This window comes from Aeromonas sp. ZOR0001 (assembly GCF_000801015.1).
In the GTDB taxonomy this organism is placed as follows: Bacteria; Pseudomonadota; Gammaproteobacteria; order Enterobacterales; family Aeromonadaceae; genus Aeromonas; species Aeromonas veronii.
This window is the reverse complement of sequence record NZ_JRJY01000001.1, coordinates 4,601-45,677: the sequence shown is the minus strand read 5'-3', so window position 1 is coordinate 45,677 and position 41,077 is coordinate 4,601. Positions and strand designations below refer to the sequence as shown.

44 protein-coding genes are annotated in these 41,077 nt (G+C 61.0%); 25 read left to right on the top strand and 19 right to left on the bottom strand.

What is annotated here, in order from left to right; translation table 11 throughout:
* Nucleotides 1-268 precede the first annotated feature (268 nt).
* Both L972_RS00225 and L972_RS00220 read right to left on the bottom strand, forming a co-directional pair.
* Nucleotides 269-2,851 carry a bifunctional acetate--CoA ligase family protein/GNAT family N-acetyltransferase gene (locus tag L972_RS00225; RefSeq protein WP_047434176.1) on the bottom strand — a complete coding sequence of 861 codons (2,583 nt, stop codon included), beginning with the start codon at nucleotides 2,849-2,851 and terminating at the stop codon, nucleotides 269-271.
* Nucleotides 2,852-2,924: 73 nt separating this feature from the next.
* Nucleotides 2,925-3,116 carry a hypothetical protein gene (locus L972_RS00220; protein ID WP_005339486.1) on the bottom strand — a complete coding sequence of 64 codons (192 nt, stop codon included), beginning with the start codon at nucleotides 3,114-3,116 and terminating at the stop codon, nucleotides 2,925-2,927.
* 192 nt (nucleotides 3,117-3,308) lie between these two features.
* Between L972_RS00220 and L972_RS00215 the strand changes: the two genes are divergently transcribed.
* Nucleotides 3,309-4,169, top strand: a complete 861-nt coding sequence (locus L972_RS00215; RefSeq protein ID WP_047434183.1) for an ABC transporter substrate-binding protein — start codon at nucleotides 3,309-3,311, stop codon at nucleotides 4,167-4,169.
* Here L972_RS00215 and ilvY read toward each other — a convergent pair.
* Nucleotides 4,158-5,051, bottom strand: a complete 894-nt coding sequence (ilvY, locus tag L972_RS00210) for an HTH-type transcriptional activator IlvY (protein ID WP_005342097.1) — start codon at nucleotides 5,049-5,051, stop codon at nucleotides 4,158-4,160. The genes L972_RS00215 and ilvY overlap by 12 nt on opposite strands.
* A 221-nt stretch (nucleotides 5,052-5,272) precedes the next feature.
* On the opposite strand from ilvY, the gene ilvC reads away from it, so the two are divergent.
* Nucleotides 5,273-6,754, top strand: coding sequence for a ketol-acid reductoisomerase (gene ilvC / locus L972_RS00205; RefSeq protein WP_005355979.1), 1,482 nt, complete (start codon nucleotides 5,273-5,275; stop codon nucleotides 6,752-6,754).
* 160 nt (nucleotides 6,755-6,914) lie between these two features.
* Here ilvC and pgi read toward each other — a convergent pair whose 3' ends face one another.
* The 5 genes from pgi to coaBC all read right to left on the bottom strand — a co-directional run bounded on the left by pgi (nucleotide 6,915) and on the right by coaBC (nucleotide 12,321).
* Nucleotides 6,915-8,564 carry a glucose-6-phosphate isomerase gene (gene pgi, locus L972_RS00200; RefSeq protein ID WP_047434168.1) on the bottom strand — a complete coding sequence of 550 codons (1,650 nt, stop codon included), beginning with the start codon at nucleotides 8,562-8,564 and terminating at the stop codon, nucleotides 6,915-6,917.
* 347 nt (nucleotides 8,565-8,911) lie between these two features.
* A complete protein-coding gene (locus L972_RS00195; protein ID WP_047434165.1) occupies nucleotides 8,912-9,748 on the bottom strand; it encodes a mechanosensitive ion channel domain-containing protein in 837 nt (278 codons plus the stop codon).
* A 165-nt stretch (nucleotides 9,749-9,913) separates the two neighbouring features.
* A complete protein-coding gene (slmA, locus tag L972_RS00190; RefSeq protein WP_005339495.1) occupies nucleotides 9,914-10,510 on the bottom strand; it encodes a nucleoid occlusion factor SlmA in 597 nt (198 codons plus the stop codon).
* 69 nt (nucleotides 10,511-10,579) lie between these two features.
* Nucleotides 10,580-11,038, bottom strand: coding sequence for a dUTP diphosphatase (gene dut / locus L972_RS00185; protein ID WP_005355985.1), 459 nt, complete (start codon nucleotides 11,036-11,038; stop codon nucleotides 10,580-10,582).
* 80 nt (nucleotides 11,039-11,118) lie between these two features.
* Nucleotides 11,119-12,321 carry a bifunctional phosphopantothenoylcysteine decarboxylase/phosphopantothenate--cysteine ligase CoaBC gene (gene coaBC, locus L972_RS00180; RefSeq protein WP_047434161.1) on the bottom strand — a complete coding sequence of 401 codons (1,203 nt, stop codon included), beginning with the start codon at nucleotides 12,319-12,321 and terminating at the stop codon, nucleotides 11,119-11,121.
* 147 nt (nucleotides 12,322-12,468) lie between these two features.
* Here coaBC and radC point away from each other — a divergent pair, with 147 nt between their 5' ends.
* The 6 genes from radC to L972_RS00150 all read left to right on the top strand — a co-directional run bounded on the left by radC (nucleotide 12,469) and on the right by L972_RS00150 (nucleotide 16,131).
* Nucleotides 12,469-13,143 (top strand): RadC family protein, encoded by a 675-nt coding sequence (radC, locus tag L972_RS00175; protein ID WP_047434157.1) that lies wholly within the window; start codon nucleotides 12,469-12,471, stop codon nucleotides 13,141-13,143.
* A 136-nt stretch (nucleotides 13,144-13,279) separates the two neighbouring features.
* A complete protein-coding gene (gene rpmB, locus L972_RS00170) occupies nucleotides 13,280-13,516 on the top strand; it encodes a 50S ribosomal protein L28 (protein WP_005307492.1) in 237 nt (78 codons plus the stop codon).
* Between the two features lie 11 nt (nucleotides 13,517-13,527).
* On the top strand, nucleotides 13,528-13,695 hold the full coding sequence (gene rpmG, locus L972_RS00165; RefSeq protein WP_005307500.1) for a 50S ribosomal protein L33: 168 nt from the start codon (nucleotides 13,528-13,530) through the stop codon (nucleotides 13,693-13,695).
* Between the two features lie 93 nt (nucleotides 13,696-13,788).
* The gene (locus L972_RS00160) at nucleotides 13,789-14,244 is read left to right on the top strand and encodes a hypothetical protein (protein ID WP_047434131.1); all 456 of its coding nucleotides are present in this window, start codon (nucleotides 13,789-13,791) and stop codon (nucleotides 14,242-14,244) included.
* A 24-nt stretch (nucleotides 14,245-14,268) separates the two neighbouring features.
* Nucleotides 14,269-15,081 carry a bifunctional DNA-formamidopyrimidine glycosylase/DNA-(apurinic or apyrimidinic site) lyase gene (gene mutM, locus L972_RS00155; protein ID WP_005356002.1) on the top strand — a complete coding sequence of 271 codons (813 nt, stop codon included), beginning with the start codon at nucleotides 14,269-14,271 and terminating at the stop codon, nucleotides 15,079-15,081.
* A 114-nt stretch (nucleotides 15,082-15,195) separates the two neighbouring features.
* On the top strand, nucleotides 15,196-16,131 hold the full coding sequence (locus tag L972_RS00150; RefSeq protein ID WP_047434128.1) for a VirK/YbjX family protein: 936 nt from the start codon (nucleotides 15,196-15,198) through the stop codon (nucleotides 16,129-16,131).
* 108 nt (nucleotides 16,132-16,239) lie between these two features.
* Here the strand turns inward: L972_RS00150 and coaD are convergent, their stop codons facing one another.
* Nucleotides 16,240-16,722: a pantetheine-phosphate adenylyltransferase gene (coaD, locus tag L972_RS00145; RefSeq protein WP_021231538.1), complete on the bottom strand. Its 483-nt coding sequence runs from the start codon at nucleotides 16,720-16,722 to the stop codon at nucleotides 16,240-16,242.
* 134 nt (nucleotides 16,723-16,856) lie between these two features.
* Between coaD and L972_RS00140 the strand changes: the two genes are divergently transcribed.
* The gene (locus tag L972_RS00140; RefSeq protein WP_047434123.1) at nucleotides 16,857-17,894 is read left to right on the top strand and encodes a glycosyltransferase family 9 protein; all 1,038 of its coding nucleotides are present in this window, start codon (nucleotides 16,857-16,859) and stop codon (nucleotides 17,892-17,894) included.
* 51 nt (nucleotides 17,895-17,945) lie between these two features.
* Here the strand turns inward: L972_RS00140 and L972_RS00135 are convergent, their stop codons facing one another.
* Entirely contained in the window at nucleotides 17,946-18,722 is a 777-nt protein-coding gene (locus tag L972_RS00135; RefSeq protein ID WP_040069408.1) for a glycosyltransferase family 2 protein, read from the bottom strand.
* A 276-nt stretch (nucleotides 18,723-18,998) separates the two neighbouring features.
* Here L972_RS00135 and waaF point away from each other — a divergent pair, with 276 nt between their 5' ends.
* Complete coding sequence (gene waaF / locus L972_RS00130) at nucleotides 18,999-20,033, top strand: lipopolysaccharide heptosyltransferase II (protein WP_047434118.1); 1,035 nt, start codon at nucleotides 18,999-19,001, stop codon at nucleotides 20,031-20,033.
* Between the two features lies 1 nt (nucleotide 20,034).
* Nucleotides 20,035-21,300 (top strand): lipid IV(A) 3-deoxy-D-manno-octulosonic acid transferase, encoded by a 1,266-nt coding sequence (gene waaA / locus L972_RS00125; RefSeq protein WP_047434116.1) that lies wholly within the window; start codon nucleotides 20,035-20,037, stop codon nucleotides 21,298-21,300.
* Between the two features lie 78 nt (nucleotides 21,301-21,378).
* On the opposite strand, the gene L972_RS00120 is transcribed toward waaA, so the two are convergent.
* From L972_RS00120 to L972_RS00110, 3 genes are read right to left on the bottom strand one after another with little or no spacing between them, the layout of a single operon-like run.
* On the bottom strand, nucleotides 21,379-22,638 hold the full coding sequence (locus tag L972_RS00120) for a PTS ascorbate transporter subunit IIC (RefSeq protein ID WP_005357405.1): 1,260 nt from the start codon (nucleotides 22,636-22,638) through the stop codon (nucleotides 21,379-21,381).
* Between the two features lie 51 nt (nucleotides 22,639-22,689).
* Complete coding sequence (locus L972_RS00115; protein ID WP_047434113.1) at nucleotides 22,690-22,977, bottom strand: PTS sugar transporter subunit IIB; 288 nt, start codon at nucleotides 22,975-22,977, stop codon at nucleotides 22,690-22,692.
* Between the two features lie 35 nt (nucleotides 22,978-23,012).
* Nucleotides 23,013-23,456: a PTS sugar transporter subunit IIA gene (locus tag L972_RS00110; RefSeq protein WP_005356016.1), complete on the bottom strand. Its 444-nt coding sequence runs from the start codon at nucleotides 23,454-23,456 to the stop codon at nucleotides 23,013-23,015.
* A 251-nt stretch (nucleotides 23,457-23,707) separates the two neighbouring features.
* Here L972_RS00110 and L972_RS00105 point away from each other — a divergent pair, with 251 nt between their 5' ends.
* The 4 genes from L972_RS00105 (at nucleotide 23,708) to L972_RS00095 (ending at nucleotide 26,413) form a co-directional block, all read left to right on the top strand.
* Complete coding sequence (locus L972_RS00105; protein ID WP_047434109.1) at nucleotides 23,708-24,730, top strand: LacI family DNA-binding transcriptional regulator; 1,023 nt, start codon at nucleotides 23,708-23,710, stop codon at nucleotides 24,728-24,730.
* A 32-nt stretch (nucleotides 24,731-24,762) separates the two neighbouring features.
* Nucleotides 24,763-25,743 (top strand): acrylyl-CoA reductase (NADPH), encoded by a 981-nt coding sequence (gene acuI / locus L972_RS00100; RefSeq protein WP_047434108.1) that lies wholly within the window; start codon nucleotides 24,763-24,765, stop codon nucleotides 25,741-25,743.
* A gap of 74 nt (nucleotides 25,744-25,817) precedes the next feature.
* Complete coding sequence (locus tag L972_RS22095; RefSeq protein ID WP_005339521.1) at nucleotides 25,818-25,943, top strand: hypothetical protein; 126 nt, start codon at nucleotides 25,818-25,820, stop codon at nucleotides 25,941-25,943.
* 137 nt (nucleotides 25,944-26,080) lie between these two features.
* Complete coding sequence (locus L972_RS00095) at nucleotides 26,081-26,413, top strand: DUF2799 domain-containing protein (RefSeq protein ID WP_047434106.1); 333 nt, start codon at nucleotides 26,081-26,083, stop codon at nucleotides 26,411-26,413.
* Nucleotides 26,414-26,433: 20 nt separating this feature from the next.
* On the opposite strand, the gene L972_RS21230 is transcribed toward L972_RS00095, so the two are convergent.
* Nucleotides 26,434-26,646, bottom strand: a complete 213-nt coding sequence (locus L972_RS21230) for a hypothetical protein (RefSeq protein WP_136502352.1) — start codon at nucleotides 26,644-26,646, stop codon at nucleotides 26,434-26,436.
* A gap of 65 nt (nucleotides 26,647-26,711) precedes the next feature.
* Nucleotides 26,712-27,146, bottom strand: coding sequence for a flagellar basal body-associated protein FliL (locus L972_RS00090; RefSeq protein ID WP_005339527.1), 435 nt, complete (start codon nucleotides 27,144-27,146; stop codon nucleotides 26,712-26,714).
* Between the two features lie 145 nt (nucleotides 27,147-27,291).
* On the opposite strand from L972_RS00090, the gene L972_RS00085 reads away from it, so the two are divergent.
* Complete coding sequence (locus L972_RS00085) at nucleotides 27,292-27,828, top strand: chorismate--pyruvate lyase family protein (RefSeq protein ID WP_047434103.1); 537 nt, start codon at nucleotides 27,292-27,294, stop codon at nucleotides 27,826-27,828.
* Nucleotides 27,825-28,694: a 4-hydroxybenzoate octaprenyltransferase gene (ubiA, locus tag L972_RS00080; RefSeq protein ID WP_005339536.1), complete on the top strand. Its 870-nt coding sequence runs from the start codon at nucleotides 27,825-27,827 to the stop codon at nucleotides 28,692-28,694. The genes L972_RS00085 and ubiA overlap by 4 nt, the downstream gene beginning before the upstream one ends.
* A 69-nt stretch (nucleotides 28,695-28,763) precedes the next feature.
* On the opposite strand, the gene plsB is transcribed toward ubiA, so the two are convergent.
* Nucleotides 28,764-31,187 carry a glycerol-3-phosphate 1-O-acyltransferase PlsB gene (plsB, locus tag L972_RS00075; protein WP_019446525.1) on the bottom strand — a complete coding sequence of 808 codons (2,424 nt, stop codon included), beginning with the start codon at nucleotides 31,185-31,187 and terminating at the stop codon, nucleotides 28,764-28,766.
* Between the two features lie 204 nt (nucleotides 31,188-31,391).
* Here plsB and lexA point away from each other — a divergent pair, with 204 nt between their 5' ends.
* The 4 genes from lexA (at nucleotide 31,392) to dinF (ending at nucleotide 34,914) form a co-directional block, all read left to right on the top strand.
* Nucleotides 31,392-32,015, top strand: coding sequence for a transcriptional repressor LexA (gene lexA / locus L972_RS00070; protein WP_005339540.1), 624 nt, complete (start codon nucleotides 31,392-31,394; stop codon nucleotides 32,013-32,015).
* 483 nt (nucleotides 32,016-32,498) lie between these two features.
* Entirely contained in the window at nucleotides 32,499-32,714 is a 216-nt protein-coding gene (locus L972_RS00065) for a hypothetical protein (RefSeq protein ID WP_231560888.1), read from the top strand.
* A 209-nt stretch (nucleotides 32,715-32,923) separates the two neighbouring features.
* Nucleotides 32,924-33,550 (top strand): SCO family protein, encoded by a 627-nt coding sequence (locus L972_RS00060; RefSeq protein ID WP_047434095.1) that lies wholly within the window; start codon nucleotides 32,924-32,926, stop codon nucleotides 33,548-33,550.
* 2 nt (nucleotides 33,551-33,552) lie between these two features.
* The gene (dinF, locus tag L972_RS00055) at nucleotides 33,553-34,914 is read left to right on the top strand and encodes an MATE family efflux transporter DinF (RefSeq protein WP_047434089.1); all 1,362 of its coding nucleotides are present in this window, start codon (nucleotides 33,553-33,555) and stop codon (nucleotides 34,912-34,914) included.
* A 13-nt stretch (nucleotides 34,915-34,927) separates the two neighbouring features.
* On the opposite strand, the gene trmL is transcribed toward dinF, so the two are convergent.
* The 3 genes from trmL to L972_RS00040 all read right to left on the bottom strand — a co-directional run bounded on the left by trmL (nucleotide 34,928) and on the right by L972_RS00040 (nucleotide 37,514).
* A complete protein-coding gene (gene trmL, locus L972_RS00050; RefSeq protein ID WP_047434086.1) occupies nucleotides 34,928-35,392 on the bottom strand; it encodes a tRNA (uridine(34)/cytosine(34)/5-carboxymethylaminomethyluridine(34)-2'-O)-methyltransferase TrmL in 465 nt (154 codons plus the stop codon).
* 74 nt (nucleotides 35,393-35,466) lie between these two features.
* The gene (locus L972_RS00045; protein WP_005356054.1) at nucleotides 35,467-36,837 is read right to left on the bottom strand and encodes an ATP-binding protein; all 1,371 of its coding nucleotides are present in this window, start codon (nucleotides 36,835-36,837) and stop codon (nucleotides 35,467-35,469) included.
* The gene (locus L972_RS00040) at nucleotides 36,819-37,514 is read right to left on the bottom strand and encodes a response regulator (RefSeq protein ID WP_005339549.1); all 696 of its coding nucleotides are present in this window, start codon (nucleotides 37,512-37,514) and stop codon (nucleotides 36,819-36,821) included. Before L972_RS00040 ends, L972_RS00045 begins: the two co-directional genes overlap by 19 nt.
* 85 nt (nucleotides 37,515-37,599) lie before the next feature.
* On the opposite strand from L972_RS00040, the gene fieF reads away from it, so the two are divergent.
* From fieF to L972_RS21595, 4 genes are all read left to right on the top strand, one after another.
* Entirely contained in the window at nucleotides 37,600-38,511 is a 912-nt protein-coding gene (fieF, locus tag L972_RS00035; protein WP_042081837.1) for a cation efflux pump FieF, read from the top strand.
* Between the two features lie 8 nt (nucleotides 38,512-38,519).
* Nucleotides 38,520-39,299: a serine O-acetyltransferase gene (gene cysE, locus L972_RS00030; protein WP_005339552.1), complete on the top strand. Its 780-nt coding sequence runs from the start codon at nucleotides 38,520-38,522 to the stop codon at nucleotides 39,297-39,299.
* A 20-nt stretch (nucleotides 39,300-39,319) separates the two neighbouring features.
* On the top strand, nucleotides 39,320-40,600 hold the full coding sequence (locus L972_RS00025) for a hypothetical protein (protein WP_047434078.1): 1,281 nt from the start codon (nucleotides 39,320-39,322) through the stop codon (nucleotides 40,598-40,600).
* Between the two features lie 246 nt (nucleotides 40,601-40,846).
* On the top strand, nucleotides 40,847-41,056 hold the full coding sequence (locus L972_RS21595; RefSeq protein ID WP_005339554.1) for a cell division protein ZapB: 210 nt from the start codon (nucleotides 40,847-40,849) through the stop codon (nucleotides 41,054-41,056).
* The last annotated feature ends 21 nt before the right edge of the window (nucleotides 41,057-41,077 follow it).

Here is a 41,077-nt window from a genome sequence, read left to right as displayed (position 1 = left end):
ACTAATTTGAAGGCCTTCCCGATTGGGAAGGCCTTTTTGCTATGGGCGGTTTGTCCATAAGACCCACAGATTTGCATACCAGAACGAACACCAAAGCCCAGTCTCACGACCGGGTTTTTGTATTTTTAGCGCCTTAAACCACCAATATCTGGCTTTTCTCTGCCAAGTAAGAGTGCCAGATAGCCAGTTATTTCCACCATTTTCGGGCTATATCCTAGCCCTATCCGTTTCATTCACAGCAATTTGAACGACTCTGCAGGTGGTCAAATCAGGCTTCTGTCGCTTGCTGGCTACAGAGCAGTTCCATATTGACCACCCCCTCTTCCATTTGCACATCGATCTTGAAGCCAAGCCGTTTGGCGAGGTTGACCATGCCGCGATTGCTGGGCATGGTCATGCCGGATAGCTGGCCAATCCCTTGCTCTTTGGCGTAGCGGATGATCTTCTCCATCATCAATTTGCCGAGACCCACCCCTTTCAGGTCAGATCGCACCAGAATGGCAAACTCGGCATCGCTCAGGTCCGGGGTCGAGATAGCGCGTACCACGCCGAGGATTTGATCCTGCAGCTCGCCATCTTGCCCCACAGCCACGAAGGCCATCTCCCGGTCGTAATCGATCTGGGTCATGCGAGCCAGCTCTTCATGGCCCAGCTCGCCTACATCGGCAAAGAAGCGTTTGTACCTGTCTTCATCGGAGACCTGCAGAACGAACTGCTTGTGAGCCGGTTCATCTTCCGGCCGGATCGGGCGCAGCAGGATATGGCGCTGATCCTTAAGCCAGGCACCCTCCTCCAGTTCGGTAGGATAGGGACGGATCGCCAGTCGGTTTCTGGTCGGGATGGTGGGGTCAGCCAGCATGAGGCTGGCATCCAGCACCACCATTTCGGCACCGCACGCCTGCAGCGGGTGCAGGTCCAGTTCCTGAATCTCAGGAAAGGCGAGCAATAGCTCGGAGAGCTGGCAGAGCACCTGACCGAGGGCATCGATATCCAGTCGCTCCGGCGTGGCCTGTTCGCGGATCTTGCGGCTCTTGAGGGCGCCGATGATCTGGTAACGGGCCAGCGCCTGATTGAGTGGCGGTAGCGCTGCAACCATCTCCTGCGGTTCCGCACCCGACTCACCCAGCAGAATGACGGGGCCAAAGATGGCGTCTTGCTGGATCCGTACCCGCAGCTCGAGGCCGCCGCTGCGGCGAGCCATCCGCTGCACCAGCAAGCCTTCGATACGGGCGCCCGGATCATGCTGTTTGACCCTGTCCAGAATGGCATCTGCAGCTTGTGCCACTTCGGCCGAGGTGCGCAGATTGAGTACCACTCCGTGTACGGCAGACTTGTGCAGGATATCGGGCGAGCGCAGTTTTACCGCCACCGGGTAGCCGATCTGCTCGGCGGTGAGGGTTGCCTCGATGGCGTCGGTGACGATCCAGGTTGGCAGGGTCGAGAGACCTGCGGCTTGCAAAATCGGGTGCACCAGATGGGTATCCAATCTTAGCTGTTTGCGCTCCTGCGCTTGGCGGATCAGCTGCTGGCACAGCTCGCCATTGAGCTGGTTGCCATGCAGGGATGCCGGGGTTTCCATCAACTGCTTCTGGTTGCGGCGGTATTCCACCATGTGCATGAAGGCGGCCATGGCGCTTTCCGGTGTGCGGTAGGTCGGGAAGCCCGCCTCGGTAAAGAGCTTGCGCCCCTCCTGCGCCGAGTACTCGCCCGCCCAGTTGGTGAGGATATTGAAACGGCGCGCTCTGGGATGCTGCTTCAGATGGGCGATAAGATGGCTTGCCAGCGGCGCGCTCGGTGCCGTGAGCGAGGGGGCGTGGATGATCAGGATGGCGTCGATGCCATCTTCCTGCAACACGCTGTCCAGTGCCTCCTGATAGGTGGTGATGGTCGCATCGCTGCCGATGTCGAGCGGCGGGCGAGCCAGCTTGCCGCCCCGCTCCAGCAGCACATCCACCGCCATATTGGCCAGCCCGCGGCCGTTGGAGATGATGGCGAGCCGCTCTCCCTTGAGGGTCATGGAGTGGCTCAAGGTTTCTACCGCGGCAAACAGTTCGTGGGTATCCCGTACCCGCAACATGCCGGCGCGACGGATGGCGGCATCATAGACATTGTCGAGACCGTGGGCCGGATCGTGGCGCCCGCTTTTCAGTACCAGGATCGGCTTGTTGCGCGAGGCTGCCCGCGCTGCCGAGAGAAAGTGGCGGGCGTCGTGCAACTTGTCCATGTAGATCAAAATGGCGCGGGTGACGCTGTCGCGGGAGAGCTGATCCAGCAGCTGGCCGAAGTCGATGTCGCAGTGATCGCCAAGGGAGATGAAGGCGGAGAAGCCCAGTTCATGCTGCTTGGCCCAATCCAGAATGGTGGTGCTGACGGCGGCGGATTGCGAGAGAAAGGCGACCTGCCCCGGCTTGGCAGCAATGGGTGAAAAGCTGGCGTTGATCCCTTGGCCGGGCAGCAGCATCCCCATGCTGTTGGGGCCGAGCAGGCGAATGTCATATTGCTGGCAGACCCGTTTCAGCTCCAGTCGCTCCTCGGGGGAAAAGTCGGCGGCCAGTATGATGGCCGCCCCCGCCCCCTTCTGGCCAAGCGCTTCCAGCAACGGCAAGACCCGCTCCCGCCTGGTGCAGATGATGGCGAGATCCGGGGTTAGCGGCAGGCTGGCAATATCGGGATAGGCCAGCACGCCGGCGATGGACTTGTTGCGCGGGGTGACAGGGAGGATGGGCCCTTTGAACTGGCCCGCCAGCAGGTGGCGCACGATCACATGACCCGCCTTGAGCGGGTCGGTCGAGGCGCCGATCACGGCGATTGAGTGGGGTTTGAACAGCCGATCCAGACCGCTTGCTTTCATGGGCACTCCCGACAAAAGGGGGAAGATACCAGTCTAATACGCCTTTGCTGCGGGTTCTGTGACCGGATCCTGATCACCGTTTGTTGAGGGCATTGGCACGCAGATAAAAGCGCAGTTCGCCCTGCACCCGGCGAATGGCTCCCAGGTGGCGTTCCTGCAGATAGATATCCTGCTCCCGATCGAGAGCCGTACTGGGCACGCCCATGCTCTGCAGATACTCGTCAAACAGGGTTGAACCCTTGATCTCTACCAGATGCTGTTTCATGGCTCTCCTCCCTGCGCCTTGGCGTTTGTTGATGAACGCCCAGTCTGCGATGACCTGCCGGGTTTGCCTATTGTCACTTTTGACACGAGATTTGACACGAGAGCGCTCACACATCTTTCAGAGAGGGCGCCGTTGAGGTACTGGCGGGCGTTATAGTATGGCGAGGAGCACGAGGCACGGATGGTGCACGGGATGATCAGAGTCTGGTGGTGGTGCATGGCACTGTGGACGGTTGGCGTATCGGCAGCCGAGCAGCCTATCCGCGCCTGGAATCTGCTGCTGGATCATCCCAACCCCGCCGTCGTCCAGTTGCTGCGCCTCTCCCTCGATCTCACCGTGCCCGAATATGGCCCCTACCAGCTGGTCTCCAGCCCGCAGATGGAGCAGGGGCGGGCGGTGAAGGAGCTGCGCAGCGGCGAGCTGGTTCAGGTCGGTGTTTTTGCCCCCGATGGTGCGCGAGAGCGGGAGTTGCTGGCAATCCACATTCCGCTGGCCAAGGGGCTGCTAGGGTGGCGGGTGTGTCTGGTCCGGCAGGGGGATGAGGGGCGTTTTGCCGCGATCGGATCGTTGGCGGACTGGCATCGCGCCGGGCTCTCCATCGGTCAGCATAGATCCTGGCCAGACACCCAGTTGCTGCGGGCTAACGGCCTCAAGGTGACGGTGGGCAATCTTTATGAGGCGCTCTTCAACATGCTGCGCAAGAAGCGCTTTGACTGCTTCCTGCGTTCGGTCATCGAGATCGAGGATGAGCTCAGGCAGCATCCGGATCTCGCCATCGAGCCCCGTCTGGTGTTTCGCTATCCGCTGGCGCTGCTGTTTTTCGTCTCGCCAAAATATCCGGAGCTGGCGCAGCGCATCGAGCTCGGCCTGCTGCGGGCGCGGCAGTCTGGTGCTTTTGACCGGGTCTTTGAAGAGGGATTTGGCAGCACCATTCGGCGGCTGAAACTGGATGAGCGGGTGCGCCTCGAGCTGCACAACCCCGACTTGCCGCTGCCCAGCCGTATGATGATGGCCGATCCGGCCCTTATCTATAAACCGGTGTCAGCGCAGTGAGCCCTGATTCTGCGCGGTATCCCAGAAGGCGCGGATCAGCGGTTCTTCCAGCCGCTTCTTGAGCACCCCGATCCCCACATCAAATGGCTTGAAGGCGGGTTTGAGGTCGATGATCCGCACCTTGTCGCCGAGCGGGCTGTGGTCGATCACCGCCGCCGGCACCAGTCCCACGCCACAGCCGAGCGCCACCATGGCGACGATCCCCTCGTTACCCGCCACTTCGGCGTAGATGTTGGGGGCTATTCCCTTGTTGCGAAACCACTGATCGCTGCGTTTGCGGGCCAAGCCCTGCTCGGAGAGGATGACTGGCAGTTGCTCCCAATCCGGCTCCCCCTGACGGAACCACTGGTTCAGTTGCGGGGCGTTGCGCGGCGCGATAAAGACCAGCGGTACCAGTTGAAGGCTGGCGAACTCCAGCTTGGCGGGCAGGGCATCGGGACGGGCGGCGATGGCGAGATCGGCCTCGTCGGCCAGGATTTTGTCCACCGCCAGCGCCGGGTCGCCGGTCTCCAGCTTGATCTCCAGCTGGGGGTAGCGGCGGCGAAAGCGTTCCAGTACCTCGGGCAGCAGAAAGTAACTGGCGGTGACCGAGCAGAAGACTCGCAGACGCCCCTGCAGCGGTTCATCGCTGCGTTTGAGCTCCTGCTTGAGCTGACGCCACTCCTGCAACAGGCCGCCGCCGAATTCGCGCAGCTTCTCGCCGGCGGGGGTGAGCCGTACCGAGCGGTTGTCCCGCTCGAACAGGATGCAGCCTGTCTCCTGCTCCAGCCGCTGGATGGCGCGGCTCAGGGTGGAAGGGCTGACCGCCATGGCATCGGCGCTTTTGCCGAAATGAAGGGAGTCGGCGAGGTGGAGAAACAGCTCGAGATTGCGAAGGTCCATCTTTCAGCTCCTGGCGCGGCTTGTGTGCCCGATATCCAGCGGTTGGCGGCTTGTTTCTGCCATCTCGCGGTACATTCAGCAGGCAATTATGAAGGGTGATCGTTTCAGTTATTGCAACGTACTATTTCGAATATATCAGTTCAGGCAATAAGTGTCCCGCGCTATAGTGGTTCAGACAACGCCGCTATCCGGCATGGAATCAATCGAACGGAGCAATCACCATGGCTAACTATTTCAACACCTTGAACCTGCGTCAGCAGTTGGCCCAACTGGGCAAGTGTCGTTTCATGCAGCGCGAAGAGTTCGCGGACGGCTGCAACGTGCTGAAGGGCAAGAAGGTGGTGATTGTGGGCTGTGGTGCCCAGGGTCTGAACCAGGGTCTGAACATGCGCGACTCCGGGCTGGATATCTCCTACGCCCTGCGCAAGGCCGCCATCACCGAGAAGCGCGCCTCCTGGCAGAAAGCCACCGACAACGGCTTCGCGGTCGGCACCTATGAAGAGCTGATCCCGACCGCCGATCTGGTGCTGAACCTGACTCCGGACAAGCAGCACTCCGACGTGGTGAAGACCGTGATGCCGCTGATGAAGCAAGGCGCCGCGCTGGGCTACTCCCACGGCTTCAACGTGGTGGAAGAGGGTCAGCAGATCCGTTCTGACATCACGGTCGTGATGGTGGCGCCCAAGTGCCCGGGTACCGAAGTGCGTGAAGAGTACAAGCGTGGCTTTGGTGTACCGACCCTGATCGCCGTTCACCCGGAAAATGACCCGAAAGGTGAAGGCATGGCCATCGCCAAGGCGTGGGCCTCTGCCACCGGCGGCGACCGTGCCGGGGTGCTGGAATCCTCCTTCGTGGCGGAAGTGAAATCCGACCTGATGGGCGAGCAGACCATCCTCTGCGGCATGCTGCAGGCCGGTTCCCTGCTCTGCTACGACAAGCTGGTTGCCGAAGGCACAGACCCGGCCTACGCCGGCAAGCTGATCCAGTTCGGCTGGGAGACCATCACCGAAGCCCTGAAACAGGGTGGCATCAGCCTGATGATGGATCGCCTCTCCAACCCGGCCAAGCTGCGCGCCTTCGAGCTCTCCGAGCAGCTCAAGACCCTGATGCGCCCGCTGTTCGAGAAGCACATGGATGACATCATTGCCGGTGAGTTCTCCCGCGGCATGATGGCCGACTGGGCCGAAGATGACGTCAAACTGTTCACCTGGCGTGAAGAGACCGGCAAGTCCGCCTTCGAAAACGCCCCGGCGTTCGCTGGCAAGATTGCCGAGCAGGAGTACTTTGACAATGGCGTGGTGATGGTGGCCATGGTCAAGGCGGGTGTCGAGCTGGCGTTCGAGACCATGGTGGCTTCCGGTATCTACGAGGAGTCTGCCTACTACGAATCCCTGCACGAGTTGCCGTTGATCGCCAACACCGTTGCCCGCAAGCGCCTGTACGAGATGAACGTGGTTATTTCCGACACCGCTGAGTACGGTAACTACCTGTTCGCCAACGCTGCCGTGCCCTTGCTGCGCGAGCACTTCATGCCGACCCTGAAAGCGGGCGATCTGGGTGCCAGCAAGGCGGAAGGGCAGAGCGTCGACAACCTGGCGCTGCTGGCGGCCAACGAAGCGACCCGCAACCACCCGATCGAAAAAATCGGCCAGGTACTGCGTGGCTACATGAAGGACATGAAACGCATCGCCGTTGGCGGTTAAGCAAGCATCGGGCTGGATGATGAAGGGGCGGGGATGACGATCCCCGTCGCCGGTCGGACTGGACACCCGACCGGCCCGCCAGAAAACCCAGCCCGACAGCCATAAATAAAAAAGCCCCGCTCATCGAGCGGGGCTTTTGCATTCAGAAAGGCCGGATAAATCAGGCTTTCCACGCTTTCCAGGTGTTGATCAGACCGTTGGTGGAGCAGTCGTGGCTGGTGACAGCCTCGTTGTTGCCCAGCTCCGGCAGGATCTTGTTGGCCAGCTGTTTGCCCAGCTCCACGCCCCACTGGTCGAAGCTGAAGATGTTCCAGATTGCGCCCTGCACGAAGATCTTGTGTTCGTACATGGCGATCAGGGCACCCAGGGTTTTCGGGGTCAGGCTCTTGAACAGGATGGAGTTGGTCGGGCGGTTGCCTTCGAACACCTTGAACGGCACCAGATCCTTGACCTGCTCCAGGGTTTTGCCAGCAGCCAAGAACTCGGCTTCGACCTCTTCCTTGCTCTTGCCGAAGGCCAGTGCCTCGGTCTGGGCGAAGAAGTTGGCCAGCAGTTTCGGGTGGTGGTCACCGATCGGGTTGTGGCTGATGGCCGGCGCCAGGAAGTCACAGGGGATCAGCTTGGTGCCCTGATGGATCAGCTGGTAGAAAGCGTGCTGGCCGTTGGTGCCCGGCTCACCCCAGATGATGGGGCCAGTCTGGTAGTCAACCGGCTTGCCGTTACGATCCACGTACTTGCCGTTGGACTCCATGTTGCCCTGCTGGAAGTAGGCAGGGAAGCGGTGCATATACTGGTCGTACGGCAGAATGGCTTCGGACTCGGCACCGTAGAAGTTGTTGTACCACAGGCCGATCAGCGCCAGCAGTACCGGCACGTTCTGCTCATAGGAGGCAGTAGCGAAGTGCATGTCCATCTCGAAAGCGCCTTGCAGCAGGGCTTCGAAGTTCTCGAAACCGACAGACAGGGCGATGGGCATGCCGATGGCAGACCAGGAGGAGTAGCGGCCGCCAACCCAGTCCCAGAACTCGAACATGTTGTTGGTGTCGATGCCGAACTCGGCCACGGCCTTGCCGTTGGTGGAGAGGGCAGCGAAGTGCTTGGCAACGTGGGCCTTGTCACCGGCGATGTTGATGAACCAGTCGCGGGCGGTCAGGGCGTTGGTCATGGTCTCCTGGGTGGTGAAGGTCTTGGAGGCCACCAGGAACAGTGTGGTTTCCGGATCGATCTTCTTCAGGGTCTCGGCGATGTGGGTGCCATCGACGTTGGAGACGAAGTGCATCTGCAGGTGGTTTTTGTAGGGACGCAGTGCCTCGGTGATCATTACCGGGCCCAGATCTGAGCCACCGATACCGATATTGACCACGTGCTGGATCGCTTTACCGGTGTAGCCTTTCCACTCGCCGGAGATGATTTTCTCGCAGAAGCCTTTCATCTTGGCCAGTACGGCGTTCACTTCCGGCATCACGTCTTTGCCGTCGCACTCGATGGGGCGGTCGGAGCGGTTGCGCAGGGCCACGTGCAGTACGGAGCGGCCTTCGGTCATGTTGATCTTGTCGCCATTGAACATGGCATCGATCGAGCTGCGAAGATCGGTCTCTTTGGCCAGATCAACCAGCAACTTGAGGGTTTCTTCGGTGATCAGGTTCTTCGAGTAATCAACCAGGATGTCGCCGCCGAAGGTAAGGGAAAACTTGTCAAAGCGCTTCGGGTCCTGCGCGAACAGATCCTTGAGTCGGGTCTCTTTGTTTGCTGCAAAGTGGGCTTCCAGTGCCTGCCAGGCCTGGGTTTGGGTTGGATTGATATTTTTCATAGGATTCCTGAAATGCCAAGTTGTGTTTGAACCTTGCAGGCAAGGTCCCGCCAAACCTTATTATCCGAGCATTATAGCGAGCCGATCGGGCGGCCCGTGTAACAGATTTTTACCGATTGTCTTTTACCGCAATGGGTCACTGCCGGGAGCATACAACCAGAACATTGGGATTATGTGTCACGAAAGCAAGGCGGATCTTGCGCTTGCTCATGATTGGGGCCACCCCGATAGCCTGAAATTGTTTTCATCCGGTTGGCGTGGTTATGCATCGATATGGCCATGGGCTGGGGCCAGAAACGACAATGCCAGCCCGAAGGCTGGCATTGTCTGTTGCAGCAGAACCGCGATCACGCCTGCGGTTTTTGCATGTGCATCACCATCTGCGGGAAGGGGATCTCGATGCCTTCGGCATCAAAGGTCAGTTTCACATTCTCGTGGAAGTCGAACCAGACACCCCAGTAGTCAGCGGTTTTCACCCAGGGGCGCACCACGATATTGACCGAGGAGTCGGCCAGCGCGGCAACGGCGATGGTAGCGGCCGGATCTTTCAGGATGCGCGGCTCTTCGCTTACCAGACGCTCGAGGATCTGTTTGGCCTTGCGCAGGTCAGAGCCGTAGCCGATGCCAAAGGTCATATCGACGCGGCGGGTATCCATACGCGAGTAGTTGACGATGGTGCCGTTGAGGATGGCGGAGTTCGGGACTACCACCATCTTGTTGTCACCGGAGGTGAGGGCGGTGGTAAAGAGCTGAACGGACTGCACCACACCCGCGGTGCCCGCCACTTCGATAAACTCGCCCGCCTTGATGGGGCGGAAGATAATCAGCAGGAAGCCGGCAGCGAAGTTGGAGAGCGAGCCTTGCAGCGCCAGACCGATGGCCAGACCGGCGGCACCGATAATGGCGACGAAGGAGGCGGTCTGCACGCCGACACGGCCCAGCGCGGCGATCACTACGAACACCAGGATGGCGTATTTGAGGATGCTGCCGACGAAGTGGGTGACTGTGGTGTCCAGCTTGCGGGCCTGCATCACCTTGACCACGCCACCGCTGATGAGGTTGGCAGCGATATAGCCGACCAGCAGGGTCAACAGGGCGGCGGCGATATTGACGCCGTATTCGATCAGCAGTCCCTGATTATTGACCAGCCAGGTCTGCGCTTCGGTAATGATTTCGGGTTCCATAGGATGTCCTTTCGGGTGCTAAAGGTTTATGGCGCATGAATCTAACATCGCAGCGCGACAGTCCGGGTCGCATCTGGTGCTTATTTTACTGCCATAAAAAGCTGCCACAAAAAAGAAGGGAGGCCAAGGCCTCCCTTCTTCATGCTCGGTGAAAAGCGCTGCCGCTCAGCTTTGCAGCAGCTGGCTGCGGATAAACTGCCACTGATCCTCGAAGCCGGCGGTGGGCTTGAGCTTGAACTCGGAACGGACAAACTGGCTGATGCGGCCCTCGGTATAGGCCAGCAGCAGATTGGCCAGCATGGTCTCGTCGAGCTGGAAGCCTTGACCCTCGCGCAGCCGCTTCTCGCGCAGCACCTGTTTGATCTGGGTCTCCAGCTTGTCGAACAGGATGCTGATGCGATCCCGCAGCCGATCGTGCTCACCCAGCAGGGCGTCGCCATTGAGGATGCGGGTGATGCCGGGATTGCGCTCGGCGAACACCAGCAGCAGCTGCAGGATATGGTGGCAGCGCGCCATGGTGTCCTTCTCTTCCGCCATGATCAGATTGACCCGTGACAGCAGGGAATCCTCGATAAAGTCGATCAGCCCCTCGAACATCCGCGCCTTGCTGGGAAAATGTCGATAGAGGGCTGCTTCAGAGACGCCGACCTCGGCCGCCAGACGGGCCGTGGTGATGCGCTGACCCGGACTGGTTTCCAGCATATGGGCGAGCGCCTGCAGGATCTGATCGCGCCGACTCTGTTTCTGATTACTGCTTGCCATGGATTCCCCTAAAAAAAACAATGGCTTGATTCTATTATTAGGCACCGCCCATCGGGCTGGTGTGGTCTGTTATTGGCGACCAGAAGAACCAAAACCGCCTTCACCCCGTTCGCTCTGATTGAACTCATCGACCAGTTGGAAGCTGGCCTGAACCACCGGCATGATCACCAGCTGGGCGATGCGCTCGCCGGGTTGCATGGTGAACTCATCCTTGCCGCGGTTCCAGACCGAAACCATCAGCTGACCCTGGTAATCGGAATCGATGAGACCGACCAGGTTGCCCAGCACGATGCCGTGCTTATGGCCGAGGCCGGAGCGGGGCAGGATGGTGGCACACAGACCCGGATCCTGGATGTGAATGGCCAGACCGGTCGGCACCAGGGTGGTATCACCCGGAGCCAGAGTCAGCGGTGCATCCAGCAGTGCGCGCAGATCCATGCCGGCAGAGCCCGGTGTGGCGTAGGCGGGCAGCGGGAACTCGGTACCGATACGGGCATCCAGAATCTTCAGTTCAATTTGTGTAGTCATGAATCGCTTTTTCAGTTGGATCTTGTATTGGCGTCCCTCTTGGCAGGCGGGGCGCCGTGAGTCTTGTTCTTTCGGGACGCTCAGTGCCGGTAGTGGCGTGCAATCAGGGCGATCAGGTGACGGGCCAGCGTCAGCTTGTCGGCCAGCGGCAGCGGGGCCTGGCCCCCTTGCCAGAACACGGTCAGGGCGTTGTCATCGGCGTTGAAGCCCTGCCCCTCGCGGGACACATCGTTGGCGGCGATCATGTCCAGCCGCTTACGCTGCAACTTGTCGAGGGCGTATTGTTCCACATCCACGGTTTCGGCGGCAAATCCGACGGTGAAGGGTTTGTCTGAACGGGAACCAACGGCCGCGATGATGTCGGGGTTTTTCACCAGCTTCACCACCATCTGGTCGTTGTCGCCGGTTTTCTTGATCTTCTGGCTGGCGACCTGCTCGGGGCGATAGTCGGCCACCGCCGCGCAGCCGATGAAGAGGTCGCACTCGCCGACCCGGCTCATCACCGCCTGATGCATCTGCTCGGCGCTCTCCACATCGATGCGGGTGACTCCAGCAGGCGTCGCCAGCGTCACCGGGCCGCTCACCAGCGTCACTTCGGCGCCTGCTTCACGGGCAGCTCGGGCGATGGCGTAGCCCATCTTGCCGGAGCTGTGGTTGCTGATGTAGCGCACCGGATCCAGTGCCTCGCGGGTTGGTCCTGCGGTGAGCAGCAGCTTGACGCCTGCCAGCAAGGGCTCGGCGGCCAGCTGCTGGCAGCAGCGATCCACCAGTTCGAGGGGGTCCAGCATCCGCCCCGGGCCCACATCGCCACAGGCCTGGCTGCCGGCATCCGGCCCCCACAGCAGAATGCCGCGGCTGGCCAGGGTCTTGAGGTTGGCCTGGGTTGCCGCGTTGAGATACATCTGCTGGTTCATTGCTGGTGCCAGCGCGATGGGCGCCGGAGTGGCCAGACAGAGGGTGGTCAGCAGTTCGTCGGCCATGCCTGCAGCCATCCGCGCCATCAGGTTGGCGCTGGCGGGGGCGATCAGCACCAGATCGGCCCACTTGGCCAGCTCGATATGGCCCATGCCCGCTTCGGCGGAGGGATCCAGCAGGCTGTAGGCCACCGGATGACCGGAGACCGCCTGCAGGGTCAGCGGGGTGATGAACTCCTTGGCGGAGCGGGTCATCACCACCCGCACTTCGGCGCCCTGATCTTTCAGGCGGCGTACCAGCTCGGCACTCTTGTAGGCGGCGATCCCGCCACTGACACCCAACAGGATGCGTTTATCGGCCAATCTCATCTGCTGTTTCTCTATCCGGCTCATTCTGACTGGTCGGCTAAGATACCACAGGCAATGGATGACGACAGGGGTTGGCATCAAGGGGTGTGGTCGGGCGCGCGCAATTTTTTGCTATGTTTTTTCTCAACAGGGATGAGGGAGAGACAAATGAGCATCAAAGAGTGGCCGGAAGATGAACGCCCCAGAGAGAAGCTGCTGCGTCAGGGGCCTGCTGTGCTCTCCGATGCCGAGCTGCTCGCCATCTTTTTGCGCACCGGCGTGAATGGCCTGAGTGCAGTGGATCTTTCACGTAATCTATTGAATCAATTCGGCTCTTTGCGCAGCTTGCTGGGCGCGGATCAGCGGGCATTCTGCGAGGCGCACGGCCTTGGCCCGGCCAAATATGCCCAGTTGCAGGCGGTGCTGGAGATGGCCAGACGCCATCTGGCCGAGCAGCTGCAACGGGGCGATGCCCTCACCTCGCCCCAGCTGACCCGCGACTATCTGCAGGCCCAGCTGCGGGATCGGCCGCGCGAGGTGTTTGCCCTGCTGCTGCTCGACAATCAGCACAGAGTCATTCAATTTGTTGAGCTTTTTTTCGGCACAATCGATTCGGCGAGCGTCTGGCCAAGAGAAATCGTGCAGATCGCGCTCAAACATAATGCAGCCGCGGTGATTCTGGCGCATAATCACCCGTCCGGCGTCGCCGAGCCCAGCAGGGCCGACCGCCAGATCACGGATCGGATCACGGCCGCTTTGGCCCTGATCGATATCAGAGTGCTGGATCACTTGGTGATCGGTGATGGCATCACGGTTTCTTTTGCCGAGCGCGGTTGGCTATAACTGTGCTCTGGCACCGTATTAGTTGATCTTTGATCACGGATGCTGTATAAAATGCCGCCTTCTGTTTGCCCCGCAATCGAAGGCCAGCGGGGCAGATATTTGCTCGAGCAATGAAGTAAGATTTGGAGAGACTGACATGTCTAGAGTATGCCAAGTAACCGGCAAGCGCCCGGCAGTTGGTAACAACCGTTCGCACGCTAACAACGCCACCAAGCGTCGTTTCCTGCCGAACCTGCACACTCACCGTTTCTGGGTTGAGAGTGAAAAACGCTTCGTAAGCCTGCGCGTATCCGCAAAAGGCATGCGTATCATCGACAAGCGTGGCGTTGAAGTGGTTCTGGCTGAACTGCGCGCCAGCGGTGTTAAGGTATAAGGAATTAGATCATGGCTAAAGGTATTCGCGAGAAAATTCGCCTGAACTCCAGCGCCGGTACTGGTCACTTCTATACCACTACCAAAAACAAGCGCACCATGCCCGAAAAAATGGAGATCAAAAAGTTTGATCCCGTTGTTCGTCAGCATGTGATCTACAAGGAAGGCAAAATCAAGTAATTACTTGATGCTGCATTCCCAAAAACCCGGCTTCGTGCCGGGTTTTTTTATGCGCCGAATTCAGTACACTGCCGGTTCAAAGGGAGGCTTGCCATGTTCAAATTGAGCCGCAAAGGCTGGAATAACGTGATCATTGTGGTGGTGCTGATCGTGATCACCCTGTTGCATCGTATGGAGACTGCCCAGCAGGAGAACAGCGTCAAGCGGGCTCGCCCCTTGTTGCCGGATGCGGCCGTGGTGCTCACCTGGCAGGGGCCGAGCTGGCAGATTGAGCGGATTGGTCAGGGCTGGCGCAGCGCGCCGGATCTGGGGCTCGACACGGCTCAGCTGGATGCCCGTCTGGCGCGCTGGCAGAGCTGGTTGCTGCCCCCCGGCGAGGTGGTGCGCGGCACCCCGGTGGCCATCAAGGTGTGGATTGCCGGCCAGAGCGATCCGGTCGAGATCGGCCTCTATCAGAACAGCGGCCAATATGGCGCTCAGCTGCCCTCCGGTCTCTGGCTCGCCCTCACTGCCGAACAGTATCGCGATCTGCTGCGCCCTGCCCCCTGATTCCCTTTTCCTTGCGAGGTGCCCATGCCTGAATTGCCAGAAGTTGAAGTCAGCCGTCAGGGGATCTCCCCCTGGCTTACCGGTATCAAGGTGACGCGCGTGGTGGTGCGGGATGGCCGCCTGCGCTGGCCGATCCCCGGTGAAATTCAGGAGCTGGTGGATCTCACCATCCATCGGGTGCGTCGCCGTGCCAAATACCTGTTGCTGGAGACCGATTTCGGCACCGCCATCCTTCATCTGGGGATGTCCGGCAGCCTGCGTGTACTGGATATCGGCACCCCGGCCGAGAAGCACGACCACGTGGATATCGAGCTGGAGAATGGCAAGCTGCTGCGGCTCAACGATCCGCGCCGCTTCGGCGCCCTGTTGTGGACCCGGGAACCGGCCGAAGCCCACGCGCTGCTCGCCAAGCTGGGGCCAGAGCCGCTCACCGATGCCTTCAGTGCTGATTACCTGCAGGGGCGCGCCAAGGGGCGTAGCACCGCCATCAAACAGTTCCTGATGGACAATCAGGTGGTGGTCGGGGTGGGCAACATCTACGCCAACGAGGCGCTCTATGCTGCCGGCATTCACCCCAAACGGGCGGTGGGCAATATCAGTGCCGAGCGGCTGGGAACCCTGGTGGCCGAGATCAAGCGCGTGTTGGCCGAGGCGATTCGCCAGGGCGGCACTACCCTCAAGGATTTCACCAGTGCCGATGGTAAGCCGGGCTATTTCGTGCAGCAGTTGCAGGTCTACGGCCGTGGCGGTCAGCCCTGTTTCCACTGCCACACCCTGCTGACCGAGACAAGAATGGGCCAGCGCACCACGGTTTTTTGCAGTCATTGCCAGCGCTGAGCGCACTTTTTGCCCCGATCCGGGGGAAGTTGTAACAGCGTATTTCCACTCTGTTGAAGATTTGCACAGCTGTCACTAGTATCCCGACCGTTCAGGCGGTTTGAGAATATAAAAATGACAGTTAAATCAATAGACTGGGAATATTTATCCCGGCAGGAGCGCTATTGCGCAAAATCCATGGCCCGCTTCCTCTACCCCGAGGGATGTGACCGAAAAACCTTCAATCGCGGCAAGTTTGTGCTGCGCAGCCTGCTCTATCGCAAGTCGCTGAGTCGGGTCTTCAGTCTGTTTCAGTGCGACTCGCTCAAGGCGCTACCGGCGGTCTATCCCGAGCTGCTCGACAAGCCGATGCGACCCTATCGCTTCGCCTGTGCCAGCGCCCGTGAGCGGGCCGAGATGCTGGAAAATCACTACCGTTTGCTGCTGGAGTGCTACCCGCGGCTGATCGACCCCCTCTATCTGGGCGAGGGGATCGAACTTGGGCACTATCCCCAGAGCGGCTGCCGCATTCTGTTGCGTCACGATGGCACCTTCCGCCGCGAGGCCGAGCTGGCGCTCTCCATCGTCAACGGCGAGGGACAGCGCCTCTACAGCTGCGCTTTTTCGCTGGCGGGCAGCGTGGATCGTTTGATTCTGATGATCGGCTCCATGCAGGGGCCGGAGCCTGCGGTCGACAATGCCCAGGATCGAGTGCGCGAGCTGACCAAAGAGGGACACGGCCTGCGGCCCAAATCCCTGCTGGTGCAGCTGGTGCTGCAACTGGCGCAGAGCATGGGGGCGGCGGAGGTGCTGGCAGTGCGCAAACGGGCTCACGTGTTTCAGGCCAAGCGTTACAGCAGCAAGCAGAAAGCCAATTTGCAGGCCGATTATGACGAGCTGTGGCAGGAGTTCGACGCCCGGGATGTGGATGCCAACTTCGTCGCCCTGCAAGCCCAGCCGCGCAAGCCGCTGGAGGAGATCGCCTCCAAGAAGCGGGCTATGTATCGGCGCCGCTACGAGTGGCTCGATCTGCTGGTGCAGGAGATGAATGAGCGGTTTGCCCGTCAGTAACCGGCAAGCAGGCTGACCTTTCCATGCGAGAGAGATACAACAAGGGCTACCCGTCGTGGGTAGCCCTTGTTCGTTGTTGCCGTCGGGAATGGCGAGTGTAGAAGGGGATCACCCTTTCTGTTTGGCGGCGATGGCTTGGGCCACTACCGGGTCGACAAACTGACGAATGTCGCCACCGTGCAGCGCCACCTCTTTCACCAGAGTGGAGGAGATAAAGGAGTTCTCCTCCGCCGGGGTGAGGAAGACGCTCTCAAGCGTGGGCATCAGGCGGCGGTTCATATTGGCCAGCTGGAACTCGTACTCGAAGTCGGAGACGGCGCGCAGGCCGCGGATAAGCACGTTGGCCTGATGCTCTTTGGCGAAATCGACCAGCAGGCCGGAGAAGCCCACCACCTTGACGTTGGGAAGCGTGCTGGTCACTTGCTGGACAAGCTGGACACGTTCTGCCAGATCGAACAGCGGGCGCTTGCTCGGGCTGTTGGCAACACCGACCACCACCTCGTCAAACAGCTTGGCGGCGCGGCCGATGAGATCGGCGTGGCCATTGGTAACGGGATCAAAAGTCCCGGGATAAATTACCCTGGTAGTCATCTTTGCGGTCCTGCAACCTGGAAATTTGGTCGCATTATAAGGTCGTCGCTTGAGAATAGCAGTGCATCAGGCAAGAATACGCCATCGCGCATCAAGCCTCCTTGCATTGGTGACAGGGAGCAAAGGGATTTTTTATGAAACGTATTCTGGTCGTTCGCAATGACAAGATTGGTGACTTCATGCTGGCGTGGCCTAGCTTCGCCATGCTCAAAGGCTCCATGGAGTGTCATGTGACTGCCCTGGTTCCGGCCTACACGGCGCCGCTGGCCCGGCTCTGCCCCTGGATTGACGAGGTGATCATCGATCCGGGCGTGCGGGCCGACAAGGAGCAACAGCGAGCGCTGCTGGCGCGGATCAAGGCGGCGGCGTTCGACGCGTCCATCTGCCTCTTCTCCAACTCCCGCAACGCCATGCTGGTGTGGAAGGCGCATATCCCTTACCGGCTGGCCCCGGCGACCAAGCTGGCGCAGGTGCTCTACAACCAGCGACTGGTGCAGCGCCGTTCCCGCTCCCAGAAGCCGGAGTCCGAGTACAACCTGGAGCTGATCCGCCGCTTCCTGGCCGATCAGCAGGTGGCCGTGGTGGAGCCCAAGACCCCCTTCCTGCAGTTCGATGAGGCGAGCCTGCAGCAGGTGCGCGAGCAGCTGGCACTCAAGCTCAAGCTCGATGCCAGCCGCCCCTGGCTGATGGTTCACGCCGGCAGCGGTGGCTCGGCCAACAACCTCTCCATCGAGCAGTATGCCCGCATCATCATCAAGCTCAATCAGGCCTGCCCCGAGCTGCAGTGCGTGCTGACCGCAGGCCCGGGCGAGGAGAAGATGGCCGAACAGCTGGCGGCCGAGCTGCTGGCCCACGGCGGCAACGGCTGGATCTACCGCTCCAGCGATGGTCTGCCGATGTTCTGTCAGGTGCTGGCTAACGCCGCCCTGTTCATTGCAGGCAGTACTGGCCCGCTCCATATCGCTGGCGCGCTCGATGTGCCGACCATCGGTTTCTTCCCGATGCGCCGCTCCGCTACTCCGCTGCGCTGGAAGCCCCTCAACAGCGAAGGGCGTCACCTCGCCTTCAGCCCGCCGGAGGATAGCGACCATCCTGAGGATATGAGTCAACTCGATCCCAAGACCATGGTGCCGGTGATGGCCCGCTGGGCGGCGCCTTTCTGGCGCAAATAACGTATGCAGCAATGCAAACAGGGCCCCGCGGGGCCCTGTTTCGTATGACGGTTATTCCGGCTGCTGCGGTTGCTGGCGCACCCAGAGGTCGGCGTATTTGACGAAGGTGGAGTGGGCGGAGAGGATCGCCAGCAGCAACCCCTGCTTGCCATCGAGGAAGCCCGCTTTGAGCAGGTACATCTTGAGGAAGCAGCCGACCGCGTGGATCAGCCCCTGACTGAGGGAGCCCTTCTTGCCGCGAGCGGTGCGCTGATCGGCCCAGGCGCGGGCATAACCGGCGGATTTGACCAGATAGTGCTCCAGATCCCGATAGGTGAAGTGGAGCAGGTCGCCGTAGAGGTTGACGATCTTCATGTTGGCGCGCACCTCCACCTTCTCGTGCACCAGCGCCTCGTTGTAGCTGGTGAGCGCCTTGGGGTAGAGGCGCAGCACCCGATCCGGATACCAGCCACTGTGGCGGATAAAGCGGCCAAAGACCCAGGAGAGGCGCGGGATCGAGTAGATGGTATCGCTGGCCGGATTGGCCATCACATTGGCGATGGCGGTTTTCAGCTCGGGGGTGAGCCGCTCGTCGGCATCCAGCCATAGTACCCAGTCGGATTGCACGTGGGACTGGGCCAGCCGGCGCTGTTTGCCAAAGCCGGGCCACTTGGCGTTGACGAAGAAGCGGGCACCAAATTCGGCGGCAATGGCCGGGGTCTCGTCCTGACTGCCGGAGTCCAGAATGACGATCTCGTCCACCAGACCGTCGAGGGAGGCGAGGCACTTGCGCAGGTTGTCGGCTTCATTCTTGACGATCAGAACGGCAGCCAGAGTCGGTTTTTTCACGAAATGGGGCTCACGGTTATTGCCCGGCTGGCGGGTCGAATGCGTATTGATGGGCCATTCTAACGGAAAAACGGGCTAAAGAGAGAGCCGCCATTGCCCGTTTCTATCAGCTGTTTGCCTGTCTCGTCTCGTCCGGTTGGAAGAGGGGCACCGCTGGAAAAATGGGGTGACGGCAGCGTCTGCCAAGGATCTTCTGTTATTTATCCAGTCATTCTTGGGGCATAATCTCGCCCAGTGATGATTAACTGCCGGGCCAGTCCCGAGAGAAGACGCGTGATGAAAATATTGGTGATCGGCCCCTCCTGGGTCGGCGATATGGTGATGTCCCAGAGCCTCTACAAGGCGATCAAGGCCAACCATCCGGAGTGCGAACTGCACGTGATGGCCCCCGCCTGGTGCTGTGCCCTGCTGGAGCGGATGCCGGAGGTGGACAAGGCGATCACCATGCCCCTTGGCCACGGTGACTTCAAACTGGTGGCGCGCCGCCGCCTCGGCAAGCAGCTGGCAGCCGAGAAGTACGATCAGGCCATCGTCCAGCCCAACTCCATGAAGTCGGCGCTGATCCCCTGGTTTGCTCGCATTCCGGTGCGTACCGGCTGGAAGGGTGAGAGCCGCTATGGCCTGCTCAACGACCTGCGCAGCAACAAGTCCGCCTTCCCGCTGATGGTGGAGGGCTATCTGGCGCTCGCTTATCCCAAGGAGCAGATGAAGAGCCGGGCCGATATTCCGACCATTCCCCACCCCTCTCTGCACGTCGATCTGGTCAACCAGAGCAAGGCGCTGGAGCGACTGGGGCTGGATCGCGCCCGCCCGGTGCTGGTGCTCTGCCCCGGTGCCGAGTTTGGCCCGGCCAAGCGCTGGCCGGAGGGGCACTACGCCGTAGTGGCCCAGCAGCATCTGGACGAGGGGTGGCAGGTGTGGATCTTCGGCTCCAACAAGGATGTGCCGGTGGCCAATACCATCCGGGATCGGGTCAACCTGCTGACTCGCCCCAACTGCCATGTGCTGGCGGGCAAGACCAGCTTGCACGAGGCGATCGATCTGATGGCGCTGGCCAGCCGGGTCATCTCCAACGACTCCGGCCTGATGCACATCGCCGCCGCCCTCAACCGGCCGCTGGTGGGTGTTTATGGCTCCACTTCGCCGCTCTACACCCCGCCGCTGGCGGATCGGGTCGAGATCGTTCACACCGACATCGAGTGTCGCCCCTGCTTCAAGCGCACCTGCAAGTTCGGCCATCTCAAGTGCCTGATCGACTTGGCGCCGGAGCAGGTGGTCGATGCCTGCAAGAAGCTGGAGCAGAGTCAGTAAGATGCCCTACCGTCTGCTCTACAACCTGCTGATCCATCTGGGATTGCCGCTGGCGCTGCTGGCCCTCTACAAGCCGAAGAAAGGCAAGCCCGGCTTTGGCAAGCGCTGGGCCGAGCATCTCGGGCGGTTGCCTGCCACCGGACAGGATGCACCGCTCTGGATCCATGCGGTGAGCGTGGGGGAGACGCTGGCCATCACGCCGCTCATTCGCGCCCTCAAGGCGGAGCGGCCCGATCTGCCGATCCTGCTCACCACCACCACCCGCACCGGCGCCGATCAGGCTGCCAAGCTGGGGGATCTGGTGATCCATCGCTATGCACCGCTCGACTACCCCTGGGCCATTGCCGCCTTTCTCGACACCTTCAAGCCGCGCGCGCTCTGGGTGATGGAGACCGAGTTATGGCCGAACTGGCTGGCCGCCTGCGAGGCGCGACACCTGCCGGTGACCATCATCAACGCCCGTCTTTCCGAGCGATCCTGCCAGCGTTATGCCCGCTTCCACGGCGCCTTCGATGCCCTGAGCCGGCCACTGACCCATCTGCTCTGCCAGCATCAGGATGACGCCGACCGCTTCGCCCGCCTCGGTATCGAGCGTTCGCGGCTGGCGGTGACCGGCTCCATCAAGTTCGATATCCAGTTTGGTGCCGAGGTGCAGGCAAAAGGGCGTGCCCTGCGCCAGCAACTGGGGGCGGATCGGCCGGTCTGGATCGCCGCCAGCACCCATCAGGGTGAGGATGAGCAGGTGCTGGCCGCTTTCGACCTGCTGCTCAAACGCCATCCCGATGCGCTGCTCATTCTGGTGCCGCGCCACCCCGAGCGGTTCGACCGAGTGGCCGAGCAGTGTGCCCCTTACGGCTGCGTGCGGCGCACTGATGGTGCTGCGGTGAGTGCGGAGGATAAGGTCTACCTCGGCGATACCATGGGCGAGCTGCCGCTGATGCTGGCGGCGGCCGATGTGGCCTTCGTCGGTGGCAGTCTGGTGAAGATTGGCGGTCACAACCTGCTGGAGCCGGCAGCCCTCGGCAAGCCCTGCCTGACGGGGCCCGCCTACTTCAACTTCAGCGATATCACTCGTCAGCTGGTGGCTCAGGGGGGCGCCGCCATCGTGGCCGATGCCGCCGAGCTGGGCGAGCAGGTGAGCCAGCTGTTTGCCGACGAGAGCGCCCGCCGCGAGATGGGCGAGCAGGCCCGCGCCGTGGTGCTGCGCAATCAGGGAGCCCTGGCGCGTACTCTCTCGCACTGCCTCACTGTGCTGGAGAACGACTGAGTATCAGCCTTTCATACAGCCCGGCCATAAAAAAACGGAGCGCGATGCGCTCCGTTTTGTTTTTGGCGGTGGCTGGGATTAGCGAACGATCAGCCCCAGCAGGATGCCGACCACACCGAAGTCGGAGTCGCTGAAGGTGGTGTTGGCGAAGCCGAGGTCGCCCAACACCGGCAGCAGGAACACCGGCAGAATGGTGAGCAGCAGCAGGCCGTTGGCGAAGGAGCCCAAAATCGCGCCGCGACGACCACCGGTGGCGTTGCCGAAGACCCCGGCAGCGGCGCCGACGAAGAAGTGCGGTACCACGCCCGGGATGATGACGGTCAGTCCCATGGCGTAGAGCAGCGCCATCCCCACCAGACCGGCGGCAAAGCTCGACAGGAAGCCGATCAGCACGGCGTTGGGGGCATAGGGGAAGACGATTGGGCAGTCGAGTGCCGGCTTGGCGTTCGGCACCAGCTTGTCGGAGATCCCCTTGAAGGCCGGAACGATCTCGGCGATGACCATCCGCACACCCTGCAGGATGACGTAGACACCGGCGGCGAAGGTGATGGACTGCATCAGGGAGAACATGAACCAGTGCTTGCCCTTGGCGACGCTGGAGACAAACTCGGGGCCGGCGAAGGCGGAGGTCACCAGGAAGATGATGCCCATGGTGAAGGAGATGGCCACCGGGGTATCGCGCAGGAACAGCAAGCTCTTCGGTACCTGCACATCTTCGCAGCTGTGGGCCTTGTTGCCGAACTTGGCGCCGATCAGGGCGGAGAGCACGTAGGAGCAGGTGGAGAAGTGGCCCAGCGCCACGTCATCGGAGCCGGTGATCTGCTTCATGAAGGGGTGGGCGATGGCCGGGAAGAAGACCATGGCGACGCCAACTACCAGACTGCCCACCGCGATCAGCGGCACGCCGCTCATGCCACCGGCGGAGAGGATTACGGCTACCATCATCGACATGAACAGGGTGTGGTGACCGGTCAGGAAGATGAATTTCCACGGGGTCAGACGGGCGATCAGGATGTTCACCAGCATGGCGAAGAACATGATCATCGCCATCTCCTTGCCAAACGAGGTCTGGGCGATGGAGACGATGGCTTCGTTGTTGGGGACGACCCCCTTGATGCCGAAGGCGTGCTGGAAGATGACGGCAAAGTCACCCAGCGAGTTGATCACCAGAGTGGCACCGGCCCCCAGAATGACGAAACCCATGATGGTCTTGACCGTGCCCTTGATGCACTCGGTCACTGGTTTCTTCTGGGCAATCAGGCCGATAAGTGCGATCAGGCCGACCAGCACGGCGGGCTCGGACAGCACGTCAAACATCAGAAAGTTGAAAAATTCCATGGTCAGCTCCTGGCAACGGAAGATGCGGCCCGCAGGCCGCATGGAGGATCCTTAGAGGGCGCCCAGTTCGCGCAGGGCGGTGGCGAGCTTCTCTTTCATCGCGGCCTTGTCGACCATGTTGTCGAGGGCCACCAGACGGCCGTTGACGCCCATGCTCTGTAACTGCTCGGCGATGTCGCGGGTGGCGACAAAGATCTCGGCGCTTTCACTGCCGGCGGAGGCCAGATCGCGGTGATCCACCTCGGCGATGACTGCCAGCTCTTTCAGGATGCTCTTGATGCTCATCTCCATCATCAGGCTGGTGCCCAGACCGTGACCGCATACAACCAGAATTTTCATTGTCTCTTCCTCTGTCAGGTGCGCCGTGGCGCAGATCAGTAGCGCGCCAGAATGCGCAGGATGTCGTCTTTGGTGTCGGCCGCAATGATGGCCGCCACGTCCTCTTCATTCATAAACAGCTCGGCCAGCTGAGCGATGGTCTCCACGTGGGAGTTGCTGTCGCTGGCCGCCAGGGTGATCAGCAGCCGGATCGGGTCGTTGCCCTCGGAGTCGAAATTGACTCCCTGCTTGATGACGGTCAGCCCCAGACCCAGTCGGTTGACACCGTCCTCGGGGCGAGCGTGGGGCATCGCCAGACCGGGGCCCAGCACGTAGTAGGGGCCGAGCTCCTCGTGGGAGCGAAACAGCGCCGCCACGTAGGAAGGCTCGATGGTGCCATTGGCCAGCAGGGGCGCCGTGGCCAGCTCGATGGCGTGGCGCCAGTCGCGGGCGGCGGGTTCGATGCGGATGACATCCTCGGTCAGCAGTTGAGTCAGCATGGTGGTGATCCGGCTAGTTAAGATGGCGCCAATCTATCGATCTTGCGGTGGTGAAACTGTGAAGATGATCGCGAAAGTTAGCGCTATCAGATAGCGCTAACATTAAACTGTGATAGCGCTATCACTTCACCCATTAACGGGAGTCATCCTGCCCCCGTGATCCGGGAAAGAGGGTAGAATCGGCCCTGAGCAAATGGTCAGTGGCGCTCTTTTGCCTTAAAGTGAGCAGCCGCAAGTCGAGGATGGGATGGATGTCAGAAGCAAAGAAGCGCCGTAGCACGGGTCGGGTGACCCTCAACGATGTGGCCCAGCTGGCTGGTGTGGGGGCTATGACGGTTTCCCGTGCCCTGCGCACGCCGGAGATGGTCTCCGACAGGATGCGCGAGCGCATCGAAGCAGCGGTGGAAGAGCTCGGCTATATCCCCAATCGGGCCGCCGGGGCGTTGGCCTCAGCGACTTCTCAGACCATCGTAGTGATTGTCCCGAGTCTGGCGGAAGCGGGCTGTGGCGAGATGATCGCTGGCCTGCAACAGACCCTGCTCGAGGAGGGTTACCAGATCATGCTGGGGGATGCCCAGCATCTGAAACAGCAGGAAGAGAGCCTGCTGACCAGCTTTTTGCAGCACAATCCGGCGGCGGTGGTACTGTTTGGTGGCGATCCCGGCGAGACGATCCGTACTCGCCTGAAAGCCTCCCGCCTGCCGGTGGTGGAAGTGGGTGCCATGGCGCGCAGTCCCATCGACATGAATGTGGGGGTCTCCAACTTCGATGCCGGTTATCAGCTCACCCGCCACCTTATCGAGCGGGGCTACCGCAATATCGGTTTTCTCTGTGCCCGTCAGGAGCAGTGGATGCTGCAACAGCGGATGCAGGGCTGGCAGAAGGCGTTGCTCGACAACTACCTCTCCCCCGATGCCATCATCAACACCTCTGAGCGGCCCAGTTTCAGCACCGGCGCCACCATGCTGGGTGAATTTCTGCTGCGCTGGCCCGAGCTGGACGCGCTGATCTGCGTCAACGACGAACTGGCGGCTGGCGTGCTGTTCGAGTGCCAGCGTCGCCATTTGAATGTGCCGGGCAAACTCGCCATCGCCGGATTTGACGATCTGGATGTGGCGCGCGCCTGTTATCCGACCCTTACTTCGGTCAGGATCCCCTATCGCAAAATGGGGCAGGAGGCTGCCGAGCTGATCCTGCGCCAACTGGCCGGGGAGCCCGTGATGGGCACTGCTCTGGCTCTCGATTTTCAACTGCAAAAGCGCCAAAGCAGCTGATCCCCGTTTCACTCGTCATCAAAGAGGCAACCATGTTCAAGGCTCTGTTACTGGAAAACCAAGACGGCAAGACTGTACCGACTCTGACCCGGCTGGCCGAGAGCCAGTTGCCGGAAGGTGAAGTGCGGGTAGCGGTCGCTTACAGCTCCATCAACTACAAGGACGGGCTGGCCATCACCGGCAAAGGCAAGATCGTGCGCCAGTGGCCGCTGGTGCCCGGCATCGACTTCGCCGGTACCGTGCTCGAATCTGCCGACAGCCGCTATCAGCCCGGCGACAAGGTGGTGCTGACCGGTTGGGGCGTGGGCGAAGGGCACTGGGGCGGCATGGCCGAACAGGCGCGGGTCAAGGGGGACTGGCTGGTGCCGTTGCCCGCCGGGCTGGATGAGCGCCAGGCCATGTGCATCGGTACCGCCGGTCTCACCGCCATGCTCTGCGTGCTGGCGCTGGAAGAGGCGGGCATTACTCCAGATAGCGGCGAGGTGCTGGTCACCGGTGCGGCAGGCGGTGTGGGGGCCACCTCGGTCGCCCTGCTGGCGGCCCTGGGCTATCAGGTGGCGGCGCTGACCGGTCGTCCCGAAGAGCAGGGCGCCATGCTCACTGCGTTGGGTGCCAGCCGCATCGTGCCGCGCAGCGAACTGCTGGTGCCTGCCAAACCGCTGGAGAAGCAGCTGTGGGCCGGTGCCATCGATACCGTCGGCAGTCAGGTGCTGGCCAAGCTGCTGGCTCAGATGAACTATGGCGGCGCCGTGGCGGCCTGCGGGCTGGCGGGTGGCTTTGATCTGCCTACCAGTGTGATGCCCTTCATCCTGCGCAACGTGCGGTTGCAGGGGGTCGATTCGGTGATGTGCCCGTTTGAACGTCGTCAACTGGCGTGGCAGCGACTGGCACGAGATCTTCCTGCCTGCTTCTTCGCTCAGGCGGTCACCGAGATTGGGCTGGAGCAGGTAGTGGAGGCCGCCGAGGCCATCACGCAAGGCCAGATCGCCGGTCGCACCCTGGTCAAACTTTGAACTCTCTCTGACTGGCGAGCCCGACAATTCCGGATAAAATTGGAGTGCGGGTGAACTATCCAAGGAGAGTGAAGATGGGTGGACACAAGCCGGATTACGACTCCTCTGATGATGATTGGGAGCCGGATTCCTGGGAAGAAGAGCTGGATCAGTGGGAAGATGAAAGCTGGCAGGATGATGACACTTTCGATGACCAGTGAACCACGGCATTGAACGAACAGGCGGGCTTTGGGCCCGCCTGATTTTTTTGCCGCGCTCACATGGCTGAGCGTTCGTCCTTGGTCAGGGGCGGGGCGCTGGGTAGAATGAACTGCCCAAATGACGCTCAAGGATGACTATGCGACTCTCCATCATATTGTTGGCTGCCCTGCTGGGTGGCTGTGTCTCCAACGATGATCCCTGCGAGAAGGTGTGGAGTGAGGTGGGGGAGGCGGATGGCAAGCTGGGCTTCACCACCGAGCGGATCGAGTTCCATCAGGGCCAGTGTGGCAAGAAGGTGGATGCCGAACTGTGGAAGCAGGGACATCAGAAGGGATTGGCATGGTATTGCCGCCCCGAGCACCTCTATCTGGCTGGCCGCTCAGGCGAGGAGTATCGCGGCGTTTGCCCGAATGATACCCAGGCGCGCAGATTGTTCGAACAGGGACGTCAGGGGTGGACCGATCAATAACGCCCTGACAGGGAGGGGCGTTACTCCTCTTTCAAACGCAGCGGCTGGCAGAGGTAACCCTTGTCATTGGCACTGCGGGCGCACTTGCTGCAGACAAACTTGGGTTTGCGGACTATCTTGCGCAACGCCTTGAGATCGGTGGGGATCTCGTGGCGGCGCCATTCACACAGGGTTTTGCTGCCCATGACGACTACCTCTACGACTTGACGGCCCGTATTGTAATCGATTTTCATTTCGAATAAACCGGCAAAGCTCGCTTATTGGCCGATATGCCAATAAGCGATTGTTTCGGGAGGGATTACTGGTAGAGGAACTTGGTGAAGATAAGCTCGCGCACCGCTTTCTTGCCGGTCTCTTTCACCAGCAGTTCGTTGACGGTTGTCTCGCACTCCTTGCGCAGCTCTTCTCGGTTGGTCAGGGACTTCACTTGATCGGCATTTTTGCTGCCAATCAGGCGGATGATGGCATCGCGGATCAGCGGGTCATGCTGCTCCAGCAGTTTGAGGTCGGCTTCGTTTTCCGCCATCAGCTCTACCGTGACCCGGATATAACCGAGGGTTTTGCTATCACTCAGGTAGTTGGTGATGATGTCGGGATCGAGCGCGTGGTAGGAGAAACCGGGCTTGGCAGCCCCCTCTGCGCCCTCGGCGGGCGGCTCATCTTCAGCCAGAGCTTGCTGCTGCAGGGCGCCACAGCTCAGTAACAACACCAGCAGAATTTTGAAGATCTTCATATAGATGGCTCATCAGCAAGAGATAACCCATTTTTGATGTTGCCATCGGGGCCGTCAAGCACGGATGTTCTTACATTTCGCTATTGATTTACGGATAATAAACCGGATTTTAACCTGAACACGGAAATCTCTGGATGGTGAAGCTGTGAAGTCCGAGTTGACTGTTCCCCTCACGCCGTTAAGCGGGTGGCTGGCCCCCGAATGTTGCGAATTGCCCGCCAGCTTGCGCCCCTGGCTGCTGGAGCCAGGTTCCATGACCCGGCGGCTGCGTCAGCACAATCGCCACTTTTCGGTGGAGTGGCTGGGCAATCACCCGGTCGCCCTTACTGCCGATGAGCAGTGGCTGGTGGATTCGGCCTCGCCGGCCGGTACCTGCCGCGAGGTGATCCTGCATGGGGATCGTGGGCCCGCCGTGCTGGGCTGGACCTTGTTTGCCGATGACGCATTGCAAGGGAGCGGCATTGCCGAGCTTGGCGAGCAGCCGCTGGGTGAGCGGGTATTTGGCCATGAGCCTGTCCGCCGCGATCATCTGCAGCTGGCCCGTTTCGATATTGCCGCCAATCCCCGTTGCCCGGCCGCCACTGTCTGGGGGCGTCGTTCCCGTCTGTTTCTGGGGCAGTGGCCACTGCTGGTGCACGAGCTGTTTCTGCCCTCTCTCGTCTGTGACAAGGAGCTGGAGTGAATCTGTTAACCAAGGAGCGGGGACTTGCCTACATGCAGTTGGCCCGCGTCGACAAGCCCATAGGTACTCTGTTGCTGCTGTGGCCAACCCTGTGGGCGCTCTGGCTGGCCGCTGGTGGCCTACCCAATCTCTGGGTGCTGACCGTGTTTGTGGTCGGCGTCTTTCTGATGCGCTCGGCAGGGTGCGTGATCAACGATTATGCGGATCGCAACTTCGATGGCCACGTCAAACGCACCGCCGGTCGCCCCTTGCCCACGGGCAGAGTCAAACCGTGGGAGGTGTTGGCGCTCTTCTTCGTGCTGGCGCTCATTTCGTTTGGTCTGGTGCTGACCATGAATCCGCTCACCATCGGCCTGTCGTTTGTCGCCCTGCTGCTGGCGGTGAGTTACCCCTTCATGAAGCGCTTTATCTCCAATCCCCAGCTGGTGCTCGGGATGGCCTTCTCCTGGTCGATCCCGATGGCCTATGCGGCGCAGGCGGATGCCCTGCCGCTGGTGGCCTGGTTGCTCTTCTTTGCCAATCTGCTCTGGACGGTGGCTTACGACACCCAGTACGCCATGGTGGATCGGGATGACGACCTCAAGATCGGCCTCAAATCCAGCGCCATCCTGTTTGGTCGTTACGACAAACGGATCATCGGCGCATTGCAACTCTCGACGCTGCTGCTGTTGCTGGCGGTCGGGCAACTGATGACGCTGGGGGGCTGGTATTACTGGGGATTGCTGGGGGCGGCGGTGCTGTTTGTCTATCAGCAGCGGCTTATTCGCGAGCGGCAGCGGGAAGCCTGCTTCCAGGCGTTTCTCAACAACAACTATGTGGGGGCGCTGGTGTTTGCCGGTCTGGTGCTCGATTACCTGCTGGCGTGACATGTTCCCGCGCAGACTCCGATAAAAAAGAAGGCCGCATGATGCGGCCTTCTTTGTTTGCGTTGCAGATTAGAGCTGATTGCCTGCCTGAATGGTGCGGCGGATCTTGTTGCTCAGCAGCGGCACTATGTTGTCGGCCAGCGCCTGGAAGCGGCCAAGATCCGGCTTGCACTCGGGAGAGAGGTAGCCCTCTTTGCGCAAGGTGTGGATCAGGGTGCTGAACAGCTTCTGGTCGAAGAACTCGGGGGCGTTGATGCCGTGCAGGGTGCCGAGGCGCTCTGCCATCATCAGGCCGTCCGCCTCCAGCTGCTCCGCCTCGATATGAGGCTGGGCCAGCACCCGGGTCAGCACGATGGCGTATCGTTGCAGGGTCTCCTGAATGCTCTCCGCCAGCAGTAGCAGGCGCATCTGGTTGGCCGGATTGACCCAGTAGCCGTCATCGCGGGTCTCGATCAGTTGCTGGGTTTGCAGCGCGTCGAGCAGGCTGTCGACCAGCGCCGGCAGCTCCTCCTCTTCATAACGCAGGAACAGCTCGGTCTTGAGCAGCGGATAGATGTCGATGCAACGGGCCATGATCTCGCTGCGGGAGATCCCTTCGCACCGTTCGATCAATGCCGCCACCAGAGAGGGCATGGCGAACAGGTGGAGGATGTTGTTGCGGTAGTAGGTCAGCAGGATCGCCTGATAGCGGTCGAGACTGATGATCTGCCCCAGCTTGTCCTCGCTCACCTCGAACTTGTTGAGCTCCATCGCCTGGTCCAACAGGGTCTTGGCATCCTCATCCGGAATGGTGCTCTGCGGGCTGTAGGGCACCGCCTTGAGCAGATCCAGATAGGTGTTGAGCTGGGCCTGCAATTCGTCGCGGGTCAGGGCGTGGCGCTCGGCGGCCAGCAGCGCCAGCGCGCTCAGGGTCAGGCCGTTGACCGCGGCCGCACCGTTGATGCGGGTCATCAGCAGTTCGGCCAGATTGTTGACGGTGCCCGCCATCCACTCCGGACGCTCCTCTTCCCCGATGTGCTTTTTCCAGTCGGGGATGTGTTCGCTCAGGTAGCTGTTGAGGGTCAGCGGTTCGCCGAAGTTGACGAAGCCACGGCCGTAGTTGCGCAGCTTGCGCAGGATGCCGAGCACCTGCAGGAAGCTCTCTTTCTCCTTGCGACTGCCCTTGAGCTCGTTGTGGTAGGTGTTCACCTCCATCACGTGCTCGTAACCCAGATAGACCGGCACCAGAGTGACCGGCCTGTCCAGCCCGCGCATCATCGCCTGCAGGGTCATCGCCAGCATGCCGGTCTTGGGCGGCAGCAGACGGCCGGTACGGGAGCGACCACCTTCGGTGAAGAACTCTACCGAGTAACCCTTGGCAAACAGCAGGTTGAGGTATTCCCGGAATACCGTGCTGTAGAGCGGGTTGCCCTTGAAGGTGCGGCGAATGAAGAAGGCGCCGCCGTGGCGGAAAATCGGGCCCGCCGGCCAGAAGTTGAGGTTGATGCCTGCCGCGATATGAGGCGGCACCATCCCCTGGTGGTAGATGACGTAGGAGAGCAGCAGGTAGTCCATGTGGCTGCGGTGGCAGGGAACGTAGACGATCTCGTGCCCTTCCTGCGCCAACTGGCGTACCTTCTCGGCGCCATTGACCGACAAACCGCGGTAGAGCTTGTTCCACAGCCAGCCGAGGAAGCTCTCGCCCAGGCGGATCAGCCGGTAGGAGAAGTTGGAGGCGATCTCGTCCATGTAGCCATGGGCACGCTTTTGCGCCTTCTCGAGGCTGATCCCCTCGCGCTGGGCCTCCTCTTCAATCGCCTGCTGGATCACCGCGGAGTCGAGCAGCTGCTTGAACAGCAGGTTGCGGTTCGGCAGTTTCGGGCCGGTGGCAGCCAGCTGCTGACGGCTGAAGTGGGTACGGGCCACTCGTGCCAGCTTGTGGGCGATGGCCTCGTCGGTGCCGTGTTTGTCGGCCATGTAGCGCAGGGAGAGGGGCGGCGAGAAGCGCACCAGATTCTCGCGACCCTTGAGGATCACGATAAGCGCCTTCTTCAGCCGGTTCGGCGCCAAGCTGCTGATGATGTTGAGGCCGGAGGCTTCTTCCCCTTCCCGACCCGGAGCGCGGCCCCAGAACAGGGTGACGGGCACCACCTGGATATCCAGCTCGGGATCCTGCTTGTGCAGATCCAGCAGCTGGTGGAACTCCTGCAGGAAGGGGAGCGGTTTGCTGCGTTTGCCAAACAGGGGAGGTGGACGGTCCAGACAGACATAGCGCGGCAGCAGCTGGCCGTTCAGTTCCAGCGGCGTGAAGGGGCCGGGCAGACCGAGATCCTCGCAGCACTGCTGCAGGGTCATCAGGTCGGTGATCGAACTGGTTTTCAGGGCATAGACGATGGGTCTGGCCGGATCCAGATTGAGTTCTGTGATGGGATTTTCCGGCAGGCTCTTGTGATTGACCAAGCCGCTGACCGGCCATTGCAAGATGGCTCTGGAAATCTTCTGTCCTAGGGACATGTGCGTCTGCTCTCCAAAAAAATGCGGCGTGAGCATAGCAAATCGACAGCCCCTTGTCGCCGAGAGGTACGATGAGTCGGCTGCGCAGGATCAAAACAGTAGTAAATGAGGGGTTGGTCGCGACAAATGTCAGCTGCGCCTTGCCTTGGCCACTGCACTGTATATACTGCCAGTGTGCTGTATAAAAAGACAGGTGCCAATTCTATGAAACCCCTTACCCCCCGCCAGGCCGAAGTGCTGGAGCTGATCAAGGTGAACATGAGCGAGACCGGCATGCCGCCGACTCGTGCCGAGATTGCCCAGAAGCTTGGTTTCAAGTCGGCCAATGCGGCCGAAGAACATCTGAAGGCCCTGGCCAAAAAAGGGGTCATCGAGATCATGCCGGGCACGTCCCGCGGCATTCGCCTGTTGCTCGAAGAGGAAGAGGTGCTGGAAGAGAGCGGCCTGCCGCTCATCGGCAAGGTGGCTGCCGGTGAACCTATCCTGGCTCAGGAGCATATCGAGAGCCACTATCAGGTGGATCCCGCCCTGTTCCACCCGCGCGCAGATTTTCTGCTGCGGGTGCAGGGGATGAGCATGAAGAACATCGGCATTCTGGATGGCGATCTGCTGGCGGTGCACAAGACCCAGGAGGTGCGCAACGGTCAGGTGGTGGTTGCCCGTCTCGATGAGGATGTCACCGTCAAGCGCTTCCAGCGCAAGGGCAGTCAGGTATGGCTGCTGCCGGAGAATGAAGAGCTCTCCCCCATCGAGGTGGATCTCTCCTGCCAGCAGCTCACCATCGAAGGACTGGCGGTCGGGGTGATCCGCAACGCCGACTGGATGTAATCATCCCCGCCAACTGCGTTTGCCACACGGCCTCCTTCGGGAGGTCGTGCTGTTTCTGGCGCACTTTCCCTGTCATATCAAACAGATCATCTGCGGCAGCATTTTTGTCCTGCGCGACCGGCTACCAATCATCCATTTCAGATATATGCTCAGATCAGTGCCCTGTCGCCGAGACAGGGCTTGGCGCCTCCCTCTGACCATCGCAATGCGCAGGACGGGAGGGCCGGTAACAACGAGAATCGGGCAGTACACCTTCACGGGATATGAAGGGGGAGTGGGGAGATCCCGAGCCTTGTTAGGCAAAGGGGACCACTCGTGATGGTTGCAGATAGTCGTGACGGGCCTGTTCCCAGTTCAGGCCGACGAAGCAACATGACCTGTCGGTCAAGGAGGACTGGTATGGCATCAAGATCGCCATGGGATTCAGAGGCTGGGGCTGCGCCAGCGGAATCGTCAATCACCCGTTTTGTCAAAGGTAGCCGGATGACCTGGTTTTACGGTCTCTGGCTGCACCATCGTGGTTCGCACTGGACGCTCTGGCTGGGATGTCCGAAAGAGAAGGTGGTGCGTCTGGTGCTGCTGTTCAAACGTGGTCATGGCGATCGCCGGGGGGAAGAGGGCTGGCTGGCCCCCGTGATTCCCATCGGCGTGCGGGCCATCGGCAAGATGTTGCAGCAGGGGCGTAACGCTCGCCCCTGAGCAGAAGAGACAAACAAATCCATCCATAACCGGCACCCAAGGGGGCCGGTTTTTTTATGGCCGCAACTGGCGATTAATTATGCCAAATGGTCGACTCCTGACAGGGTGTTGCACAAGGTTGAACCACCTTGGCGGCTCGCTGGGGTACAATGCCCCCTCTTGTCCGGTCACTGCTGGCCATCTGCCTCGAACTGAAAGGGTCTCTTGTTATGATGAAGCTCCGCTATCCCTTGCTCTTTCTGCTGCTGACAGCCTGCCTGATCCTGGTGTTCTACGCCACGCAGCCAGAGCAGCCGGAACAGGCCGATTATTATCCGGCGGGGCGGGACATCAATGATTTCGCCTTTACCGATGCGGACAACCAGCCGTTCACCCCTGCCAACCTGAAGGGGCACTGGACCTTCCTGTTCGTCGGCTACACCTTCTGCCCCGATATCTGCCCCACCACCCTGGCAGATATGCGCTCCGTCTATGACCAGCTGAAGAAGATGGCGCCCGACAGCCAGGTGGTGTTTATCTCGGCGGATCCCCAGCGTGACGATATTCCACGCCTCAAGACCTATACCGCCTTCTTCAATCCCGAGTTCAAGGCGGCCACTGCCCCCCACGACAAGCTGTTCCCATTCGTGCGCAATTTGGGGCTCATCTACTCCATCGCCAATCAGGGGGAGAAGGATTACCTGATCGATCACTCCGCCTCCATCGTGCTCATCAATCCCAATGGCAAGCTGCAGGCGGTGTTCCGCCCGCAGGTGGCGCCGGGTCAGGTGCCACGGGTGCAGATGGCCACCATGCTCTCTGACTTCTCCCGTATCCTGAAGCTGACAGGCAACTGAGCGTGACCCCAGCTGTTGCCCCCTGGTGGCGAGATCCCTCTCGCCACCGCGCTGTGTTTGCGCTCGCCCTGCCCATGGTTTTCTCCAATATCACCACCCCCTTGCTGGGGCTGGTGGACACCTGGGTGATCGGTCATCTCGGTCAGGCCTGGTTTCTGGGAGGCGTTTCGGTCGGCGCGACCCTGATCAACCTCATCTTCTGGCTGCTCGGTTTTTTGCGGATGTCGACCACCGGGCTGACGGCGCAGGCGCACGGCGCCGCCGACGGTCGTGCCCAGCTCGATACCCTGCTGCGGGCACTGGGGCTGGCTATCGCCTTGGGGTTGATGCTGCTTCTGTTGCTCTTCCCCCTGTTGCCACGGCTGATCGCCCTGAGTGGCGGCTCGCCCGAGGTGCAGCTTTATGCGGGCCAATATGTGGCGGTGCGGATCTGGAGCGCCCCGGCGGCGCTCTGCAATCTGGTGATCATGGGCTGGCTGTTGGGGATGCAGGATGCCCGCAGCCCCATGGTGATGCTGATCCTCACCAATCTGGTCAATATGGCGCTCGATGCCCTGTTTGTGCTGGGGCTCGGCTGGCAGGTGCGGGGTGTGGCGGCAGCCTCGGTCATGGCGGACTACTGCGCGCTGGCAGTCGGTATCTGGCTGGTACGCCGTCAGCTGCGGCAACTGGCGCCGACGGTGTGGCAAGATGGCTGGCAGCGCTGGCGGCAGTTCGCGCCCATGGTGCGGCTGCTCGGTCTCAACCGCGATATCTTCCTGCGCTCCCTCTGTTTGCAGCTCTGCTTCGCCTTCATGACTCTGCAAGGGGCGCGGCTGGGGGATGTCGCGGTGGCCGCCAATGCGGTGCTGCTCAACTTCCTGATGCTCATCTCCTACGGGCTCGATGGTTTTGCCTATGCGGTGGAGGCCATGGTAGGACGAGCCATCGGTCAGCAGGATCGGCAGAAACTGCGGGAGGCCATCGTGCTCAATCTGGGCTGGGCCGCCCTCATTGCCACTGGTTTTACCCTGGTGTTTGCCCTCTTCGGTGCCCACCTTATCGGCTATATCACCGACATTCCGGCCGTGGTGGCGGAGGCACATCGTCAGCTTCCCTGGCTGATCGCCATGCCCTTGCTGGCGGTCTGGTGCTTCCTGCTGGATGGCGTGTTCATCGGAGCGACCCGGGCGCGGGAGATGCGCAACAGCATGTTGCTGGCCGCGTTTGGCGGCTTCTTCCCGATCTGGTGGCTCTGTCAGTCGTGGGGCGTGGCCGCGTTATGGGCGGCGATGGCGGCGCTGATGGTGGGGCGCGGTCTGTCGCTGGGGATCACTTGCTGGCGGCTGGAGCGCAGCGGGCATCTGCTCGACGCCCGCCACTGATCATCGGTGGCGCTTACATGGCACCGTCGTAGCTGAGCTGGCGCCAGCTCTCGTAGACAAAGACAGATACCGCGTTGGAGAGGTTCATGCTGCGGCTCTGGGGCACCATAGGGATGCGCAGCCGCTGCTCGAATGGCAGACTCTCGATGATCTCGATGGGCAGGCCGCGACTCTCCGGGCCAAACAGCAGGGCGTCGCCAAGGGCATATTGTGCTGCCGAGTGCGCGGTGCGCCCCTTGGTGGTGCAGGCAAACACCCGCTTGGGTGCCACGGCAGCCAGAAAAGCCTCATAGCTCGGCCAGCGCTTCACCTCGGCAAATTCGTGATAGTCGAGTCCCGCCCGCTTTACCCGCTTGTCATCCCACTCAAACCCCAGCGGCTCGATCAGATGGAGCCGGTAACCGGTATTGGCGCAGAGCCGGATGATATTGCCGGTGTTGGGCGGAATTTCCGGCTGGTAGAGGACGATATCGAGCATGACGAGCTCCTGCAAAGAGATGTAAAGCCAAGAAGGGGCGCCAGCATACCCAGCGCCCGTCCGGATGAAAAGGATCAGGCGATGGGCAAGCGGATGGTGATGGTCAGCCCGGTCGGGTGATTGTTGCTGGCCGCAATGGTGCCGCCGTGGCGCTGGATCGCCTCCGAGGCGATGGCCAGCCCCAGCCCGGTGCCGCCAGTTTTGGCGTTGCGGGCATCATCCACCCGGAAGAAGGGCTGGAACAGCAGCGCCTGTTGCTCGTCAGGCACCCCGGGGCCATCATCTCGAATGGTCATCACCCACTCCAGTCCCTCCCGATACCAGTCCACCTTGATGAACTCGCGGGCATATTTGAGGGCATTGCGCAGGGGGTTCTCCACCGCCCGGGCCAGCAGCTCGGGCCACATCTGGATCGACTCTGCGGGCAGCGGCGGCAGTCTGAGCTGTTTGCCGCTCTGGTTTGCTTCGAACATGGCATCTTCGAGGATGGGCTCCAGCAGGTCGGCCAGCGGGTGCACCACCGGTGCCTCCACATGCTGCTGCACTCGCGACAGATCCAGCAGATCGCCGATCAGCTTGTCCAGCCGCCCGATCTCCGATTCGATCCGCGCCAGCTCGGCGCTGTCACCCTGCTTGCGGCGGATCAGTGCCTGCGCCAGTTGCATCCGGGTGAGGGGGCTGCGCAGCTCGTGGGAGATATCGGAAAGCAGCTGTTTCTGCTTCTGGATCATGCTCTTGAGTGTCTCCACCATGCGGCTGACGTTATCCGCCAGCTGGCCGATCTCGTCGCCCCGTCCCAGGTTGGGGATCTGTACCTCCAGATTGCCGGCCGCCAGTTGGGAGACCGATTTCTGCAACTGCAGGATGGGGCGGGTCAGCCGCCAGGCGAGCAGCAGGCAGAGCGGGGTGCTGACCAGCATCGAGATGCCCAGAATGCGGATCGGGTGATCCAGCACCTGTATGAACAGGAACAGGTAGGGGTTCTCGGCATTGAGGCCGAAATAGACGTGATAGCGATGGCCGTGGTGCTCCATCAGGAAGGGGCCGGCGATCGCCTTGCGATCCTCGTTGCCCAGCATGGGATTGGCCGGGTCATCGGCATCCACCATAAAGCGCACCACGAACTTGCGCGGATGGGTGGTGGACTGGATCTGCCCCTTCTCGTCGCGCAGGTAGACGTTGTCCACCGGCAGCATGGCGATCTTGTCCATCGCCTTGGCCAGATCGAAATCCTGATCCGGCTCGGCGGCGTTGAGCAGGGCCTGCACGTTGTTCTGCATCCGCGCCACTTCATGGGTCGGCAGCGGGATCTGGTTGCGGGGATCCAGGGTCGGCAGGCTGATCACGGCGGCCAGCATCACCAGCAGCATGAACCAGAACCAGAGGAAGATGTGGGTCGAGATCCCGTTGAGGGAGTTGATGCGCTCTATTCTTGCTCTAGCCACAGGTACCCGCGCCCCCGTACGGTTTTGAAGCGGGGCTGGCCATCGGTGCGGTCCGGCAGCTTCTTGCGCAGGTTGCTCAGGTGCATGTCGATGGCCCGATCGAAGGGTTCCAGCTTCTTGCCCAGCACCTGCTCGGAGAGGTGGCTCTTGCTGACGATCTGGCCGGGATTGCGCAGCAGGCACTCCAGCAGCCCGAATTCGGTGGCGGTCAGCTCCAGCAGCTGTTCGCCGCAGCGGGCCTGCTGCAGGCCGGGTTGCAGCACGATATCCATGAAGTGCACTTCGTCGGAGGAGTTGCCGCGCTGGGGCGGGGCGCTCTGGGTACGGCGCAGGATGGCACGTACCCGGGCCAGCAGCTCCCTGTCATCGAATGGCTTGGCCAGATAGTCGTCGGCACCCGCTTCCAGACCGTTAACCCGGTCCTGGCTGTCACCGCGGGCGGTCAGCATCAGCACCGGGGTATCGTGGGTCTTGCGCAGCTTGGTCAGCATGGCAAAGCCGTTGAGCTTGGGCATCATCACGTCCAGCAGCACCAGATCGAAGCTTTGCTCCGCCAGCCGTTGCAGCCCCTCTTCACCATCCTCGGCGACCGTGACCTGAAATCCCTCCAGGGTCAGAATTTCGGTGAGCAGTTGGGTCAATTCAAGATCGTCGTCGACCAGGAGTATTCTGTTCATCTGGTGTTATTCCGCAGATTTTCGCGCCAAACTGACGCTGGGGTCAGGGTATAATAAGTTTTTCATCGCCAGAGGAAAGCCGGTTTTGAGCCATCAACAATATTCCCGTTGGGTGACCTTTGCCAGCATAGCGGCGGTCACCACCGCTACCTTGCTGATCATCGGCAAACTGATCGCCTGGCTGATGACCGACTCGTCGACCCTGCTGGCGTCGCTCACCGACTCCTTCATGGATGTGAGTGCTTCCATCATCAACCTGCTGGCCATTCGCTATGCGCTGGCCCCCGCCGATGACGAACACCGTTTCGGTCACGGCAAGGCGGAGTCGCTGGCGGGCCTCATCCAGTCGGCCTTTATCTCCGGCTCTGCCCTGCTGCTGGTGATGCACGGAATTTCATCCCTGCTCAATCAGGCGCCTATTCTGCGGCTGGAGGCGGGTCTCTGGGTCAGCGGTGGCTCCATCGTGCTGACCCTGCTGCTGGTCAGCTTCCAGAGCGTTGTCATTCGCAAGACCAACAGTGTGGCCATCAAGGCCGATATGCTGCACTACCGTTCCGATCTGCTGCTCAATGCCGGTGTCTTGCTGGCTCTGGTGCTGGCGGGGCAGGGGTGGTACTGGGCCGATGGCCTGTTTGCCATCCTGATCGGGCTGTTCCTGTTGTGGGGGGCGGGACACATCGGCTACGAGTCGGTGCAGGCCCTGCTCGATCGTCAGTTGCCAGCGGAAGAACAAGCGAGAATAATGGCGCTCTGCTGTGCCGTAGAAGGTGTACACGGCGTACATGACCTGCGCACCCGTCAATCCGGGCCGACCCGATTCGTACAGTTGCATCTGGAACTGGATGATCAGATCCCCCTGGTCAAGGCCCATCAGATCGCCGATGAAGCCGAACTGGCGGTACGCCAGGCATTCGAGCGGATGGATGTCATCATCCACATGGACCCCATCTCGGTGCTGACAAAAGAACAACAGAGCCCTCACCCAGAACAACAGTAGGCTGCAACATGGATGAACTGGTTGCCAAAACCTGGCACAAAATTCAGCAAGAAGCGGAGTGCATGGCGGCCCAGGAGCCGATGCTGGCCAGCTTCTTCCACTCCACCATTCTAAATCACAAGAATCTGCGTTCGGCCCTCAGCTTCCAGCTGGCCAACAAACTCGACAGCGCCACCATGCCCGCCATCGCCCTGCGCGAGGTGATCGAGCTGGCCCTGCGCAGCGAGCCCGAGCTGCTGACGGTAGTGGCGGCTGACATCTGCGCTGTGCAGGAGCGGGATCCTGCGGTCGATCTCTTCTCCACCCCGCTGCTTTATCTCAAGGGGTTCCATGCCCTGCAGGGCTATCGGGTCGCCAACTGGCTGTGGCGGCAGGGGCGCCGCTCGCTGGCCCTTTATCTGCAAAACCAGATCTCGGTGGTGTTCGGGGTGGATGTGCACCCGGCCGCCCGTATCGGCAAGGGGATCATGTTCGACCATGCCACCGGCATAGTGGTGGGCGAGACGGCGGTGATTGAAGATGATGTCTCCATCCTGCAGAGCGTGACCCTCGGTGGTACCGGCAAGGAGAGCGGCGATCGCCATCCCAAGATCCGCGAAGGGGTGATGATAGGAGCGGGCGCCAAGGTGCTCGGCAATATCGAAGTGGGCGTGGGCGCCAAAATTGGTGCGGGCAGCGTGGTGATCAACCCGGTGCCGCCTCATACCACGGTCGCTGGCGTACCCGCCAAGATCGTCGGCCGTCCGGAGTGCGACAAGCCTTCACTGGATATGGATCAGTGTCTCTGATCTCCCGGCCGGAGTAGTCGATGGCCAAACGCTGGTCGGGTTATCTGATTTTGGGGATGTGGCTGCTCAACCTGCTGCATCTCTATCTGGGGCTCTCCCCCTGGCCAGCGGCCATTGCGGCCTGGGGGGCATCACTGCTCACCTGGCCCTGGCTGGTGGGGGCCGCCAAGCGGCAGGCGCTGGCCCTGTATGGCGCGGCGCTGTTGCTGCTCTTCTTCTCCTGGTGGCAGGGCGCGACCCTCACCGCCGGTGACTGGCTGCTGCCCAACATCAATATGCTCACCATGTTTGCCGCGGTGAGCACTCTCAACCTCGCCACTTCCGGCTTGCTGACCGGCACCACCTCCTGGACCGGGCGCAAAGGGTTGTGGAGCACCATGGCCAGCCTCAATCTGCTGGGGGCGGTCATCAACCTCTCGGTGCTCTTTATCATCGGCGATCGGCTGGAGCGCAATGGCACCCTGGAGCGGCGTCAGGTGATGGTGCTGAGCCGGGTCTTCTGTGCTGCCGCCTTCTGGTCACCCTTCTTTGTCGCCATGGCGGTGGCGCTCACCTATGCGCCGGGCTTGCAGCTCTCCCATATTCTGCCGTTCGGGATCCTCGCCGCCTTGCTGGCGATGGGCCTCACTGCCTGGCAGGTGGAGCGGATCGGGGTAGCCGACTTTGCCGGTTATCCGCTGCGGCTGCAGACCCTGGGGTTGCCGGTCACGCTGGCGCTGCTGGTACTGCTCATCAAGCAGATCTGGCCCCAGCTCGGCATTCTGGCGGTGATCGCGCTGGTGGCCCCGCTGCTGGCGCTGCTCTTTATGCCGAGGGTCGGGCGCAAGGCGGCCCTCAAGCGGCAGGTGGTGGAGCGCTTTCCCGCCATCGGCGGTCAGCTGGTGCTGTTTCTGGGGGCCGGTTTGCTGGCGGCAGGCATCAACAGTGCGTTGTCGGTCATCGATTTCGGCTCCGGTCACGGCCTGCCGCTGTTCAATCACTTTGGCTGGCTCGAAGCATCCCTCACTCTGCTGCTGATCCTGCTGGTGGCCATCGTCGGGGTGCATCCGCTCATCAGTATCTCCGGGCTGGCGCCGCTACTCTGGCCGCTGGCGCCGGATCCCAGCCTGCTCGGCATGTGTTTCCTGCTGGGATGGGGGCTTGCCACCGGCACCAGTCCGCTCTCCGGATCCAATCTGGCGCTGGCCTCCCGCTACAACCTCAGTGCCGGGCTGATCCTGCGCTGGAACCTGCTCTACGGCCTGTTGATGTATGTGGTCGCCTGTCTGTTGCTGGGGGCTTATATCGCCTTGAATGGATAACGGCGGCGCCGTCAGGAGGGGGCAAATGATGCGCGGGCGGCGGGGTCTTTTACGCACGGTTCAGTGTGTTGTCGCGGCTCGGGCGCAGGATGCGAGAAAAATAGACGCATATTTAGACAATACATCTATGGAAGGCGCATTTTACAGCGCACTGGCTTGTTTGTGCCGATGCGCTCGGGGTATGCTGGCTTCACGCGCTTGAATCGCCCTCTGTGGGGCATCGCAATTGAACAAACAGGTATGCATATGTCACTAGAAGTCCTTGAGCAACTCGAATCCAAAGTACAATCCGCCGTCGACAACATCTCCCTGCTGAAGATGGAGCTGGACGAGCTGAAAGAGCAGAACAGCAAGCTGCAAGACGAGAACCATCAGCTGCGCAACGAGCACACTGCATGGCAGGAGCGTCTGCGTGCCCTGCTGGGCAAAATGGATCAGATGGGCGAAACCATCTAATTCATCGCCTTCAGGCAGAAT

What these genes read in the sequence shown, in the direction of transcription:
- L972_RS00225 (WP_047434176.1), bottom strand. Translation starts at nt 2,851, where the DNA reads ATGAAAGCAAGCGGTCTGGATCGGCTGTTCAAACCCCACTCAATCGCC.
- L972_RS00220 (WP_005339486.1), bottom strand. Translation starts at nt 3,116, where the DNA reads ATGAAACAGCATCTGGTAGAGATCAAGGGTTCAACCCTGTTTGACGAG.
- L972_RS00215 (WP_047434183.1), top strand. Translation starts at nt 3,309, where the DNA reads ATGATCAGAGTCTGGTGGTGGTGCATGGCACTGTGGACGGTTGGCGTA.
- ilvY (WP_005342097.1), bottom strand. Translation starts at nt 5,051, where the DNA reads ATGGACCTTCGCAATCTCGAGCTGTTTCTCCACCTCGCCGACTCCCTT.
- ilvC (WP_005355979.1), top strand. Translation starts at nt 5,273, where the DNA reads ATGGCTAACTATTTCAACACCTTGAACCTGCGTCAGCAGTTGGCCCAA.
- pgi (WP_047434168.1), bottom strand. Translation starts at nt 8,564, where the DNA reads ATGAAAAATATCAATCCAACCCAAACCCAGGCCTGGCAGGCACTGGAA.
- L972_RS00195 (WP_047434165.1), bottom strand. Translation starts at nt 9,748, where the DNA reads ATGGAACCCGAAATCATTACCGAAGCGCAGACCTGGCTGGTCAATAAT.
- slmA (WP_005339495.1), bottom strand. Translation starts at nt 10,510, where the DNA reads ATGGCAAGCAGTAATCAGAAACAGAGTCGGCGCGATCAGATCCTGCAG.
- dut (WP_005355985.1), bottom strand. Translation starts at nt 11,038, where the DNA reads ATGACTACACAAATTGAACTGAAGATTCTGGATGCCCGTATCGGTACC.
- coaBC (WP_047434161.1), bottom strand. Translation starts at nt 12,321, where the DNA reads ATGAGATTGGCCGATAAACGCATCCTGTTGGGTGTCAGTGGCGGGATC.
- radC (WP_047434157.1), top strand. Translation starts at nt 12,469, where the DNA reads ATGAGCATCAAAGAGTGGCCGGAAGATGAACGCCCCAGAGAGAAGCTG.
- rpmB (WP_005307492.1), top strand. Translation starts at nt 13,280, where the DNA reads ATGTCTAGAGTATGCCAAGTAACCGGCAAGCGCCCGGCAGTTGGTAAC.
- rpmG (WP_005307500.1), top strand. Translation starts at nt 13,528, where the DNA reads ATGGCTAAAGGTATTCGCGAGAAAATTCGCCTGAACTCCAGCGCCGGT.
- L972_RS00160 (WP_047434131.1), top strand. Translation starts at nt 13,789, where the DNA reads ATGTTCAAATTGAGCCGCAAAGGCTGGAATAACGTGATCATTGTGGTG.
- mutM (WP_005356002.1), top strand. Translation starts at nt 14,269, where the DNA reads ATGCCTGAATTGCCAGAAGTTGAAGTCAGCCGTCAGGGGATCTCCCCC.
- L972_RS00150 (WP_047434128.1), top strand. Translation starts at nt 15,196, where the DNA reads ATGACAGTTAAATCAATAGACTGGGAATATTTATCCCGGCAGGAGCGC.
- coaD (WP_021231538.1), bottom strand. Translation starts at nt 16,722, where the DNA reads ATGACTACCAGGGTAATTTATCCCGGGACTTTTGATCCCGTTACCAAT.
- L972_RS00140 (WP_047434123.1), top strand. Translation starts at nt 16,857, where the DNA reads ATGAAACGTATTCTGGTCGTTCGCAATGACAAGATTGGTGACTTCATG.
- waaF (WP_047434118.1), top strand. Translation starts at nt 18,999, where the DNA reads ATGAAAATATTGGTGATCGGCCCCTCCTGGGTCGGCGATATGGTGATG.
- waaA (WP_047434116.1), top strand. Translation starts at nt 20,035, where the DNA reads ATGCCCTACCGTCTGCTCTACAACCTGCTGATCCATCTGGGATTGCCG.
- L972_RS00120 (WP_005357405.1), bottom strand. Translation starts at nt 22,638, where the DNA reads ATGGAATTTTTCAACTTTCTGATGTTTGACGTGCTGTCCGAGCCCGCC.
- L972_RS00115 (WP_047434113.1), bottom strand. Translation starts at nt 22,977, where the DNA reads ATGAAAATTCTGGTTGTATGCGGTCACGGTCTGGGCACCAGCCTGATG.
- L972_RS00110 (WP_005356016.1), bottom strand. Translation starts at nt 23,456, where the DNA reads ATGCTGACTCAACTGCTGACCGAGGATGTCATCCGCATCGAACCCGCC.
- L972_RS00105 (WP_047434109.1), top strand. Translation starts at nt 23,708, where the DNA reads ATGTCAGAAGCAAAGAAGCGCCGTAGCACGGGTCGGGTGACCCTCAAC.
- acuI (WP_047434108.1), top strand. Translation starts at nt 24,763, where the DNA reads ATGTTCAAGGCTCTGTTACTGGAAAACCAAGACGGCAAGACTGTACCG.
- L972_RS22095 (WP_005339521.1), top strand. Translation starts at nt 25,818, where the DNA reads ATGGGTGGACACAAGCCGGATTACGACTCCTCTGATGATGATTGGGAG.
- L972_RS00095 (WP_047434106.1), top strand. Translation starts at nt 26,081, where the DNA reads ATGCGACTCTCCATCATATTGTTGGCTGCCCTGCTGGGTGGCTGTGTC.
- L972_RS21230 (WP_136502352.1), bottom strand. Translation starts at nt 26,646, where the DNA reads ATGAAAATCGATTACAATACGGGCCGTCAAGTCGTAGAGGTAGTCGTC.
- L972_RS00090 (WP_005339527.1), bottom strand. Translation starts at nt 27,146, where the DNA reads ATGAAGATCTTCAAAATTCTGCTGGTGTTGTTACTGAGCTGTGGCGCC.
- plsB (WP_019446525.1), bottom strand. Translation starts at nt 31,187, where the DNA reads ATGTCCCTAGGACAGAAGATTTCCAGAGCCATCTTGCAATGGCCGGTC.
- lexA (WP_005339540.1), top strand. Translation starts at nt 31,392, where the DNA reads ATGAAACCCCTTACCCCCCGCCAGGCCGAAGTGCTGGAGCTGATCAAG.
- L972_RS00065 (WP_231560888.1), top strand. Translation starts at nt 32,499, where the DNA reads ATGACCTGGTTTTACGGTCTCTGGCTGCACCATCGTGGTTCGCACTGG.
- L972_RS00060 (WP_047434095.1), top strand. Translation starts at nt 32,924, where the DNA reads ATGATGAAGCTCCGCTATCCCTTGCTCTTTCTGCTGCTGACAGCCTGC.
- trmL (WP_047434086.1), bottom strand. Translation starts at nt 35,392, where the DNA reads ATGCTCGATATCGTCCTCTACCAGCCGGAAATTCCGCCCAACACCGGC.
- L972_RS00040 (WP_005339549.1), bottom strand. Translation starts at nt 37,514, where the DNA reads ATGAACAGAATACTCCTGGTCGACGACGATCTTGAATTGACCCAACTG.
- cysE (WP_005339552.1), top strand. Translation starts at nt 38,520, where the DNA reads ATGGATGAACTGGTTGCCAAAACCTGGCACAAAATTCAGCAAGAAGCG.
- L972_RS00025 (WP_047434078.1), top strand. Translation starts at nt 39,320, where the DNA reads ATGGCCAAACGCTGGTCGGGTTATCTGATTTTGGGGATGTGGCTGCTC.
- L972_RS21595 (WP_005339554.1), top strand. Translation starts at nt 40,847, where the DNA reads ATGTCACTAGAAGTCCTTGAGCAACTCGAATCCAAAGTACAATCCGCC.